Source organism: Nocardioides ginsengisoli (assembly GCF_039537225.1).
Taxonomy (GTDB): Bacteria; Actinomycetota; Actinomycetes; order Propionibacteriales; family Nocardioidaceae; genus Nocardioides; species Nocardioides ginsengisoli.
In genome coordinates, this window is sequence record NZ_BAABAC010000013.1 from 93,873 (window position 1) to 149,745 (window position 55,873).

Annotated in this window: 55 protein-coding genes and 4 tRNA genes (1 of these 59 running past the window's edge); 18 read left to right on the top strand and 41 right to left on the bottom strand. The window is 72.0% G+C overall.

Annotated features, from left to right (window positions below; translation table 11 throughout):
• Nucleotides 1–119: 119 nt before the first annotated feature.
• Together rplL and rplJ are read right to left on the bottom strand one after the other, a co-directional pair.
• Nucleotides 120–512, bottom strand: a complete 393-nt coding sequence (gene rplL, locus AB4880_RS06895) for a 50S ribosomal protein L7/L12 (protein WP_367918479.1) — start codon at nt 510–512, stop codon at nt 120–122.
• 81 nt (nt 513–593) lie between these two features.
• The gene (gene rplJ, locus AB4880_RS06900; RefSeq protein ID WP_367918480.1) at nt 594–1,256 is read right to left on the bottom strand and encodes a 50S ribosomal protein L10; all 663 of its coding nucleotides are present in this window, start codon (nt 1,254–1,256) and stop codon (nt 594–596) included.
• Nucleotides 1,257–1,565: 309 nt separating this feature from the next.
• On the opposite strand from rplJ, the gene AB4880_RS06905 reads away from it, so the two are divergent.
• Nucleotides 1,566–1,934 carry a nuclear transport factor 2 family protein gene (locus tag AB4880_RS06905; RefSeq protein ID WP_367918481.1) on the top strand — a complete coding sequence of 123 codons (369 nt, stop codon included), beginning with the start codon at nt 1,566–1,568 and terminating at the stop codon, nt 1,932–1,934.
• A 185-nt stretch (nt 1,935–2,119) separates the two neighbouring features.
• The gene (locus AB4880_RS06910) at nt 2,120–3,412 is read left to right on the top strand and encodes an aspartate aminotransferase type Ic (protein WP_379228463.1); all 1,293 of its coding nucleotides are present in this window, start codon (nt 2,120–2,122) and stop codon (nt 3,410–3,412) included.
• Nucleotides 3,413–3,492: 80 nt separating this feature from the next.
• Here the strand turns inward: AB4880_RS06910 and AB4880_RS06915 are convergent, their stop codons facing one another.
• The 6 genes from AB4880_RS06915 to AB4880_RS06940 form a co-directional block, all read right to left on the bottom strand.
• Nucleotides 3,493–4,191, bottom strand: a complete 699-nt coding sequence (locus AB4880_RS06915) for a DUF4232 domain-containing protein (protein WP_367918483.1) — start codon at nt 4,189–4,191, stop codon at nt 3,493–3,495.
• Nucleotides 4,192–4,278: 87 nt separating this feature from the next.
• Nucleotides 4,279–4,992, bottom strand: a complete 714-nt coding sequence (gene rplA, locus AB4880_RS06920) for a 50S ribosomal protein L1 (protein ID WP_367918484.1) — start codon at nt 4,990–4,992, stop codon at nt 4,279–4,281.
• A gap of 93 nt (nt 4,993–5,085) precedes the next feature.
• On the bottom strand, nt 5,086–5,520 hold the full coding sequence (gene rplK, locus AB4880_RS06925) for a 50S ribosomal protein L11 (RefSeq protein WP_367918485.1): 435 nt from the start codon (nt 5,518–5,520) through the stop codon (nt 5,086–5,088).
• 152 nt (nt 5,521–5,672) lie between these two features.
• On the bottom strand, nt 5,673–6,587 hold the full coding sequence (gene nusG, locus AB4880_RS06930; protein ID WP_367918486.1) for a transcription termination/antitermination protein NusG: 915 nt from the start codon (nt 6,585–6,587) through the stop codon (nt 5,673–5,675).
• A gap of 53 nt (nt 6,588–6,640) precedes the next feature.
• Nucleotides 6,641–6,904, bottom strand: coding sequence for a preprotein translocase subunit SecE (secE, locus tag AB4880_RS06935; protein ID WP_367918487.1), 264 nt, complete (start codon nt 6,902–6,904; stop codon nt 6,641–6,643).
• A 57-nt stretch (nt 6,905–6,961) separates the two neighbouring features.
• Nucleotides 6,962–7,034 (bottom strand) — tRNA-Trp (locus AB4880_RS06940).
• A 164-nt stretch (nt 7,035–7,198) separates the two neighbouring features.
• Here AB4880_RS06940 and AB4880_RS06945 point away from each other — a divergent pair.
• Together AB4880_RS06945 and AB4880_RS06950 are read left to right on the top strand one after the other, a co-directional pair.
• Nucleotides 7,199–8,212 (top strand): adenosine deaminase, encoded by a 1,014-nt coding sequence (locus AB4880_RS06945; protein WP_367918488.1) that lies wholly within the window; start codon nt 7,199–7,201, stop codon nt 8,210–8,212.
• Nucleotides 8,213–8,252: 40 nt separating this feature from the next.
• Entirely contained in the window at nt 8,253–8,588 is a 336-nt protein-coding gene (locus AB4880_RS06950) for a DUF4190 domain-containing protein (protein WP_367918489.1), read from the top strand.
• Nucleotides 8,589–8,612: 24 nt separating this feature from the next.
• Here the strand turns inward: AB4880_RS06950 and AB4880_RS06955 are convergent, their stop codons facing one another.
• The 10 genes from AB4880_RS06955 to AB4880_RS07000 form a co-directional block, all read right to left on the bottom strand.
• Nucleotides 8,613–9,641: a UDP-N-acetylmuramate dehydrogenase gene (locus AB4880_RS06955; protein WP_367918490.1), complete on the bottom strand. Its 1,029-nt coding sequence runs from the start codon at nt 9,639–9,641 to the stop codon at nt 8,613–8,615.
• On the bottom strand, nt 9,634–10,035 hold the full coding sequence (locus AB4880_RS06960) for a MaoC/PaaZ C-terminal domain-containing protein (protein WP_367918491.1): 402 nt from the start codon (nt 10,033–10,035) through the stop codon (nt 9,634–9,636). The genes AB4880_RS06955 and AB4880_RS06960 overlap by 8 nt, the downstream gene beginning before the upstream one ends.
• Entirely contained in the window at nt 10,032–10,430 is a 399-nt protein-coding gene (locus tag AB4880_RS06965) for an FAS1-like dehydratase domain-containing protein (protein ID WP_367918492.1), read from the bottom strand. Before AB4880_RS06965 ends, AB4880_RS06960 begins: the two co-directional genes overlap by 4 nt.
• A gap of 111 nt (nt 10,431–10,541) precedes the next feature.
• The gene (gene rpmG / locus AB4880_RS06970; protein WP_028654832.1) at nt 10,542–10,712 is read right to left on the bottom strand and encodes a 50S ribosomal protein L33; all 171 of its coding nucleotides are present in this window, start codon (nt 10,710–10,712) and stop codon (nt 10,542–10,544) included.
• Nucleotides 10,713–10,750: 38 nt separating this feature from the next.
• Nucleotides 10,751–10,824 (bottom strand) — tRNA-Met (locus AB4880_RS06975).
• A 74-nt stretch (nt 10,825–10,898) separates the two neighbouring features.
• A tRNA-Thr gene (locus AB4880_RS06980) sits at nt 10,899–10,971 on the bottom strand.
• A 152-nt stretch (nt 10,972–11,123) separates the two neighbouring features.
• Nucleotides 11,124–12,521, bottom strand: coding sequence for an amidase (locus tag AB4880_RS06985; RefSeq protein ID WP_367918493.1), 1,398 nt, complete (start codon nt 12,519–12,521; stop codon nt 11,124–11,126).
• Between the two features lie 60 nt (nt 12,522–12,581).
• Nucleotides 12,582–13,289, bottom strand: a complete 708-nt coding sequence (locus tag AB4880_RS06990) for an LrgB family protein (protein ID WP_367918494.1) — start codon at nt 13,287–13,289, stop codon at nt 12,582–12,584.
• The gene (locus tag AB4880_RS06995; protein ID WP_367918495.1) at nt 13,286–13,663 is read right to left on the bottom strand and encodes a CidA/LrgA family protein; all 378 of its coding nucleotides are present in this window, start codon (nt 13,661–13,663) and stop codon (nt 13,286–13,288) included. The genes AB4880_RS06990 and AB4880_RS06995 overlap by 4 nt, the downstream gene beginning before the upstream one ends.
• Nucleotides 13,660–14,667, bottom strand: coding sequence for a pirin family protein (locus AB4880_RS07000; protein ID WP_367918496.1), 1,008 nt, complete (start codon nt 14,665–14,667; stop codon nt 13,660–13,662). The genes AB4880_RS06995 and AB4880_RS07000 overlap by 4 nt, the downstream gene beginning before the upstream one ends.
• 62 nt (nt 14,668–14,729) lie before the next feature.
• On the opposite strand from AB4880_RS07000, the gene AB4880_RS07005 reads away from it, so the two are divergent.
• The gene (locus AB4880_RS07005) at nt 14,730–15,842 is read left to right on the top strand and encodes a glycosyltransferase (protein ID WP_367918497.1); all 1,113 of its coding nucleotides are present in this window, start codon (nt 14,730–14,732) and stop codon (nt 15,840–15,842) included.
• Here the strand turns inward: AB4880_RS07005 and mptB are convergent.
• On the bottom strand, nt 15,832–17,352 hold the full coding sequence (gene mptB / locus AB4880_RS07010) for a polyprenol phosphomannose-dependent alpha 1,6 mannosyltransferase MptB (protein ID WP_367918498.1): 1,521 nt from the start codon (nt 17,350–17,352) through the stop codon (nt 15,832–15,834). The two genes, AB4880_RS07005 and mptB, sit on opposite strands and share 11 nt — an antisense overlap.
• A gap of 161 nt (nt 17,353–17,513) precedes the next feature.
• Between mptB and AB4880_RS07015 the strand changes: the two genes are divergently transcribed.
• From AB4880_RS07015 to AB4880_RS07040, 6 genes are all read left to right on the top strand, one after another.
• Nucleotides 17,514–18,116, top strand: coding sequence for an RDD family protein (locus AB4880_RS07015; RefSeq protein ID WP_367918499.1), 603 nt, complete (start codon nt 17,514–17,516; stop codon nt 18,114–18,116).
• A gap of 233 nt (nt 18,117–18,349) precedes the next feature.
• Nucleotides 18,350–18,817 carry a nitroreductase family deazaflavin-dependent oxidoreductase gene (locus AB4880_RS07020; protein ID WP_367918500.1) on the top strand — a complete coding sequence of 156 codons (468 nt, stop codon included), beginning with the start codon at nt 18,350–18,352 and terminating at the stop codon, nt 18,815–18,817.
• A 27-nt stretch (nt 18,818–18,844) separates the two neighbouring features.
• Nucleotides 18,845–21,433, top strand: a complete 2,589-nt coding sequence (locus AB4880_RS07025; RefSeq protein ID WP_367918501.1) for an AMP-binding protein — start codon at nt 18,845–18,847, stop codon at nt 21,431–21,433.
• Nucleotides 21,430–22,443: an iron ABC transporter substrate-binding protein gene (locus AB4880_RS07030; protein ID WP_367918502.1), complete on the top strand. Its 1,014-nt coding sequence runs from the start codon at nt 21,430–21,432 to the stop codon at nt 22,441–22,443. Before AB4880_RS07025 ends, AB4880_RS07030 begins: the two co-directional genes overlap by 4 nt.
• A gap of 41 nt (nt 22,444–22,484) precedes the next feature.
• Nucleotides 22,485–23,996: an ABC transporter permease gene (locus tag AB4880_RS07035; RefSeq protein ID WP_367918503.1), complete on the top strand. Its 1,512-nt coding sequence runs from the start codon at nt 22,485–22,487 to the stop codon at nt 23,994–23,996.
• A 2-nt stretch (nt 23,997–23,998) separates the two neighbouring features.
• Nucleotides 23,999–25,033 carry an ABC transporter ATP-binding protein gene (locus AB4880_RS07040; protein WP_367918504.1) on the top strand — a complete coding sequence of 345 codons (1,035 nt, stop codon included), beginning with the start codon at nt 23,999–24,001 and terminating at the stop codon, nt 25,031–25,033.
• On the opposite strand, the gene AB4880_RS07045 is transcribed toward AB4880_RS07040, so the two are convergent.
• Together AB4880_RS07045 and AB4880_RS07050 are read right to left on the bottom strand one after the other, a co-directional pair.
• Complete coding sequence (locus AB4880_RS07045; protein WP_367918505.1) at nt 25,017–26,171, bottom strand: helix-turn-helix domain-containing protein; 1,155 nt, start codon at nt 26,169–26,171, stop codon at nt 25,017–25,019. The genes AB4880_RS07040 and AB4880_RS07045 overlap by 17 nt on opposite strands.
• Nucleotides 26,171–27,298: a response regulator transcription factor gene (locus AB4880_RS07050; protein ID WP_367918506.1), complete on the bottom strand. Its 1,128-nt coding sequence runs from the start codon at nt 27,296–27,298 to the stop codon at nt 26,171–26,173. The genes AB4880_RS07045 and AB4880_RS07050 overlap by 1 nt, the downstream gene beginning before the upstream one ends.
• A 136-nt stretch (nt 27,299–27,434) precedes the next feature.
• Here AB4880_RS07050 and AB4880_RS07055 point away from each other — a divergent pair, with 136 nt between their 5' ends.
• Nucleotides 27,435–28,805 (top strand): FAD-binding oxidoreductase, encoded by a 1,371-nt coding sequence (locus AB4880_RS07055; RefSeq protein ID WP_367918507.1) that lies wholly within the window; start codon nt 27,435–27,437, stop codon nt 28,803–28,805.
• A 199-nt stretch (nt 28,806–29,004) separates the two neighbouring features.
• Here AB4880_RS07055 and AB4880_RS07060 read toward each other — a convergent pair.
• Nucleotides 29,005–29,086: transfer RNA gene (locus AB4880_RS07060), tRNA-Tyr, on the bottom strand.
• 117 nt (nt 29,087–29,203) lie between these two features.
• Between AB4880_RS07060 and AB4880_RS07065 the strand changes: the two genes are divergently transcribed.
• Nucleotides 29,204–29,695: a YajQ family cyclic di-GMP-binding protein gene (locus AB4880_RS07065; protein WP_367918508.1), complete on the top strand. Its 492-nt coding sequence runs from the start codon at nt 29,204–29,206 to the stop codon at nt 29,693–29,695.
• Between the two features lie 30 nt (nt 29,696–29,725).
• Nucleotides 29,726–30,484, top strand: coding sequence for a lytic transglycosylase domain-containing protein (locus tag AB4880_RS07070; protein ID WP_367918509.1), 759 nt, complete (start codon nt 29,726–29,728; stop codon nt 30,482–30,484).
• 1 nt (nt 30,485) lies between these two features.
• Here AB4880_RS07070 and AB4880_RS07075 read toward each other — a convergent pair whose 3' ends face one another.
• The gene (locus AB4880_RS07075; RefSeq protein ID WP_367918510.1) at nt 30,486–31,523 is read right to left on the bottom strand and encodes a maleylacetate reductase; all 1,038 of its coding nucleotides are present in this window, start codon (nt 31,521–31,523) and stop codon (nt 30,486–30,488) included.
• A gap of 29 nt (nt 31,524–31,552) precedes the next feature.
• On the opposite strand from AB4880_RS07075, the gene AB4880_RS07080 reads away from it, so the two are divergent.
• Nucleotides 31,553–32,020 carry an SRPBCC domain-containing protein gene (locus AB4880_RS07080; RefSeq protein ID WP_367918511.1) on the top strand — a complete coding sequence of 156 codons (468 nt, stop codon included), beginning with the start codon at nt 31,553–31,555 and terminating at the stop codon, nt 32,018–32,020.
• On the opposite strand, the gene AB4880_RS07085 is transcribed toward AB4880_RS07080, so the two are convergent.
• The 5 genes from AB4880_RS07085 to AB4880_RS07105 all read right to left on the bottom strand — a co-directional run bounded on the left by AB4880_RS07085 (nt 31,992) and on the right by AB4880_RS07105 (nt 36,482).
• Nucleotides 31,992–32,453, bottom strand: coding sequence for a hypothetical protein (locus AB4880_RS07085; protein WP_367918512.1), 462 nt, complete (start codon nt 32,451–32,453; stop codon nt 31,992–31,994). The genes AB4880_RS07080 and AB4880_RS07085 overlap by 29 nt on opposite strands.
• 292 nt (nt 32,454–32,745) lie before the next feature.
• Nucleotides 32,746–33,774: a sulfate/molybdate ABC transporter ATP-binding protein gene (locus AB4880_RS07090; protein ID WP_367918513.1), complete on the bottom strand. Its 1,029-nt coding sequence runs from the start codon at nt 33,772–33,774 to the stop codon at nt 32,746–32,748.
• On the bottom strand, nt 33,771–34,619 hold the full coding sequence (locus tag AB4880_RS07095) for a sulfate ABC transporter permease (RefSeq protein ID WP_367918514.1): 849 nt from the start codon (nt 34,617–34,619) through the stop codon (nt 33,771–33,773). The genes AB4880_RS07090 and AB4880_RS07095 overlap by 4 nt, the downstream gene beginning before the upstream one ends.
• Nucleotides 34,612–35,460, bottom strand: coding sequence for a sulfate ABC transporter permease subunit CysT (cysT, locus tag AB4880_RS07100; RefSeq protein ID WP_367918515.1), 849 nt, complete (start codon nt 35,458–35,460; stop codon nt 34,612–34,614). Before cysT ends, AB4880_RS07095 begins: the two co-directional genes overlap by 8 nt.
• A complete protein-coding gene (locus AB4880_RS07105; protein ID WP_367918516.1) occupies nt 35,457–36,482 on the bottom strand; it encodes an extracellular solute-binding protein in 1,026 nt (341 codons plus the stop codon). The genes cysT and AB4880_RS07105 overlap by 4 nt, the downstream gene beginning before the upstream one ends.
• A 383-nt stretch (nt 36,483–36,865) precedes the next feature.
• Here AB4880_RS07105 and AB4880_RS07110 point away from each other — a divergent pair, with 383 nt between their 5' ends.
• Nucleotides 36,866–38,839, top strand: coding sequence for a 2-oxoacid:acceptor oxidoreductase subunit alpha (locus AB4880_RS07110; protein ID WP_367918517.1), 1,974 nt, complete (start codon nt 36,866–36,868; stop codon nt 38,837–38,839).
• A 17-nt stretch (nt 38,840–38,856) separates the two neighbouring features.
• Entirely contained in the window at nt 38,857–39,942 is a 1,086-nt protein-coding gene (locus AB4880_RS07115) for a 2-oxoacid:ferredoxin oxidoreductase subunit beta (protein WP_367918670.1), read from the top strand.
• 64 nt (nt 39,943–40,006) lie between these two features.
• Here AB4880_RS07115 and AB4880_RS07120 read toward each other — a convergent pair whose 3' ends face one another.
• Nucleotides 40,007–40,405, bottom strand: coding sequence for a hypothetical protein (locus AB4880_RS07120; RefSeq protein ID WP_367918518.1), 399 nt, complete (start codon nt 40,403–40,405; stop codon nt 40,007–40,009).
• A gap of 88 nt (nt 40,406–40,493) precedes the next feature.
• Here AB4880_RS07120 and rarD point away from each other — a divergent pair, with 88 nt between their 5' ends.
• Nucleotides 40,494–41,402, top strand: a complete 909-nt coding sequence (gene rarD, locus AB4880_RS07125; RefSeq protein WP_367918519.1) for an EamA family transporter RarD — start codon at nt 40,494–40,496, stop codon at nt 41,400–41,402.
• Nucleotides 41,403–41,541: 139 nt separating this feature from the next.
• Here the strand turns inward: rarD and AB4880_RS07130 are convergent, their stop codons facing one another.
• The 12 genes from AB4880_RS07130 to nuoE all read right to left on the bottom strand — a co-directional run.
• Nucleotides 41,542–42,378, bottom strand: a complete 837-nt coding sequence (locus AB4880_RS07130; RefSeq protein WP_367918520.1) for an ERCC4 domain-containing protein — start codon at nt 42,376–42,378, stop codon at nt 41,542–41,544.
• Between the two features lie 48 nt (nt 42,379–42,426).
• On the bottom strand, nt 42,427–43,449 hold the full coding sequence (locus tag AB4880_RS07135) for a polyprenyl synthetase family protein (protein WP_367918521.1): 1,023 nt from the start codon (nt 43,447–43,449) through the stop codon (nt 42,427–42,429).
• Nucleotides 43,446–45,047 (bottom strand): NADH-quinone oxidoreductase subunit NuoN, encoded by a 1,602-nt coding sequence (nuoN, locus tag AB4880_RS07140; RefSeq protein WP_367918522.1) that lies wholly within the window; start codon nt 45,045–45,047, stop codon nt 43,446–43,448. Before nuoN ends, AB4880_RS07135 begins: the two co-directional genes overlap by 4 nt.
• Nucleotides 45,047–46,567 carry an NADH-quinone oxidoreductase subunit M gene (locus AB4880_RS07145; protein ID WP_367918523.1) on the bottom strand — a complete coding sequence of 507 codons (1,521 nt, stop codon included), beginning with the start codon at nt 46,565–46,567 and terminating at the stop codon, nt 45,047–45,049. The genes nuoN and AB4880_RS07145 overlap by 1 nt, the downstream gene beginning before the upstream one ends.
• A complete protein-coding gene (nuoL, locus tag AB4880_RS07150) occupies nt 46,564–48,462 on the bottom strand; it encodes an NADH-quinone oxidoreductase subunit L (RefSeq protein ID WP_367918671.1) in 1,899 nt (632 codons plus the stop codon). The genes AB4880_RS07145 and nuoL overlap by 4 nt, the downstream gene beginning before the upstream one ends.
• Before the next feature lie 64 nt (nt 48,463–48,526).
• Nucleotides 48,527–48,817 carry an NADH-quinone oxidoreductase subunit NuoK gene (gene nuoK / locus AB4880_RS07155; protein WP_367918524.1) on the bottom strand — a complete coding sequence of 97 codons (291 nt, stop codon included), beginning with the start codon at nt 48,815–48,817 and terminating at the stop codon, nt 48,527–48,529.
• A complete protein-coding gene (locus AB4880_RS07160; protein ID WP_367918525.1) occupies nt 48,817–49,710 on the bottom strand; it encodes an NADH-quinone oxidoreductase subunit J in 894 nt (297 codons plus the stop codon). The genes nuoK and AB4880_RS07160 overlap by 1 nt, the downstream gene beginning before the upstream one ends.
• Nucleotides 49,707–50,327 (bottom strand): NADH-quinone oxidoreductase subunit NuoI, encoded by a 621-nt coding sequence (gene nuoI / locus AB4880_RS07165; RefSeq protein ID WP_367918526.1) that lies wholly within the window; start codon nt 50,325–50,327, stop codon nt 49,707–49,709. Before nuoI ends, AB4880_RS07160 begins: the two co-directional genes overlap by 4 nt.
• On the bottom strand, nt 50,320–51,615 hold the full coding sequence (gene nuoH, locus AB4880_RS07170; RefSeq protein ID WP_367918527.1) for an NADH-quinone oxidoreductase subunit NuoH: 1,296 nt from the start codon (nt 51,613–51,615) through the stop codon (nt 50,320–50,322). Before nuoH ends, nuoI begins: the two co-directional genes overlap by 8 nt.
• Complete coding sequence (locus tag AB4880_RS07175) at nt 51,612–54,095, bottom strand: NADH-quinone oxidoreductase subunit G (protein ID WP_367918528.1); 2,484 nt, start codon at nt 54,093–54,095, stop codon at nt 51,612–51,614. Before AB4880_RS07175 ends, nuoH begins: the two co-directional genes overlap by 4 nt.
• Nucleotides 54,092–55,402, bottom strand: coding sequence for an NADH-quinone oxidoreductase subunit NuoF (gene nuoF / locus AB4880_RS07180; RefSeq protein ID WP_367918529.1), 1,311 nt, complete (start codon nt 55,400–55,402; stop codon nt 54,092–54,094). The genes AB4880_RS07175 and nuoF overlap by 4 nt, the downstream gene beginning before the upstream one ends.
• Nucleotides 55,395–55,873, bottom strand: the 3' portion of a protein-coding gene (gene nuoE, locus AB4880_RS07185; protein WP_367918530.1) for an NADH-quinone oxidoreductase subunit NuoE. It continues 232 nt past the right edge of the window; only the last 479 of its 711 coding nucleotides appear in the window; the start codon falls outside the window, past its right edge; it ends in the stop codon at nt 55,395–55,397. The genes nuoF and nuoE overlap by 8 nt, the downstream gene beginning before the upstream one ends.

Below are 55,873 nucleotides of genomic sequence, written 5' to 3' on the forward strand. Positions count from 1 at the left end.
TCCCCCGGCCGGACCGCGCACGCGACGCCAAAACGCACGAGGCGGGCCCCCGAAGGGACCCGCCTCGTGTCAGCGAGCTGTCCGGCCGGCTCACCCGAGGGCGAGACGTCCGGAGGAGATCACTTGAGGGTGACGGTGGCACCGGCGCCCTCGAGGGCCTCCTTGGCCTTGTCGGCCGTCTCCTTGTTGACCTTCTCGAGGATCGCCTTCGGGGCGCCCTCGACGAGGTCCTTGGCCTCCTTGAGACCGAGGGAGGTCAGCGCGCGGACCTCCTTGATGACGTTGATCTTCTTGTCACCAGCGGCCTCGAGGACGACGTCGAACTCGTCCTGAGCGGCAGCCTCGTCGGCACCGCCCGCGGCACCGCCGGCGGCGGGGGCAGCGGCAACGGCGACCGGGGCGGCGGCGGTGACGCCGAAGGTCTCCTCGAACTGCTTCACGAACTCGGAGAGCTCGATGAGGGTCATCTCCTTGAACGCGTCGAGGAGCTCGTCGGTGGTGAGCTTCGCCATGGTGGCGGTTCCTTTCTCAGGTGGTCGGCCCGCTACGTCAGCGGGAAGACCGGGGTTTCAGGTGGTGGTGACGCCGGGGCCTCAGGCCTCGGCGGTGTCGCCCTCGTCAGAGGCGGCCGCGTCCGCGTCGTCCGCGGCGGGAGCCTCGTCAGCGGGGGCCTCGGCCTCAGCGGCCGGAGCCTCCTCGGCGGCGACCGGCGTACCGGCACCACCTGCGAGGATCGAGGGGTCCTCCTGGGCCTTCGCCTCCAGGGCGCCGGCGAGCCGGGCAGCCTGGGCGAGCGGGGCGTTGAGGAGGTAGACGGCCTGGCTGAGCGAAGCGAGCATCGCGCCCGCCATCTTGCCCAGGAGCACCTCACGCGACTCGAGGTCGGCAAGCTTGCCGATCTCCGCCGCGTCGAGGAGCGCGCCGTCGAGAACGCCACCCTTGATGACCAGGGTGGGGTTCGCCTTGGCAAAGTCACGCAGACCCTTGGCAGCCTCGACGACGTCGCCCTTGATGAAGGCGATGGCGGTCGGGCCGGTGAGGAGCTCGTCGAAGCCCTCGATGCCCGCCTCCTTGGCGGCGAGCTTGGCCAGCGTGTTCTTGACCACGGCGTAGTTGGCGTTCGCACCGAGGGAGCGGCGCAGGTTCTGCAGCTCCTTGACGGTGAGACCGCGGTACTCGGTCAGCACAGCGCCTGCGGACTCGCTGAAGGACTCAGCGATCTCCGCGACGGCGGCCTGCTTGTCTGCCCGCGCCATGGGTCTCCTTCCGGATGGGGACCACCGCGAAGATCTCGTCGAAATGACGAACGCCCCGAGCGCAGGCGCTCAGGGCGTGGACCGCGCACGTCGAGACGTGCTGGGCTTTGCTCTGATCCCCTGCGCAGGCCGTCCGCCTCGCGGCGGAACCTTCGGTCAGGGCTCGGAGCCCGGACGACCGGCGGTCTTAAGGTTTCAGTGGGAAACGGTACGGCGCGCCGCCCGGCTGAGCCAAATCGCGGCGCCGCCGGATCCCGGGGAGCGGGAGCCGCGGCGCGCGCCGTCGTCCGCGATGCCGACGATGCGCCCATGACGATCGACATCCCCGCCACCGTCGCCCGCTACCTCGCCCGCGTCGCCGACGCCGCGAGCGGCGCCGACATCGCCGCCCTGTACGCCGACCACGGCACCCTCGAGGACCCGGTCGGCTCCCCCGCCCTCAAGGGCACCGGCGAGATCGCCGCCTTCTACGACGCGCTGGCCGGCCTGGAGCGGCGCACCGAGCTGCTCGCGCTGCGCGTGTCCGGCAACGAGGCGGCCTTCAGCTTCCGGGTCGTCACCGGCTCCGGCGCCGAGCAGGCGACCATCGAGCCGATCGACGTGATGACCTTCGACGAGGAGGGCCGGATCACCAGCATGCGGGCGTTCTGGTCGCCCGCGGACGTGCGGATCGGCTGAGTCCCGGCCCTTCGTCGGCCCTTCGTCGGCCCTTCGTCGGCCCTTCGTCGGCCCTTCGTCGGCCCTTCGTCGGCCCTTCGTCGGCCCTTCGTCGGCCCTTCGTCGGCCCTTCGTCGGCCCTTCGTCGGCCCGCGGTCCGCACAGAGGGCGGACCGGGGGCGCGCGCGGCGCGCGGACTTGGCACGATGGTCCCCGTGACCACCTCCGCCGCGCCGCTGTCCGCCCTCTCTGCCGACGACCTCGCCGCACGTCTCACGACGGTCCGCGCGGCGTACGACGAGCTCAAGGCGCAGGGCCTCAAGCTCGACCTGACCCGCGGCAAGCCGGGGGCCGACCAGCTCGACCTGTCCAACGGGCTGCTGACCCTGCCCACGACGTACCTCGACCGCTCGGGCACCGACACCCGCAACTACGGCGGCCTCGAGGGCCTGGCCGAGATCCGCGAGATCTTCGCCGACCTGCTGGGCGTCGACGTCGCGAGCGTCGTCGCCGGCGGCAACTCCAGCCTGACGATGATGCACCAGGTGCTCACCGCGCTGCTGCTCAAGGGCGGCCCCGACTCGCCGCGGCCGTGGGGCCAGGAGCCGGTCGTGAAGTTCATCTGCCCGGTGCCCGGCTACGACCGCCACTTCACCATGCTCGCCGAGCTCGGCATCGAGATGCTCAGCGTCCCGATGACCCCCGACGGCCCCGACCCGGTCGCCGTCCGCGCGCTCGTCGCCAACGACCCGAGCGTCAAGGGCATGTGGATCGTGCCGACCTACGCCAACCCGACCGGCGCGGTCTGCTCCGCCGAGGTCGCCGCCGAGCTGATGGCGATGCCGACCGCCGCCCCGGACTTCCGGATCCTGTGGGACAACGCCTACGCCGTCCACCACCTCACCGACGTCGAGACCAAGAGCGCCGACGCGCTCGGCCTCGCCGCGGCGTCCGGCCACCCCAACCGGCCGATCATGTTCGCCTCGACCTCGAAGATCACCTTCGCCGGCGCCGGCGTCGCCGCGCTCGCCGCCTCGCCCGAGAACAAGGCCTGGTACCTCCAGCGCCTCAACTTCGCCGCGATCGGCCCCGACAAGATCAACCAGCTGCGCCACGTCGAGTTCTTCGGCGACGCCGACGGCGTCCGCGCCCACATGCGCAAGCACCGCGCGCTGATCGCCCCGAAGTTCGCCGCGGTCGAGGACGCCCTCTCCTCGCGGCTGACCGGCCTCGGCATCGCCACCTGGACAGTCCCGACCGGCGGCTACTTCGTCAACCTCGACGTGCTCGACGGCACCGCCTCGCGCGTGGTCGCCCTCGCCAAGGAGGCCGGCATCGCGCTCACGCCCGCCGGCTCGGCCTACCCCCACGGCAACGACCCGGACGACCGCAACATCCGGCTCGCGCCGACGTACCCGGTGCTCGACGAGGTCGTCCTGGCGATGGCCGGTGTCGCGGTGTGCGTCGAGCTCGCGGCGCTGGAGAAGCTCAGCGCCTGACGCTGCTGCAGGAATCCCCGCTTCAGCGGGGATTCCTGCGCTTCCTGCCCGTTGCAACCGTCAGGAAGCGCAAGTTTCCGTCAGGAAGTACGCCGCACGAACGGCGTCAGGTACAGGGCCGTGAGCGGCCCGATGTCGAGCGGCGGACCATCGGGACCGTCTCCGGCGATCTGCGCCGGCACCGCGACCGGCGGCTGGCCGGCCGCCAGCTGCAGCACGAGCAGCGACACGTGCTCGGACTCCGATCCGGCGAGGTCGCCGGTCCACTCCAGGTCGCTCGTCGCCTGCTCCCCCGGCGCGAGCCGCACCGGATCCTCGGGGTCGTCGGACGTGCCCCGGCCGACCTCGTTGACGAAGGTCGTGCCCCAGGCGCCGCGGGCGCCGATGCCGGGCACCCCCTCGAGCACGCACGCCCGCTCGCCCGCGTTGCGGACGACGACGCGCGAGTAGCGGTGTCCGAGCGAGGAGTCCCAGCCCTCGAGGCTCACCGCGACCTCGTCCGGGGCGCAGTGGTCGTCGCCGGACGCCGTCGCGCGGGTGCGCAGCAGCGCCGTGAGCGCGGCGTCGTCCAGCTCGGCGTCGGGGACCGGCGCGGGGCCGTCCGGGCTCTCGTCCCAGCCGGGTGAGAGCTCCTCGAAGCCGGGCGCGGCCGTGGTGAGCGTCGGCCCGGCCGGCTTCCCCGCCCCGGGGCCGGGCCCGGGGCCGGCGGAGCAGGCGGAGCAGGCGGAGCAGGCGGCGAGGGCGACGAGCACGGCGAGGGGTCCGAGAGCGCGCAACACCCGGCTCACCCTAGAAGGCTCGACAAAAGCACGACGCCCGCCGTCCCCGAGGGGTACGGCGGGCGTCGGCGCTGAGATGTGCCTGGATCAGGCCTCGTCCTCGACCGCGACGTTCTTGATGCGGTTGGGGTCGACCTGGACGCCGGGGCCCATGGTCGTGGAGACGGTGACCTTCTTCAGGTAGCGGCCCTTGGAGCTGGCCGGCTTGAGCCGCAGCACCTCCTCGAGGGCGGCGGCGTAGTTCTCGGCGAGCGCCTGCTCGGAGAAGGACGCCTTGCCGATGATGAAGTGCAGGTTGGCGTGGCGGTCGACGCGGAACTCGATCTTGCCGCCCTTGATGTCGGTCACGGCCTTGGCCGGGTCCGGCGTCACGGTGCCGACCTTCGGGTTCGGCATGAGGCCACGGGGACCGAGCACGCGGCCGAGGCGGCCGACCTTGCCCATCAGGTCCGGGGTCGCGACCACGGCGTCGAAGTCGGTCCAGCCGCCGGCGACCTTGTCGATGAGCTCGTCGCCACCGACGAAGTCGGCGCCGGCCTCACGGGCGGCCTCGGCCTTGTCCGCGACGGCGAACACGAGGACGCGGGCGGTCTTGCCGGTGCCGTGGGGCAGGTTGACCGTGCCGCGGACCATCTGGTCGGCCTTGCGGGGGTCGACGCCGAGGCGGAACACGACGTCGACGGTCTCGTCGAACTTCTTCTTGCTGGCGGACTTCGCGATCTTGATCGCGGCGAGCGGCGCGTGGAGCTCGTTCTTGTCGAACGTCTCGGCAGCCGCGCGGTAGGTCTTGCTGCGCTGCATGATGATCCTCTGCTTTCAGGAGATGTGGTCAAAAGGGCCAGCGCGGCCCTCCCACGTGTCGGTGCTTACTGTCGAGCTCGCAAGCTCGCTCGATCAGGCACCCTCGACGGTGACGCCCATGGAGCGGGCGGTGCCCTCCACGATCTTCATGGCGGCGTCGATGTCGTTGGCGTTGAGGTCGGGGAGCTTCGTCGTGGCGATCTCGCGCACCTGGTCCTTGGTCAGCTTGCCGACCTTCTCCTTGTGCGGGACGCCCGAGCCCTTCTGCAGGCCGGCGGCCTTCTTGATCATCTCCGCGGCCGGCGGGGTCTTCGTGATGAAGTCGAAGGACCGGTCCTCGTAGATCGTGATCTCGACCGGGATGACGTTGCCGCGCATGGACTCGGTCTGGGCGTTGTACGCCTTGCAGAAGTCCATGATGTTGACGCCGTGCGGACCGAGGGCGGTACCGACCGGCGGAGCCGGGGTGGCCGAGCCGGCCTGGAGCTGCACCTTGACCAGCGCGGCGATCTTCTTCTTGGGAGGCATTCCTGTGCCCTCACTTTCTTCTCGTGGTCATGACGAGGCGTACGTCGTGCGCCTCTGCCACCTGCGTCGTCCGGCCATCGGCCGGGCAACCCAGACATTCTTCCCCGCGAACACGGGGACGGCGAAATTCCGGCCCGAGGCGGGCCGAGGAGTCAGACCCGCTGGATCTGGCTGAAGCTGAGCTCGACCGGGGTCTCGCGGCCGAAGATCTCGACCAGCGCCTTGACCCGCTGGGCCTCGGCGTTGATCTCGGTGATCGTGGCGTGCAGCGTGGCGAACGCGCCGTCGACGATGAGGACCGAGTCGTTGATGCCGAAGTCGGCGACCTCGATCGGCTTCTTGGCCGGAGCGGCGACCGCGCCACCACCGGTCGTGGCCGCGGCGGCCTCGGCCTCGGCGGCGGCCTCCTCGAAGGCCGGCTTGAGCCAGTGGATGACCTCGTCGATCGTCAGCGGCACCGGCTGGTGGCTGTGGCCGACGAAGCCGGTCACCGACGGCGTGTGGCGCACGGCGGCCCACGACTCGTCGGTCAGCTCCATGCGCACGAGCAGGTAGCTCGCGTACCGGCGCTGCTTGACCATCTTGCGCTGGCCGTTCTTGATCTGGGCGACGTCCTCCTCGGGGACGACCACCTCGTAGATGTAGTCCTCCATGTTGAGGGAGTGGACGCGGTTCTCCAGGTTCTGCTTGACCCGGTTCTCCATGCCCGAGTAGGTGTGCACCACGAACCAGTCGCCCGGCTTGGACCACAGCTCGCGGCGGAACGCCTCGAGCGGGTCCACGTCCTCGGCGGGCTCGTCGGCCTCGTCCTCGTCGGTGGTCGCGTCGGTGGTCGCGTCGGTGATCTCGCCGGTCATCTCGTCGACGGTCTGGTCGTCGTCGATCGCCGCGATCTCGTCGGCGCCGTCGACGTCGACGGTCTCGTCGCCGTCGTAGGTCTCCTCCGCCTCGAGCTCGGCGGCGGTGTCCTCGGCGTCCTCGACGTCGGCGACGTCGTGGGCCGCCTCGGCGAGCGCCTCGTCAGCCTGGGCCGGGTCGTCGTACTGCTCGGACACGTGCTGCTCCATCGGTTGTCGTTCGGGGATCGACGACGCTCGGGCGCGGACGCCCGGGGCCGTTCTCAGATGTTGTCGCCGCCGGTGAAGATCTCGAACGCGAGCTTGCCGAGACCGAGGTCCAGCACGGACACGAGCGCGATCATCACGATGACGAAGACGATGACGACGATGAAGTAGGTGCTCAGCTGCTCGCGGGTCGGGTAGACCACCTTGCGGAGCTCGGCCACGACCTGGCGGTAGAACGTCACCGGTCCGGTGCGCTTGTCAGGGTGCTTGCCGCCGGAGGAGTCCTTGCGGCCCCCACGGACTGCCGGAGCATCCGCCACGCCGATCACCCTCTCCTTCTACCGCCGGTCGCCGACCAGCTGTGTCGTCATCTCTTGCAGGGCACGAGGGACTTGAACCCCCAACCTTCGGTTTTGGAGACCGATGCTCTGCCAGTTGAGCTAGTGCCCTCCGTATGTCTCCTCCAGCCTGTCACGACCTGGTTCAGGGCGCGAACGACCATGTGGAAGATCCACCAGGGGATGAGTCTACGCATGCATCCCACCCGCCACCAAAGTACGAGGTGCCTGGTTGCCCTCGACGGCGGCCGCCGGCCCCTCCCCTACGATGGCCGCGTGCGGGATCTCAAGGCGTTGCCCAAGGCCCATCTCCACCTGCACTTCACCGGCTCGATGCGCCACGCGACCCTGCTCGAGCTCGCCGAGCGCGACGGCATCCACCTGCCCGACGCGCTGGTCACCGAGTGGCCGCCGCACCTGACCGCGGCCGACGAGAAGGGCTGGTTCCGGTTCCAGCGCCTGTACGACGTCGCGCGCTCGGTGCTGCGGACCGAGGACGACGTGCGCCGGCTGGTGCGCGAGGCCGCCGAGGACGACGTCGCCGACGGCGGCCGGTGGCTGGAGATCCAGGTCGACCCGAGCGGCTACGCCGCGCGCTTCGGGGGGATCACCGCCTTCACCGACCTGGTGCTCGACGCGGTCCGCGACGCCTCCGAGCGCACTGGGCTCGGCATCGCCGTCGTCATCGCCGCCAACCGCACCCGGCACCCGCTCGACGCGCGGACCCTGGCCCGCCTCGCCACCCAGTACGTCGACCGCGGCGTGGTCGGCTTCGGGCTCTCCAACGACGAGCGCCGAGGCCGGACGTCCGACTTCGCCGGCGCCTTCGCGATCGCCGAGCGCGCGGGACTCCTGCTCGCGCCCCACGGCGGCGAGCTGCGCGGCCCCGAGCACATCCGGGTGTGCCTCGACGCGCTGCATGCGGGCCGGCTCGGGCACGGCGTACGGGCCGCGGAGGACCACGACCTGCTCGCCCGGATCGTCGACGCGGGCGTCGCCCTCGAGGTGTGTCCGGTCTCGAACGTCGCGCTGGGCGTCTACTCCGACCTCTCCTCCGTGCCGCTGCCCACGCTGCTCGAGGCGGGCGCGACGGTCGCGCTGGGCGCCGACGACCCGCTGCTGTTCGGCTCGCGACTGGCCGGGCAGTACGCCACGATGCGGGCCGCGCACGGCCTCGACGACGCCCAGCTCGCCGAGCTGGGACGGATGTCCTTGCGCGCCAGCCGGGCCCCCAAGGACCTCGTCGACCAGGCCCTCGCCGACATCGACGCCTGGCTCGCCACGCCCTGACGCCCTTCCGCCGTCACCGGGCGCGGGGCAGGATGGGGCCATGAGCGGCCTGACCTACGAGCCCTACCGCCCCGCGCGGCCGGTGCGGGTCGGACGGCCGCACCCGCAGGCCGTCACCGCGATGGTCTTCGCAGTCGCCGGGCTTCTCGGCGTCCTGGTGCCGCCGCTGCTCATCTTCTCGCCGCTCGCGGTCCGGACCGCGCTGCGCGCCAAGCGCTCACTGCGCCGCGACCCGGAGGCCGAGTACGCCGGCGCCGGGCTCGCCCAGGCCGCCCTCGTCGCCGGCATCGTCGGCTGCGTGGTCGCGGCGCTGCTGCTCGTCGCGCTGGTGGCGGTGGTCGGTCTCGTCGCCTGGCTGGTCACCTCGGTGCTGTGACCCTGCCGCGGCCTTCGAGCCGCGTCAGAGCGTGCAGCCGACGAGCACCGGCTCGTTGACGAGCTCGATCCCGAAGCGCGCGCGGACGCCGTCGCGCACCTCCCGGGCGAGCGCGAGCAGCTCACCGGCGGACGCGCCGCCGCGGTTGGTGAGCGCGAGCGTGTGCTTGGTCGACAGCGAGACGCGGGCGCCGGGCCGGTCGAGGCCGAAGCCCTTGCCGAAGCCGGCGTGCTCGATGAGCCACGCGGCGCTGGTCTTCACCCGGCCGTCGGCCTGCGGGTACGACGGCGCGCCCTCGGGCACGCTGGCGGCGTCGACGAACGGGTTGGTGAAGAACGAGCCGGCGCTCCACGTGTCGTGGTCGTCGGCGTCGAGGACCATGCCCTTGCCGCGCCGCAGTCCGAGGACCGCATCGCGGACGTCGGCGAGCTGCGCGCGCTCGCCGAGCTCGACGCCGAGGGCCCGGGCGAGCTCGGCGTAGGCCACGGGCGCGGAGAGCGTGCCGGGCGTGAGCTCGAAGGTGACGTCGAGGACGAGATGGCGGCGGGGGTCGGCCTTGAACCGCGAGTGGCGGTAGGAGAAGAGGCACTCCTCGCCGGTGAAGGTCCGCATCCCGCGCAGGACGCGGTCCCAGACGCGCACCGAGGAGATCGTCTGGGCGACCTCCTGGCCGTAGGCGCCGACGTTCTGGACCGGCGTCGCGCCGGTGGTGCCGGGGATGCCGGACAGCGCCTCGATGCCTGTCCAGCCCTCGGTGACGGCGCGCGCGACGAAGCCGTCCCACGGCTCGCCGGCCGCGACCGTCACCGCCACTCGGTCGTCGTTCGCCCCGGCGACGACGTCGACGCCGCCGCCGGTGAGGTGGACGACCGTGCCGGCGAAGCCCTCGTCGGCCACGACCAGGTTGCTGCCGCCCCCGACCAGCAGGACCGGCTCGCCCGCCGCGTCCGCCTCCGTGACGGCGGCGACGAGCTGGTCGGCGTCCGCGACCGGGACGTAGCGGGTCGCGGGACCGCCCAGGCGCAGGGTGGTGAGCTCGGCGAGGTCAGGCACGCACGGACACCTTGGGCGCGCCGAGCACCTTGGTGCCGTCGCAGGTGATCTCGAGGGCGAGGGTGAGCAGTCCGGCGTCCGTGCGCTCGCCGACCGTGCCGGCCACGGTGACCCGCGCCGCGCCGTCGGCCGGCACCACGACCGGCGCGACGAACTTCGCGCCCAGCTCGACGACCTCGGCGCCGTCGGTCCACGTCCGGACCGCGCGCCCGACGAGGGCGAGGGTGTACATGCCGTGGGCGATCACTCCGGGCAGGCCGACCGCGAGCGCGATCGACTCGTCCTGGTGGATCGGGTTGTGGTCGCCGCTGGCGTGGGCGTAGGCCACGAGGTCGGCGCGCGTCACGTCGTAGGTGATCGGGTCGAGGGTCGCGCCCGCGGTCAGGTCCGTCATGCCGCACCTCCGCGGTGCACGAGGGTCGCGGTCGCCGTACACACGACGGCGCCGGCGCCGTCGACGATCTCGCTGGACGTGCTGATGATGTCGTTGCCGCCGATCGAGCGGACGCCGGTCACGGTGAGCGTCGCGGTCAGCTCGTCGCCGACCACGACCGGCCGCGCGTAGCGGAAGCGCTGGTCGCCGTGGACGATGCGCGAGAGCTCGATCTGCTCGCTGGCGAGGAAGTCCTGCAGGGCGGCGAAGGTGACCACGATGGGGAAGGTCGGCGGCACGGCGTCGCCGGCGTCGCCCCCGACGGCCGTCGAGAAGGCGTCGACGGCCTCCGTCGTGACGGCCAGGGGCTCGGTCGGCGGGAACGCGCGCCCGACCAGGGAGGCGTCGATCGGCATGGGCCGACCCTAGTGCGCCGCGCTTGCTACTCGCGAGTCGGTGGAACGACGACGGCCCGCGCTCCCCCCGAGGGGGAACGCGGGCCGTCGGAGCGCTGGTGGCGCTGGCGTTCAGCGGGTCTCGCGGTGCGCGGTGTGCTTGCGGCAGCGCGGGCAGAACTTCGACAGCTCGATGCGGTCGGGGTCGTTGCGGCGGTTCTTCTTCGTGATGTAGTTGCGCTCCTTGCAGTCCACGCACGCGAGCGTGATCTTGGGGCGAACGTCGCTGCTCTTGCTGGCCACAGGAAGTCCTTTGTCGATGGTGGTGGTGCGGTACTCGGTAGCGGGAACGGGGATCGAACCCGTGACCTCACGATTATGAGTCGTGCGCTCTAACCGTCTGAGCTATCCCGCCACGTGAGGAGGGCGCCCTCCGCACTTCCCGCCCCGAGTCCTCGGGTGGTCAGTGCGGGCGGCGCCCCATCTCAGAGCCCCTTTACGGAATCGAACCGTAGACCTTCTCCTTACCATGGAGACGCTCTGCCGACTGAGCTAAAGGGGCAACGACGCAGAACGATACACGCGCGCTCGGGTGGTGCGAAATCGGCGGCCACTTCGCGATCCGAGCGGGGTTTCCGGGCTCCTGCGGGCCGGAGTCGTGTGCCTGAGAACCCCTGTACACGGGTTCTCAGGCACACGACTCCGCTCGCGCGATCAGCCCTGGATCCGAGCGAACGGAGCCGCCTGCTCCAGCTCGTAGGCCAGCTCGATGAGCATCGCCTCCTGGCCCGTCCCGGCCCCGAACATCATCCCCTGTGGCAGCCCGCCCGAGGTGAGCGCCAGCGGCAGCGACACCGCCGGGGCGCCGGTGATGTTCTGCCACGGCGTGAACGCGACCCAGTCGAGCAGCTTGTCGATGATCGTCTCGTAGTCCTGGGTCGGGTCGAGGTGACCGACCTTCGGCGTGGAGGTGGCGAGGGTGGGCGTGAGCGCGACGTCGTACTTCTCGTGGAAGAGCTCGGCCTGCGCGCTCGTCCGCTTGAGCCGGGCGATCGCCCCCGGCACTCGGTGCAGGTTGCGGCGGGCATGGCGGGCCAGGCCGAGGGTGAGGTTGTCGTGGCGGGCGCGGTCCCAGGTGCGGCCGTGGAAGGCGCGGCCGGTGGTGAGCATGGCCTGCGACAGCAGCGCCCAGTAGAGCAGGAAGTCGTCGGCGAAGGACGGCCCGACCGGGACCTCGGACTCGGTGACCGTGTGGCCGAGGTCCTCGAGGAGCGCGGCGGTGCGCTCGGTCAGGGCCTTGGTCTCGGCGTCGGCGCCGCGGCCGACGCCGGAGGTGTTGAGGGCGATCCGCAGCCGCCGCTTGATCGGGCGGGTCAGGTCGCCGACCGGGGGCAGCTCGAGGTTGCGGTAGACCTTCTCGGCCTCCCGGTAGAACGCGGCGGTGTCGCGCACCGACCGGGTGACGACGCCGTCGGAGACGATCCGGATCGGCATGTCGCGGAAGAGCCGGTCCTGGGCGAGCCGGCCGCGGGTGGGCTTGAGACCGACCAGACCGTTGACCGCGGCCGGGATCCGGATCGAGCCGCCGCCGTCGTTGGCGTGCGCGAGCGGTACGGCGCCCGCCGCGACCAGCGCCGCCGACCCCGAGCTCGACGCGCCCGCGGTCCGCTCGGTGTCCCACGGCGTCCGCACCGCGCCCAGCCGCGGGTGCTCCGCCGAGGCGCTGAAGCCGTACTCGGACAGCTGCGACTTGCCGAGCGGGATCAGCCCGGTCGCGAGGTACATGTCGGCGAACTCGCCGTTCTTCTTCGCCGGCCGCGGCTCCCACGCGTCGGTGCCGGAGCGGGTGGGCATGCCGGCGACGTCGACGTTGTCCTTGATCAGCGTCGGGACGCCGGAGAAGCAGCCGGGGCGCGGCGTCCGCGCCCCGTCGCGGGCGCGGTCGAAGGCCTCGTAGGCCATCGCGTTGAGCTCGCCGTCGACCGCCTGGACCCGCGCGACGGCGGCGTCGACGGCCTCCGTCGCGGAGAGCTTGCCGGCCGAGAGGAGGTCGGCCAGGCCGACCGCGTCGAGGTCGCCGAGGGCATCGTCGGTGAAGGCGTGCACGCGCATGGCGGTCACGCTAGCGCGTCGTTCGGCCCCGGAACGTCCGACCAGGGTCGGAAAGCCGGGTCAGAAGAGGACGAGCGCCAGCACCGGCACGAGCAGGCTGATCGCGAGTGCCGAGAGCCCCATCGCGAGACCCGCGAAGGCGCCCTCGGTCTCGTCCTCGCGCAGCATCCGCGAGGCCCCGACGCCGTGCGACACCGCGCCGACGGCGAGCCCGCGGGCACGACGGTCGCGGATCCGCAGCAGGTTGAGGACGGTGGGCCCGACGATCGCGCCGACGATGCCGATGCTGATGGTGAACACCGCCACCAGCGCCGGCACTCCCCCGAGCGCATCGGTCACCGCGATCGCCACGGGCGTCGTGGCGGCCTTCGGCGCGAGCGTCTTCTCCAGCGCCGTGTCGGCCCCCAGCGCGCGGGCCAGCAGCACCGCGGACGTGATCGAGACGGCGGCGCCGACAACGATCGCCACGAGCATCGGTACGACGAACCCGCGCAGCCGGTCCGCCTGCCGGTGCAGCGGCACTGCGAGCGCGACGGTCGCCGGCCCGAGCCAGAACGCGATCAGCTCGGTGGCGCTGCGGTAGTGCGGGTAGTCGACGCCGAGCACGCTGATCGCCGTCCCCGCGACGACGATCGCGACGAGCACCGGCTGGACCAGCGCATGGCTGCCGGTGCGGTGCTGAAGCCACCGCCCGAGCTGGTAGCCGCCGAGAGTGATCGCCAGCAGGGCCAGGGGCGATCGGGCGACCTCGAGGACGCTGTCGGTCACGACGACTCCGGGGCGAGGTCGTCGCGCGGCCGGCCGAGCAGCCGCTCCAGGGCGACCGCCGTCCAGCCCACCACGACCAGGCCGAGCGCCCAGGAGCCGAGCATGGCGACGGTGATCGGCAGCCAGTCCCGGCCGAGGACGCCGAGATAGGCGACGACGCCGACGCCCGCCGGCACGAAGAACAGCTGCAGGTGCCGCAGCAGCGCACTGCCCGCGCGGACGATGGACCCGCCGTCGCCGTACCGTCGGGCGCGCAGGAAGCAGAACAGCAGCAGCATCCCCATCACCGAGCCGGGGATCGGCAGGTCGGCGACCCGGACGATCAGCTCGCCGACGAGCTGGAAGGCGACCAGCCAGGTGACCCCGGCGATCAACGCCGTTCCTTGAGGCGGGCATTGGGCAGCCCGGGCGCGGGGATCGGCTTGAGCGGCTGGTCCGGTACGACGCCGAAGCGGCCCGGCGCCACCTGGCGGCTGTCGGGCACCACCTCGCCCGAGGGGCCGGTGATCTGGGCCTGCCACGCGGCCCGGTAGTCGACGACCTCCTCGTGCGTGCGGCCCACGAAGTTCCACCACATCACGATCGACTCGCCGAACGGCGGCCCGCCGAGGACCAGCAGCCGCGCGCCCTCGTCGCCCGCGACCAGCTCGATCTCCTCGGAGCCCGTGGGCACATAGGCGAGGTCGGCGACCTTGGCGTCGACACCGCAGACGCCCACGCTGCCGAGGTCGACCAGCACCCCGTGCTCGTACGACGCGTCGACCGGCACGCGCAGCGACGTACCGGGATCGAGCACGAGCTCCGCCCCCAGCAGCGGCGTGAACGTCTTGACCGGCGAGCTGTCGCCGAGGAGCGAGCCGAGGAAGACGTGCGCCCGCCAGCCCTCGCCGCTGATCTCCTCGGGCGCGTAGTGCTCGAAGCCCGGGTCGGTGTCGCGGTCGGCGTCCGGCAGCGCCACCCACAGCTGCGCGCCGTGCAGGACCGTGGTCCCCGGCGTCGACACCTCGGAGTGGCTGATACCCCGGCCGGCCGTCATCAGGTTGACCTCGGCAGGGCGCACCATCGCGACATTGCCCGCGCTGTCGCGGTGCTCGATCTCGCCGGTGAACAGCCAGCTCACCGTCTGCAGACCCGTGTGGGGATGGGGGGCGACCTCCATGCCGCCGCTCTCGCTGACCAGGTCGGGGCCGTAGTGGTCGAGGAAGCACCAGGCGCCGATGAGCGAGCGGTGGCGCTGCGGGAGCGTCCGTCGTACGGGCATCGCGCGGGGGCCGCCGAGCGGCACCTCCCGCGGCTCCATCAGCTCCACTCCGCTGGCCTCGCGGCCCTCGCAGATCACCTCGTCGGGCTTGGCATCCGGGTTGCTCACAGCCCCCATCCTTCCGCGCCCGTCAACCGTGCCGTGGGCCAGGGTTCACCCGTCGCCGCAAGGGTGTCCCCGTGCGCATCGCCCAGCTGGCCAACTTCGTCGGGGCGACGTCGGGAGGGATGCGGACGGCGATCGAGCAGCTCGGCCGCGGCTACGTCGCCGCCGGCGCCGAGCGCCTCCTCGTGATCCCCGGTCCGGTCGACGCGATCCGGACGACCGAGCTCGGCGACGTCGTCCAGGTCCGGGCGCCGCGGGTCGGCGGCGGCTACCGGCTGATCGTCGAGCCGTGGCGGGTGACCGACGTCCTCGAGCGGTTCGGCCCGACCAGTGTGGAGTGGAGCGACAAGCTCACGCTGCTCCCGGTGGCGTGGTGGGCCCGGCGCAACGGCGTCCGGTCGGTGCTGCTGTCGCACGAGCGGATGGGCGACATGTTCGCGATGCGCACCGGCCTCGAGACCACGTCGAAGGTCTCGATCGGCCTGCTCAACCGGCTGATCGTGCGCAGCTTCGACACGGTGGTCGTGACCTCGTCGTACGCCGAGGGCGAGTTCCGCGCGGTCGCCGACGCGGCCGGCTGTCCGGTGGCGCGGGTGCCGCTCGGCGTCGACCTGTCCACCTTCCAGCCGGTGCGGACGGGCGCGAGCGGAGGCGAGCTGCGGCTCGTCCACGCCGGGCGGCTCTCCCGCGAGAAGTCGCCACATCTGGCCGTCGCCACCGCGGTCGAGCTGCACCGGCGCGGCGTCCCGCTGCGCCTCGACGTCTACGGCGAGGGCCCGCATCGCGACGAGCTCGAGGAGCTGGCGGGCGACGCGCCCGTCCACTTCCACGGGTACGTCGACGGCCGGGCCGCGCTGGGCGAGCGGCTCGCCGCCGCCGACATCGCCCTCTCCGTCTGCCCCGGCGAGACCTTCGGGCTCGCCGTCCTGGAGGCCCTGGCGTGCGGAACGCCCGTCGTCACCGCCGACCGTGGCGGCGCGCGCGAGCTCGTCGACGCGAGCTGCGGCGCCTGGGGCCCGGCCGATCCGGCGTCCCTGGCCGACGCGGTGCTGCGGCTGCTCGCGCTGCCCGAGGCGTCCCGTCGTACGGCGGCCCGGCGGCGGGCCGAGCGGTACGGCTGGGACCGCACGGTCGCCCGGATGCTCGCGCTGCACGCGGGCGACCGGGCCGGCGTCCTCAGCGCCTGAGCGGCTCCGGCTCGCGCTCGGCGGGCGGGGCGAGCGGCGGGACGATCCGGGCCACCCGCTCGCGTGCCTTCGGGGTCAGCAGCAGCACCGGGAGCAGCAGGACGACGGTCATGCAGCCGATCACGATGGCGTAGTAGGCGCCGTGCAGCGAGGAGTCGAGCGGCGCGACCAGCCCCAGCAGCAGCGAGACCGCCACGAGCGCGCCGGCCGCGTGGCGCGGGAGTCGCCGGGTGGCGAGGAAGGGCGGCAGGAGCAGGAAGTACCAGAGGTGCACGACCGGCGAGAGCACCACGAAGGCGCCGCCGACGGTCGCGACCGCCGCGAGCGCCGTACGACGTGAGCCGGTCTCCCACCGCAGCGCGACCCAGCCACCGATAGTGAGCGCGGTCAGCAGGCCGAGCGCCCGGACCAGGTCGCGGAAGAGCGCCGGATGGGTGCCGATACCGAGATGCAGCGCGAGCCAGTCGAGGACGCCGCCGACCAGCGTCGTCGCGGACAGGGGCGTGTTGACCTCGCCGGGGACGGTGAGCGCGCCCAGCCAGCCGTTGCCGATGCCGGTGACGACCCCGAGGCCGACCAGCGTGGCGACGGAGACCGCGCCGACGGACGCGATCCGGCGCAGGCGGGCGACCACCGTGGCGCCGTACGGGAGGGAGAAGAGGACGATCCCCACGCACACCAGCCCGCCGGGGACCTTCACGCCCGCCGCGACCCCCGCGAGCATCGCCCCCGCCACCCAGCCGCGCTCGACGCCGACGACGAGCGCGGCCGCCATCAGGCCGACCATGAGCAGGTCGTTGTGCAGCCCGGCGACGCCGTTCGCCATCATCAGCGGCGAGACGAGGACGAGCGCCGCCGCGACCGCGGGGTTGGCACCGCCCCAGACCGCGAGCCTCGGCACCGCCCAGGCCAGCAGCGCGAGGCCGATCAGCGCGAATCCGCGATGCGCGATCACCAGCAGCCACGGGTTCCCGGTGATGCCCGCGACGATCCTGCCGAGGAACACCGGCACCGGCCCGTACGGCGTCGCGGTGTCCCACCACAGCGGATCGACCGCCTGCACGATGGGCGGACCGGTGAGCCAGCCGGGCAGTGGCAGGAAGGTGTCCGGGGCGAGGGCTCCCGGCCCCGACTCGTACGGCGAGAGCCCCTCTCGCGCGAGCATCCCCTGCGCGGCGTACGACCAGCCGTCGCGCGAGAACAGCGGTGGCGCCAGGAGAAGCGGCGCCGTCCAGGCGAGTGCGGCGACCCGCGCCAACGCCACTCCCGCGGCGGGATCGGCGGTGTCGCGATCGCCCACCGCGACCGTCCGGCACAACCGCAGCCACGCGTTCGCGAGCAGCCCCAACCCCACCAGAACCACCACCAGACCGGCCATCCGGCCGACCTCGAGCCCGCGCAGCAGCTCGAGCGTGCCGAGCCGCAGGACCGGCGTCGACGGCGGAAGGGTCGCGGTCACCAGGCCTCCGAGCAGGACCAGGACGCTGCCGAGCGTTCCGCGAGCGATCACGGCCGCACGCTAGGCATGTCCCGCGTCACCGGGACGTCGCCGGATTGAACCCCGGGACAACGGGGCAAGAACGCCGCAAAGCCCCGCTCGGAGGCACTTTTCAGCACTAGGGTGCTGATATCCCCGGTGCGAGCGCACCACTCGATTTCGAGGAGATCCACATGTCGTACAACCAGCCGCCTCCCCCGCCGCCGCCGGGTGGTCCGGGCGCCCCGCCGCCCCCGCCGGGTGGCTACGGCGGCCCGCAGCCGGGCTTCGGCGGTGCTCCCGCCGGCATCCCGCGTCCGGGCGAGCTGCTCAACCGGTTCGTGGCCCGCCTCATCGACCACGTCATCCTGGGCGTCGTCTACGCCATCCTGTGGGGGATCAGCAGTGCGATCTTCCTGCAGGGCTTCTACCACTCCACCGGCGAGTGGTTCCTGTTCTACCTGTTCCTGACGGTGATCGGCACGGTCATCAACCTGGCCTACTTCGGCTGGCTGGAGTCCAACCGCGGCCAGACCGTCGGCAAGATGGTGATGAAGCTGCGGACCTTCGGGCCCGACGGCGTCAGCAACCCGACCATGGAGCAGGCGCTCAAGCGCAACGGCTATGTCGCGCTGAACATCATCAGCGTCGTCCCGCTGCTCGGCCCGATCCTGGCCGGCCTGGCCGAGCTCGCCGCGATCGTCTACATCGCGGTGACCCTCAACAGCGACGTGCCCAACCACCAGGGCTGGCACGACAAGTTCGCCGGCGGCACCCGGGTCATGCAGATCGGCTGACCTGGCCCGTACCCGACGGGACGTCCTCGCGAGGGGACGTCCCGTCGGCGTTTTCGAGGAGATCGACCCGGCAGAAGTTTCCGCCGGGTCAGTGCATTGCGCGAGCTGGTTTGTGCCGGGTCGATGCATTGCGCGAGCCGGTTTGTGCCGGGTCGGCGCATTTTGCGAGCCGGTTTGTGCCGGGTCGGCGCCGGATCACGCCGGAAGAAAGAACACGTTCTAGGCTTCCCCCCATGGGCATGCTCACCCCGGTCGCGATCAAGCTCGGCTCCTACCCCTGGATGCCGAAGCTCCTCCCCCAGATCACCTGGACCGACAAGCACCTCCAGCGCCTGACCAACCGCCGGGTGAGCCTGGTCGGCCTGGCCGGGCTGCCGAGCCTGCTGCTGACGGTGAAGGGTCGCAAGAGCGGGATCCCGCGCTCGACGCCGCTGCTGTGCGTGCCGTGGCAGGGCGGGTGGCTGATCGCCGGGTCGTCGTTCGGGGCGCCGAAGCCGCCGGTCTGGTCGGGCAACCTGCGCGCGGCCGAGACGGTCGAGGTCGACTACCACCGCCGCCACCACGTCTGCACCTGGCGCGAGCTGACCGGCGAGGAGAAGGACCGGGCGTGGGCCCACATGCGGACCGTCTGGCCCAACTACGACAAGTACACCGAGTGGACCGACCGGGTCATCCCGGTGTTCCTCCTCACTCCGCAGTAAGGACAGCCTTGCTTTAGTCTTCTCTCCATGAGGGGGGACTACGGCACGCTCCGGGTCGCGGCGGGCATCGCCGACGACCTCGCGCGCCACGGCGACCGCCCCGCCCTCCGTACGACGTCCGGCACACTCACCTACGCCGAGCTCGACCGCCGCGTGGCCACCGCCCGCGCCGAGCTGGCCGCCATCGGCGACGCCCAGCTGGTCCGGATCTCACCGGCCCCGACCACCGACTTCGTCGTCGCCTGGCTCGCCGCGTTCACCGGCGGCCACGCCACCCTGCTCACCGACGACGACGGCCTCGCCCGCGCGTACGGCGTCTCGGTCACCCGCACGCCCGGCGGCTGGCGCCCGACCGGCGCGCCCGCGCCCTCACTCCACCCCGACCTGCGGCTGCTGCTCAGCACGTCCGGGTCGACCGGGTCGCCCAAGCTGGTCCGGCTGTCGGCGGCGAGCCTCGACGCGAACGCGACGGCCATCGCGTCGTACCTGCGCCTGCGCGAGGACGACGTCGCGCTGACCACGCTCCCCTTCGACTACTGCTACGGCCTCTCGGTTCTCCACAGCCACCTGGCGGCCGGCGCCTCGCTGGTCCTCGACGACCGCTCGGTCACCGACCCGGCGCTGTGGGCGCACGCGCGGCGGCAGGGCGTGACCTCCTTCGCGGGGGTCCCCTACACCTTCGACCTGCTCGGCGCCGCCGGGTGGCCCGCACTGCCGACGCTGCGCCAGGTCACCCAGGCCGGCGGGCGGCTCGCGCCCGACCGGGTCCGCGCGCTGGCCGAGCAGGGTGCGCGCGAGGGCTGGGAGCTGGTCGTCATGTACGGCCAGACCGAGGCGACCGCGCGGATGGCCTACCTGCCGCCCGAGCTCGCCGCAGCGCACCCGGGCACGGTCGGCGTCGCGGTCCCCGGCGGCAGCCTGCGCATCGACAAGGTCGCGGGCGCCGCGCCGGGCGTCGGCGAGCTCGTCTACCGCGGACCCAACGTGATGATGGGCTACGCCGAGTCGCCCGCCGACCTGGCCCGCGGCGCCGAGCTCGACGAGCTCCGCACCGGCGACCTGGCCCGGACCACCCCCGAGGGGCTGGTCGAGATCGTCGGCCGCCGCTCCCGCTTCGCCAAGCTGTTCGGCCAGCGGATCGACCTCGACCGGGTCCAGACCCTGCTCGGCCTCGCCGGGTACGACGCCGCGTGCGCCGAGTCCGTCGACGGGCGACACCTCGTGGTCGCCGTCCCCGGCAGCCCCGACGCCGCTCACCTCGCCGACGTCGCGACGGCCACCGTCGCCGACACCGGACTGCCCGCCCACGCGGTCCGCGTCGTCCCGGTCGCCGACCTGCCGCGGCTCCCCAACGGCAAGCTCGACCAGCAGGCCGTCGCGCGGCTCGAGAGCGTCCCGGCACCCGACCCCGGCTCCCCCCAGGCGTCGATCGCGCGGCTCTACGCCCGGATCCTCGGCCGCGAGCACGTCTCCCCCGACGCCACCTTCGTCGCCCTCGGCGGCGACTCCCTGTCGTACGTCGAGCTGTCGCTGCGCCTCGAGAGCCGGATCGGCCGCCTCCCCTCCGACTGGCAGAACCACACCGTCGCCGAGCTCGCGGCCCGCCTCGACCCGGCCGGCGCCGACGCTCCCCGCAGGCGGGCCTGGGCCCGCGTCGACACCACGATCGTGCTGCGCGCGGTCGCCATCGTCCTCATCGTCGGCTCGCACACCAACCTGTGGGTCCTGGTCGGCGGCGCCCACGTGCTGCTCGCCGTCGCCGGCGCCAACTTCGCCCGCTTCCACCTCGCCGACGAGGGCCCCCGCGAGCGGCTGCGACGCGTCGCCCGCGCCGCCGCCCGGATCGCCGTCCCCTCGATCCTGTGGATCGGCAGCGTCGCGCTGATCACCGGCGCCCCCGGCTGGCGCAGCGTGTTCCTGCTCAACGACCTGCTCGGCACCCATCACTGGTCCGAGCCCGACTGGTACTACTGGTTCGTCGAGGTCTGCGTCATCGCCGCCGTCGGCGCCGGCCTGCTGACCGCGATCCCGTGGGTGATGGCCCTCGAGCGGCGCCACCGGTTCCCGCTCGCCGCGGGGCTCACCGCGGTGGCCCTGGCGCCGCGGTTCTGGGCCACCGCCACGTCCTACGACGGCGACGTCATCCACTCCTCGGCCTTCGTGATGTGGCTCTTCCTCGGCGGCTGGGCGGCCGCCGTCGCCCGCACCCACGGCCAGCGGCTGCTCGTCACCGCGCTGCTCCTCGTCGGCGCGTGGGGCTTCACCGGCGACACCCAGCGCGACCTGATCGTCATGGCCGGCGTGACCGCGCTGGTCTGGCTGCCGAGCGTGCCCTGGCCGCGGGCGCTCGTCGGCGTGACGGGGACGCTCGCCAGCGCCTCGCTGTTCATCTACCTCACCCACTGGCAGATCTACCCGCACCTCGAGAACCGCTGGCCGCTCGGCGGCCTGCTCGCCTCGATCGCGGTCGGCGTCCTCACCTGGCGGGTCGCCGAGCTGGTCCCGGCCGCCGTCCAGGTCCGGCTCGCGCGGCTCCCACGCAGTGGCAGCCGCGCAGTGAGGCAAGCCGAACCTCACTACACTCCGAACCACGACCACCGACAGGAATCCCGATGAAGAAGCACCTCCTCCGCGCCGGGCTCGGCATCGCCGCCGCCACCCTGCTCGCGCCGATGCTCGCCGCCTGCGGCAGCAACGAGCCGACGCTGGTGGTCTACAACGCCCAGCACGAGCAGCTGCTCAAGGAGATCGCGCCGGAGTTCACCAAGGAGACCGGCATCAAGGTCGAGCTGCGCAACGGCCAGGACCTGACCCTGTCCAACCAGATCGTCCAGGAGGGCAAGGCGTCGCCCGCCGACGTCTTCCTCACCGAGAACTCCCCGGCCATGTCGCAGGTGGAGGCCGCCGGCCTCTTCGACAAGCTGCCCGCGAGCCTGGTCGCGCCGATCCCGGCGCCGTACCGCCCGCGCAGCGACCTCTGGACCGGCTTCGTCGCCCGCTCCACCACCCTCGTCTACAACACCGACCAGGTGAAGCCGACCGACCTGCCCGCGTCGATCCTCGACCTGGCCAAGCCCGCGTGGAAGGGCCGGATCGCCTTCTCCCCCACCGGCGCCGACTTCCAGGCGATCGTCGCCGCCATGATCGACCTCAAGGGCGAGGCCGCCGCCAAGGCGTGGCTCGAGGGCCTCAAGGCCAACGGCAAGGTCTACGACGGCAACAACCTGGTCCTCGAGGCGGTCAACTCCGGCCAGGTCCAGGTCGGCATCGTCTACCACTACTACTGGGAGCGCGACCGCAAGGAGAACGGCGACGTCTCCGACCACAGCGCCCAGTACTACTTCAAGGGCGGCGACCCGGGCGCCTTCGTCAGCGTCTCCGGCGCCGGCATCCTCAAGTCCAGCGACATGAAGGACGAGGCCCGCAAGTTCATCGCCTTCCTCGTGGGCGAGAAGGGCCAGCAGATCCTCGCCGACAGCTATGCGCTCGAGTACCCGCTCAACCCGAAGGTCCAGCTCGAGGGCGTGCAGATGAAGTTCAGCGAGCTGCAGCCGCCGAACGTCAACGTCTCCGACCTCGACGCCAAGAAGGTCGTCGACCTGATGACCGCTGTGGGTTTCCTCTGACCGTCAGCACTCCACTCCGACCGCCGGCGCGGCCCCGTACGATGGGCGCCGCGCCGGCGTTGGTGCTGCTCGGGCTCGCGATCGCGGCCCTGACCCTCGTGCCGCTCGGCTACGTCCTGTGGACGACGGCCGACCTCGGCGCCGGCCAGGCGGCCGACTTCCTGTGGCGCCCGCGGATCGGCGAGCTGCTCTGGAACACGGTCCGGCTGCTCGTCGCCGGCGTGCTGCTCAGCGTCGTCGTCGGCGTCGCGGGCGCATGGGTGATCGAGCGCACCGACCTGCCGGGCCGCGGCTGGTGGCACGGCCTGATGTGCGCGCCGCTCGCCGTACCGGCGTTCGTCAACGGCTGGGGCTGGGTGTCGACCACCCACGCGGTGCAGTCGTTCCCCGGCGCGGTGATGGTGGTCGCGCTGTCCTACTTCCCGCTCGTCTACCTGCCCACCGTCGCCGCGCTGCGCCGCCTCGACCCGGCGGTCGAGGAGGTCGCGACCGCGCTCGGCAAGGGCCCGTGGCAGGTCTTCCTCCGGGTGACGCTGCCGGCGATCAGCCCGGCAGTGCTCGGCGGCGCGCTGCTCGTCGGCCTCCACCTGCTCGCCGAGTACGGCGCGCTCCAGCTGCTCAACTACCCGACGCTGACGACAGCGATCCTGCAGCAGTACGCCACCGTGTTCAACGGCCCCTCCGCGACCCTCCTCGCACTGGTGCTGGTCGTCTTCTGCCTGCTCCTGCTCGGCCTCGAGCTGTTGCTGCGCGGACGCCGGCAGCGGGCGCGGGTCGGCGCCGGGGCCAGCCGCGAGATCCCGCCGGTCCGGCTCGGTCGCCGCACGCCCGCCGTCCTCCTGGCGCTCGTGCTGCTGACCGTCTGGTCGCTGGGCGTGCCGGTCGCGGCGCTGGTGCGCTGGCTGGTCCGCGGCACCTCGACCGGCATCGACCTCGGCGAGCTCGCCGGCGCCGGGTCGAACACGCTGCTGTTCGCCGTCCTGGGCGGGCTGACCGCGACCGCGGCCGCCGTACCGGTGGTGTGGCTGGCGGTCCGCCACCGCAGCTGGATCACGACCGCCATCGAGCGCAGCGTCTACACCGCGAGCGCGATGCCGGGCATCGTGATCGCGCTGGCGCTGGTGACCGTCTCGATCCGCGTGGTGCCCTCGCTCTACCAGACCCTGGCGCTGCTGATCGCCGGCTACCTGATCCTCTTCCTGCCGCGCGCCGTGGTGAGCGTGCGCTCGACCTTCGAGCTGGTCCCACCCGGGCTCGAGGAGGTCGCGCGCAGCCTCGGCTGCTCCGGCCCCGAGGTCGCGCGGCGGGTGACCCTGCCGCTCGTCGTCCCCGGTCTGGCGGCCGCCGCGTCGCTCGTCGCGCTCGCCGTCTCGACCGAGCTGACCGCGACCCTGCTGCTGGCGCCGATCGGCACCGACACCCTGGCCACGAAGTTCTGGTCCGACGCCTCCTCCGTCGAGTACGGCGCCGCGGCCCCCTACGCGCTGGCCCTGATCGTGCTGTCCGTACCCTCGACCTGGCTGCTGGCCCGACTGAGCACGAGGAGCCGCTGACGATGACGGACGCCCTGGAGATCCGCGGACTGGAAGCCGGCTACGGCCGCAACCCGGTGCTGCGCGGCGTCGACCTCACCGTGCCCGGCGGTGTGACCTCGATCCTCGGGTCGTCCGGCTGCGGCAAGACCACCCTGCTGCGCGCGGTCGCGGGCTTCGTGCAGCCGACCGGCGGCTCGATCAGCGTCGCCGGCGCCGAGGTCGTCGGCGGGCGCCGCACCGTCCCGGCGCGCCAGCGCGGGATCGGCTACGTGCCCCAGGAGGGCGCGCTCTTCCCCCACCTGACCGTCGCGCGCAATGTCGCCTTCGGCCTGCCGCGCGCCGAGCGGCGCGACGCCGCGAAGCGGGTCGCCGCGTCGCTCGAGCTGGTCGAGCTCGACCCGTCGCTGGCCGAGCGCTACCCCCACGAGCTCTCCGGCGGCCAGCAGCAGCGCGTCGCCCTCGCCCGCGCGCTGGCGCCGCGACCGACGCTGGTGCTGCTCGACGAGCCGTTCTCGTCGCTCGACGCGTCCCTGCGCGAGGAGACCGGCCGGGCCGTCGTCCGGGCGCTGCGGGCGGCCGACGCGGCCGCCGTCCTCGTCACCCACGACCAGGGCGAGGCGCTCTCGCTGGCCGACCAGGTCGCGGTGATGATGGAGGGCCAGTTCCTCCAGGTCGCGGCGCCGTCCGCGGTCTACCTCGAGCCCGCCGACCCGCGGATCGCGGCCTTCATCGGCCACGCCTCCCTGCTGCCCGGCGAGATCGGCGCCGACGGCCGAGGCCGGTGCGCCCTCGGCAGCGTCGCCGTCCGGCCGGCGTCGGCCGCGGGGCCGGTGCAGTTCGCCGTACGGTCCGAGCAGCTGCAGGTCCGCGCCGACGGCGACGGGACTCCGGGCGAGGTCGTCGACGTCAGCTTCTTCGGGCACGACGCGACGATCCGCGTCCGCCTCGACTCGGGCGAGCGGATCGCCGCCCGGACGCCGGCCGACTCGGTGCCGCGCGCCGGTGACCGGGTGCGGGTCACCGTGCTCGGCGACGTCATCACGTTCCCGCGCTGAACCACCCCGACGGCGCGAGCTCGTCGTTCATCCGCGGGACGTACTGGTCGAAGTAGATCCGCGCGATCAGCTCGCGCCGCGAGCGCACGCCGGCCTTCTCGAAGATCGCCTTGAGGTGGTCCTGCACGGTGTACGCCGACAGGTGCAGCGAGCCCGCGATGGCCTTGGTGTCGGCGCCCTGGAGCACCAGCTGGGTGACGTCGCGCTCCCGCGGCGTCAGCCCGAACGCGGCGACCACGAGCGAGACGATCTCCGGCGGCCGCGCCTCCTCGATCGTCACCACGACGTCGCCGCCGCCCGTGCCCGGGCCGCCGAGACCGCTCAGCGGCCCGGCCTGCAGCACCAGCCAGCGACCGCGCCGGGTGCGGACCCGGCAGCGGGGCAGCTCGGTGGTCTCGCCGCGGCCGTAGCGCCTGGCCGCGCCGATCAGCCCGGTCAGGACGGCGGGGCTGACGCCGAGGCCGCCGCCGCCCGCCAGCTCGGCGAGCCGCTGCTGGGCGGGGCCGGTGATCTGGCTGATCGAGTCGTCGGCGCCGACGATCACCACGGCGGGGCCGGCCAGGTCGTCGTCGTACTCGTCGGCGGTCTCGGCGATCCGCGCGAGCAGGCCGGCCCGGACCCCGCGCGCGAACGCCGGCGCGAGCGAGGCCAGGAAGTCGACCTCCACCTCGTCGAACGGCCGGTCGTCGGGGCCGCGCATCAGGCCCATCCCGCCCCAGACCTCGTGGCCCTCGCGGAACATCAGCCGGACCTCGTCCTGGTAGCCGAAGTGCAGCTGGTGGTAGTCGCGGATCCGCAGCGAGCTGGCGACGTCGCCCCCGGTCGCGAGATGCACGGACGCCGCCGGCCGCTCCGCCCGGGCCAGGACGGCGAAGGACGTCGGCTCGGGGCTGCCGTACTCGATCAGCCCGAACTGGTCGTCGTGCATGTCGTCCTGCAGGTCGAGGTCGCCGAACTTCCGGTCGCTCGTCAGCATCAGCGTCCGCGGGTCATGGGTGCCGACGCACGCGCTCACCCACGGCACCGCGCGTCGTACCGACTCGACGGCCTCGGCGAAGAAGGACTCCAGGTCGAGGCCCGCCTGCGCGACCACGCCGACGTCCTGCCGGACCCGCTCGCGGACCAGCGTCGTGGCCATCAGACGAACCAGCCGGACGGCGTCAGCTCGCGGCCCATCCGCGGCACGTACTGGTCGAAGTAGACGCGCGAGATCAGCTCGCGGCGCGAGCGCACGCCCGCCTTGTCGAAGACCGACTTGAGGTGGTCCTGGACGGTGTACGCCGACAGGTGCAGCTGGGCGGCGATCTCCTTGGTGTCGACCCCCTGCAGCACGAACTGCGTGACGTCGCGCTCGCGCGGGGTGAGGCCGAAGGCGGCCACCACGAGCGCCACGATCTCCGGCGGCCGGGCCTCCTCGATGGTGACCACGACGTCGCCCTCGCGGTCGCGGAACGAGCTGAGCGGGCCGGCCTGCAGCACCAGCCACATGCCGCACGCCGTACGGAGCCGGCAGCGGGGCGGCAGCGTGGTCTCGCCACGGCCATAGCGGCGGGCCGCGCCGATCAGCGCCGCGATCGGCGAGACCGGGTCGGAGTGGGTCGGGCTGTCGGCGAGGTCGGCGAGCCAGCGCTCGGCGGCCGGCGTCATCTGGGTGACCTGGTTGTCGGAGCCGACGATGATCACCGCCGGCCCGTCGCCCGGCAGCGGCGCGATCACGTCGGCCATCCGGCTCAGCAGGCCCGCCCGGACGCCGCGGGCGAAGGCCGGCGCGAGCGAGGCGAGGAAGTCGACCTCGGAGGCGTCGAAGGGCGCATCGCGCAGGTCGCGGAAGATCGCCATCGCGCCCCACAGCTCACGGCCGTCGCGGAACGCCAGCCGGGCCTCGTCGCCCATGCCGAAGTGGGGGCGCATGAAGAGGTCCATCCGGGCCGAGGCGCGGACGTCGCCGTCGTGGACCAGGTGCACGCCCGCGGCGTCGGTGCCGGTGCGCGCCAGCTCGGTGAAGGCGGTCGGCTCGACCATGCCGTACTCCAGCAGTGCGAACTCGTGGTCGAGCTCGTCCTCGCCGCGCAGCTCGCCGTACTTGCGGGCGCTGGTGAGCATGTGGGTGCTGGGGTCGTGGGTGCCGACGCAGGCGCTCGCCCACGGGACGGCGCGCCGCACGGACTCCATCGCCTCCTCGAGGAAGGTCTCGAGCTCGAGGCCGGCGCGCGCGACGACGTCGACGTCCTGGCGCACGCGCTCAGCGGTCAGTCCTCGGGCCATGAGAGCAGTGTGGCCGATCGGTGACCCCTTGCGTATCCCAGTTTTCTGGGGAAGCCCGGATCCCAGACCTCACGGCGAGATTCAACCCGGCCGCTCGGGATGGTTGCGGCCCCTGCCGCGCCCCGAGGGTTGCGCCATGACCACCACACCCGACACCACGCTCCTCACCCGCCTCGACTCGGGCTGCGAGGTGCTCCTGCCCGGCGACGCCGGCTTCGACGCCGCCCGCACCCCGTGGAACCTGTCAGTCGACCAGCGGCCCGCCGCGGTCGCCGTACCCCGGACGATCGAGGAGGTCCAGGACGTCGTCCGGGCCGCCGTCGCCGCGGGCCTCAAGATCGCCCCACAGAGCAGCGGGCACGGCGCCGCGCTGCTGTCCGAGCTGCCGCTGGACGACGTGCTGCTGCTCCGGCTGCACGCCCTCACGGGCGTCACGGTCGACGCCGCGGCCGGCACCGCGCGCGTCGTCGGCGGGACCCTGTGGCAGGACGTCGTCGAGGCGGCCGCGCCGTACGGGATGACGGCGCTGCACGGCTCAGCCGCCGACGTCGCGGTCGCCGGCTACATCCTGAACGGCGGCCTCTCCTTCTACGCCCGCGAGCACGGCGTGGCCGCGAACTCGATCCGCGCGGTCGAGCTGGTCGCCGCCGACGGCTCGCTGGTGCGCGCCTCGGCCGCGGAGAACGCTGAGCTGTTCTGGGCGGTCCGCGGGGGCGGCGGCAACCTGGGCGTCGTGGTCGCGATCGAGATCGCGCTGCTGCCCTACGCCGACGTGTTCGCCGGCATGCTGCTGTGGGACCGCGAACGGGCTCCCGAGGTCGTCCCGGCCTGGGTCGAGTGGACCCGTACGGCGCCCGCGTCGGCCACCACCTCGCTGCGGGTGATGTCCTTCCCGCCGCTGCCCGAGCTGCCGCCGTTCCTGTCCGGGCGCGACATCGTCGTCATCGACGGCGCGATCCTCGAGTCGGACGACGACGCCACCGCGCTGCTCGCGCCGCTGCGGGCGCTCGGCCCCGAGATGGACACCTTCGGCCGGATCCCGTCGGCCGCACTGCTCCAGGTCCACATGGACCCGCCCGGCCCGAGCCCGGCCGTCGCCGACCACAGCGTCCTGGGCGCCCTCGACGCCGCCGGCATCGAGGTCTACCTGGAGCAGGTCGGCCCAGGCACGCGGAGCGGGCTGATGTTCGCCGAGCTGCGCCACCTCGGCGGCGCTTTGGCCGCTCCGGCGGCCGGCGGCGGCGCGCTGTCGCACCTCCCCGGCGAGTACGCGCTGTTCTGCGCCGCGATGGCCCCGACCCCCCAGGCCGCCGTCGCGGGGCGCGCCGCCGCCTTCTCCGTCGTCCGCTCGCTCGCCGCGTGGTCGCGGCCGAGCCTGGTGCCGACGTTCACCGAGAACCGAGTCGACAGCAGCCGGTTCTACGACGGCGAGGACTGGGTCCGGCTGTGCCGGGTGCGCGACGAGATGGACCCGTCGCGGGTGTTCGTCGCGGGGCACGGCCTCTGACGGACGCCGTCCTCGCGCTCGCGTCGTACGGGCGGGCCCGGGCTGTGGGGGCCCGGGCCCGCCCGTCGATGTCTCGCCTCCCGCGACGGGATGGGGCGGCGGGGCGGGTCACGCTTGGGTGAGGCGCCCACCGGCGTCCGCACCCGAAAAAGCAGCCGAGCCCGACCCCCTCGGGGGGGCCGGGCTCGTTCACTTGCCGTGGCAGGTGCTGGATTCGAACCAGCGTAGGCTATGCCGGCTGATTTACAGTCAGCTCCCTTTGGCCGCTCGGGCAACCTGCCGGGCTGTCATCGACCGCTTCCCAGCCCCTCGCAGGAGGGCCTGAGTTGGTGTGTCGGCGACGACGCGAAACAATAGCGCAGCAGCCCCGCCCGACCGAAAACAGCGCAGGTGAACCCATGGCCGACTCCTCCTTCGACATCGTCAGCAAGATCGACCGCCAGGAGGTCGACAACGCTCTCGGCCAGACCGCGCGCGAGATCTCGACCCGCTTCGACTTCAAGGGGACGGGCGCCACGATCGAGTGGAAGGGCGAGCACGCGATCGAGATCAGCGCGTCCGCCGACGAGCGCGCCAACGCCGTCCTGAGCGTCTTCCAGGACAAGCTGATCAAGCGCAACCAGTCGCTGAAGATCCTCGACTCCTCTGAGCCGCGCCAGTCCGGTCAGCTGTCGAAGATCAGCATCACGCTCAAGGAGGGCATCACCTCCGAGGACGCGAAGAAGATCTCCAAGCTGATCCGCGACGAGGGCCCCAAGGGCGTCAAGGCGCAGGTCCAGGGCGACGAGCTCCGCGTGTCGTCCAAGAAGCGCGACGACCTCCAGGCCGTGCAGGCGCTGGTGCGCGCGCAGGACTACGACTTCGCGGTGCAGTTCACCAACTACCGCTGACCGACCGATCCTGCTGACCGCACCACCCCCGTGACCGATCGCCACCACCTCGGCGCCGCCGTCGGGCTGGTCGTCGTGACGATCGCGCTCGTGATCGGGGTCGGGGTGGCGTTCGCGTACGACGTCGGCGGGCCTGCCCGCCGTACGCCGCCGCCGGGCCCGCAGGCCGAGGCGCCCGCCATCACGGGCGCCGCGCCCGCCCGGCCGGTCGCCCGGGAGCCGCGCGATCCCTACCGCCCCGACGACGCCTGGCTCGCCCGGGTCTCGGCGGCGACCGCGATCCCGCCGCGCGCGCTCGCGGCCTACGCCCGGGCCCACCTGCGGGTCGCGGCCGAGCAGCCCGGCTGCCGGGTGGCGTGGAACAGCCTGGCCGCGATCGGCGGCGTCGAGTCGCGCCACGGCAGCGTCGGCGGGGCGGTCCTCGGCGACGACGGGGTGCCGCGGCCCGAGATCCTGGGGCCGGTGCTCGACGGCGGGGCGTTCGGCGCCGTCCACGACTCCGACGGCGGGGTCCTCGACGGTGACGCGACGTGGGACCGCGCGATCGGGCCGCTCCAGTTCATCCCGTCGACCTGGGAGACGTGGGGCGCCGACGGCAATGGCGACGGGATCGCCGACCCCAACCAGATCGACGACGCGGCGCTCGCCGCCGGCCGCTACCTCTGCCACGCCGGCGACCTCGCCGACCCCGACACCTGGCGGCGCGCGGTCTTCAGCTTCAACCATTCCGACGCCTACGTCGCCGACATCGCCGGCCTCGCCAACCGCTACGCCGCCGAGGCGGGCTGACCTACCAGGCGGCCCGCACGACCTCGAGCACCGCGTCGACCGTGACCGGCGCCGGGTTCGGGTACGGCGTCGCGGCCACCCGCTCCGCGACACTCGCCAGGCCGTCGGCCGGCACGCCGAGGTCGCGCAGCCGCCGCGGCCCGTCGTACGACGCCGCGAGCGCGCCGATGACCGCCGCCGGGTCGTCGCTCCCCGTGATCGCGGCCAGCCGCTCGGCCGCCGCCGGCGCGAACGGCAGGTTGTATCGCGTGACGTGCGCCAGCAGCAGCGTGTGCAGCTCGGCGTGCGGCAGGTCGAAGGTGCCGCCGAGGGCGTGCGCGAGCTGGTGGTGCAGGCCCATCGGGACGCCGGCGAGGCAGGTCCCCGCGAGCCAGGCGCCCTGCTGCAGGGTCGCGCGCGCGTCGACGTCGCGGGGCGCGGCCAGCACCGCCGGCAGCCCGCCGAGGATCAGCCGCGCCGACTCGGTCGCCAGCGCGTCGCTCACCGCGGTCGACGTCTGCGCCCACAGCGCCTCGACCGCGTGGGCGAGCGCGTTGACCGCGCTGGTCAGGGTCAGCCCGACGGGCATGCCGAGGGTGAGCTCGACGTCGTAGACGACCGTGCGCGGCAGCAGGCCGGGATCGCGCCGGGTCTGCTTGACGCCGCCCTCGGTCTCGCCGAGGACCGGCGTCACCTCCGAGCCGGCGTACGTCGTCGGGACGGTGAGGTGCAGCAGCCCGGTGCGCGCGACGAGCGCCTTCCCGAGCCCCACCGCGGACCCGCCGCCGATGGTGACCACCGAGTCGGCCGCCCCGGCGCGCGCGAGCTCGAGCGCCGTCGCGGTCACGGCGACCGGCGTGTGCACCACCGCGCCGTCGAAGCGCCCGACCGCGCGCTCCCCCAGCGCCGCGACCAGCTCGTCGCCCGCCGCCCGCGCGGAGCCGGTCGCGACGACGAGCGTGCGGGCGCCACCGAGCCGCTCCAGCTCCTCCGGCACGGCGTGCCGGGCGCCGGCGCCGAGCACCACGCGGGAGGACGTTGTCTCGTGGACGACCACCATGCCCCGACCGTATCGGCCATGATGCGGCCATGAACCCCGCGGCACAGATCGAGATCGACGCGCCCCTCGCCACCGTGTGGCAGGTCATGCTCGACACCGAGCGCTACGGCGAGTGGAACCCCTTCGTCGAGCGCGCCGAGACCGCCCAGCCGGCCGCCGTCGGCAACCCGATCACGCTCCACGTGGTGTGGGCCGACGGCCGGCGGACCCGCTCCCCCGAGCGGATCACCGCCCTCGACGGACCCACCACCGATCCCGCGACGGGGACGACGTCCGCCGTGATGTCGTACGTCTACGAGGGGCTGCCGGCCAAGTTCGGCCTGGTCCGCGGGGTGCGGCACCAGCGGCTGACCCAGCAGCCGGGCGGGCCGACGACGTACGCGACGGTCGAGGAGTTCAGCGGACCGCTGGTCCGCCTCGCCGGCCCGGGGCGCGTCGCCGACGGCTTCCGCCGGCACGCGGAGGGACTCAAGCGGAGGGCCGAGCAGGGGGCTTAGCCGGCGGCTTTGCGCCCGGCGGGATCAGCTCGTCGGAGTTCTTCGCCGCCCACAGCGCGAACCCGAACACCGCCGCCCCGCACACGATGTCGAGCACCACGTGCGCCTGCCGCCACCAGACCATGCCGGTGGCGCCCGGCACGAGGTAGTGGCCGATGCCGATCAATCCCGACAGCGAGTAGCCGGTCAGCGCGATCGCGGCCGACGTGATGTGCCGGCGGAACCACAGCAGCAGCCCCGCCGCCCCGAACGCGGTGAACACGAACCAGCCGACCGCCACCAGGGTCGCGGACGGCGCCGGCACGGCCGCGTCGGGACCCGGCACGGGGTAGTCGTCGTAGTTGACGTAGTTGTCGACGTAGTGGACGACCGACACCAGCACCGCGATCCCGAGCAGCCAGCACAGAACCCGCGTCGCCCGGAGATAGCTCACCTGTCCAGACTAGGCGGCGGCGGCCAGCTCTCTGGGGAGGGCTGTTATGTAACTCGGTGTCCGTGCATCCACCACGGTGCTGTGACACGTCATGAGCCCCAGGTAGATGTACGGACACCGAGTTACAAGGCGCGGCGGCGCACCCGCTCGGCGCGGGCGGAGGCGGCCGGCGCCCCGTGGCGGATCGATATGTAACTCGGTGTCCGTGCATCCACCACGGCGCCATGACACGTCATGAGCCCCAGGTAGATACACGGACACCGAGTTACAAGCCGCCGCGGCGGCCCACCCCCTAGACGGACACCCCGCCCAGCGCCGGCACCGCCACCGCGGTCGCGCCGGTGGTCGGGCTCAGCCACACCCGGCTTCCCAGCTCGAGATCCAGCGCCCGCGCGTGCGTGCGCGACAGGACGACGAGCACCGGCTCCGCCTGCCCCTCGACGTCGACGGTCAGCCGCATCTCGAAGCCGACCCGCAGCGCCCGCCGGACGACGCCCGGCGTGGACCCGACGACGCCGGGGGCGACGGCGACCTCGATGTCGTGGGGGCGCAGCGCCAGCGGCCCGAGGCGGGTGACCTCGCCGAGGAAGCCCATCACGAAGTCGTTGGCCGGCTCGTCGTAGAGCTGGTCGGGCGTGCCGATCTGCTCGATCCGCCCCTCGTTGATGACGACGATCTCGTCGGCGACCTCGAGCGCCTCCTCCTGGTCGTGGGTGACGAAGACGGTCGTCACGTGAACCTCGTCGTGCAGCCGGCGCAGCCAGTCGCGCAGCTCCTTGCGGACCTTGGCGTCGAGCGCGCCGAAGGGCTCGTCGAGCAGCAGCACCGACGGCTCGACGGCGAGTGCGCGGGCCAGGGCGAGGCGCTGGCGCTGGCCGCCGGAGAGCTGCGAGGGCAGCCGGTGGGCGAACTGCGAGAGGTGGACGAGCTCGAGCAGCTCGGCGACCTTCTGAGCAATGCGCTCCTTGTCGCGACGCTTCTGGGGGGTCCACGGGGGGCGAAGCCCCCCGTGCGCGCGGATCTCCAGGCCGAAGGCGACGTTCTTGGCCACCGACATGTGCTTGAACACGGCGTAGTGCTGGAACACGAAGCCGACGTTGCGCTTCTGCGGCGGCAGCTTGGTCGCATCGGCGCCCTCGATCTCCACCGAGCCGGTGTCGGCGGTCTCGAGTCCCGCGATGATCCGCAGCAGGGTGGACTTGCCGCCGCCGCTCGGCCCAAGCAGGGCGGTCAGCTGGCCGGTGGGCAGGGAGACGTTGATGTCGTCGAGCGCCACGAAGTCGCCGTAGCGCTTCCCGACACCTCGTACTTCGATGCTCATGAGCGATCCTCCTTGCGGATCAGCGAGACGACCACGAGGGCCAGCACGGACGCCAGCACGAGCACGAATGCGGCGGCGTACGCCGTGGGCTCCTCGTAGTTGGAGTAGCGGTTCTGGATGAGGAGGGTGGCGGTCTCGCCACGGAAGGCGGCGCCGGGGCTGACGATCTTGACCGCGCCGAACTCGCCGAGCGAGCGCGCCAGGCTGAGCACCACGCCGTACACGACCGCCCACTTGATGCTGGGCAGGGTGATCCGGCGGAAGATCTGCCAACCGTCGGCGCCGAGGCTGCTGGCGGCGAGCTCGGCGTCGGTGCCGATCTCCTCCAGCACGGGCACGACCTCGCGGATGACGAGCGGCAGGCTGACGAAGGCGGTGGCCATGATCATGCCCGGCGTGCTGCCGATGATGAAGACGCCCGCCGCCTCCAGCGCACCGCCGAACCAGCCCTTGCCGCTGCTGTAGGCCAGCACCAGCGCGAGACCGACGACGACCGGCGAGACCGACATCGGCAGGTCGACGAGCACCGAGAGGATCCGTCGTCCCGGGAACTGGTAGCGCACGAGCAGCAGCGAGATGCCGACGCCGAACACGGTGTTGATGACGACCGCCCAGAACGCGCAGGTCGCGGTCAGCCCGAAGGCGTAGGTCACCGACGGGTCCTGCAGGCGCTCGAGGAAGGGCCCGATGCCGGACGCCGCGCCGCGCTCGAGCGGGGCGAAGGTCCGCGCGGTCACCTCGTAGAGCGGCCAGACCACGAGCACCGCCAGGTAGGCGATCACGAAGGTCCGCAGCAGGTAGGTCACCGGCCCCTTGCGGGACCTGATCTGTCGGGTGTCAGCCACGGCGCGCCACCCTCCGCGCGATGAGGTCGAGCGCCACGATCGTCACGATCGCGACCAGGAGCAGCAGGACGGCGACCGCCGCCGCGCCCGCCTGGTTGTCGCCCTCGATGAACTTGAGGATCTTCAGCGACGCGACCTCGGTCTCGTACGGCGTGTTGCCGGAGATGAGCACCAGCGACCCGAACTCGCTGATCGCGCGCGCGAAGCCCAGCGAAGAGCCGGCCGCGATCGCCGGCACCAGGCTCGGCAGGATGATCCGCCGGAAGGTGGTCGCCCGCGAGGCGCCCAACGACGCGGCGGCCTCCTCGACGTCGGCGTCGAGCTCGAGCAGCACCGGCTGCACCGTGCGGACGACGAACGGCAGGGTCACGAACAGCAGCGCCAGGAAGATGCCCTGGCGGGTGTTCACGATGTTGATGCCCACCGGGCTCTCGGGTCCGTACAGGGTCAGCAGCACCAGGCCGGCGACGATCGTCGGCAGCGCGAACGGGATGTCGATGACGACGTCGAGGATCCGCTTGCCGAAGAACTGGTCGCGGACCAGGACCCAGGCCACGATCGTGCCGATGACTGCGTTCGCCACGGTGACGAGCGCCGCCTCGACGACGGTGAGCCGCAGCGCGGCGAAGGTCTGCGCGTCGGTGAGGGTGTTCCAGAAGGAACCCCAGCCGCCCGCGGCCGCCGCCCCCACGACCGCGGCGAGCGGCAGCAGCACCAGGACGCTGAACCAGACCAGCGCCGCCCCCAGCCCGACACCCGAGGTCGGGGTGAGGCGGAACAGCCCGCTGGACCGGCGCGTCGAGCGCGCCGGTCCAGGGGGTGCGACCAGGGTGTCGGTCACTTCTTGGTCGCTTCGGCGTACAGCTTGTCGAAGCGGAGCTTCTGGCCGTCCTTGCCGAACCACTCGGCGTTGATGGCGGACCAGCCGCCGAGGTCGGCGACGGTGCTCAGCGACTTCGGCGTCGGGAACGGGTTGCTCGGGTCGTTGGCGCCCTCGACCTTGATGCCCGAGATGTCCAGGTTGCCGACCGGGCGGAAGCCCTTCTCGACGAAGGCGGTCTGGCCCTTGTCGCTGAGGATGAAGTCGAGCCAGTCCTTCGCGACCGGGTTGGCGCCCTTGAGGACGGCGCCTGGGTTCTCGATCAGGAAGGTGTGGTTGGGGACGATGTAGTCGAGCGACTCACCCTTCTGCTTGGCCAGGATCGCCTCGTTCTCGTAGGTGAGCAGCACGTTGCCGACGCCCTTCTTGAATGCCTCGGTCGCCTCGCGTCCGCTGGCCGCCCAGGTGGTGACGTTCTTGAAGACCTTGGTCAGGAACTGGTCGGCCTGCTGCTCGTTGTCGCCCTGCGCCTTGGCGGCGGTGTAGAGCGCGAGCACGTTCCACTTGGCCGAGCCGGAGCTGGCCGGGTCGGGGGTGACGATCTTGACGTCGGGGCGGGTCAGGTCGCTCCAGTCCTGGATGCCGAGCGGGTTGCCCTTCTGCACGGCGATGACGGCGACCGACTTGGAGACGATGCCCTTGTTGGGGCCCTGGTTCCAGGTCGGGTCGACCAGGCCGGCGTCCACGAGGCGGGTCATGTCGGGCTCGAGGGAGAAGACGACGTAGTCGACGTCCTTGCCCTTGGTGTCGGCGACCTTGCGGCTCTGGTCACCCGAGGGGCCGTACGAGCCGGAGAACCGGACGTCCGTGCCGGCGTCGGTCTTGTTGAACTCCTTCGCCGCAGCCTGGTTGGCCGCCTCCGGCACCGCGAAGCCGACGATGTTGATCGTCTTGCCGGTGTCGGACCCTCCAGCACTGCTGCAGGCCGTGAAGGCCAGTGCACCCAGCACGCCTACCGCGACAGCCTTGATCGATCGCTTCATTGCACCCATTCCTCGCATCGGGGCCCGGCCTCGGGCCCGGCTCACGTTCAAACTAGATCGTAATAATACACATTAGTGAATTAACCGACTTGCTCGTAGACAAATCGACGAGCGCAGGTGACCGAGGTCACGGACCGCCAGCAGTACGGCGTTCCGCGAGCGCGAGCGAGCGCGCGACAGCCGCTCACCAGGCGGCACGAGGCGGAGCGCGCGACACCGGCGGACTACCCTGGGGAGGCCGCGCCGAACGGGCGGCTCAGGCGCGAAACGAACAGGTGTCGCGAAAAGTGGAACGTGTTCTAGATGGACTCTAGAATCGAGGCACCTCCCGCAACGGCCGTCATCACGCGGCCGGCGCCGAAGTCGAGAGAAGTGGAGCAGGCGTGAGCCAGACCAAGCAGGTCAAGCAGCTGGATCGGGTGATCATCCGGTTCGCCGGGGACTCCGGCGACGGCATGCAGCTGACCGGTGACCGGTTCACCCAGGAGTCGGCCGTCTTCGGCAACGACCTGGTGACCCTGCCCAACTTCCCCGCCGAGATCCGGGCGCCCCAGGGCACCATCCCCGGCGTCTCGTCGTTCCAGATCCACTTCGCCGATCACGACATCCTCACGGCCGGCGACCGGCCCGACGTCCTGGTCGCGATGAACCCGGCGGCGCTCAAGGCCAACCTGGGCGACCTGCCCAAGGGCGCGACGATCATCGTCGACACCCACGACTTCACCAAGCGCAACCTCGACAAGGCCGGCTACACGTCGAACCCGCTCGACAAGCTGGGCCCGGATTATGAAGCGGTCGACGACAGTGTCAATGAGCTGGCCGGCTTCCAGGTGCAGCCGGTCGACCTCACCGGCATCACCGTCGAGGCGGTCAAGGAGTTCGGCCTGTCCCGCAAGGACGCCGCCCGCGCGAAGAACATGTTCGCCCTCGGCCTGCTGTCGTGGATGTACGGCCGCCCGACCGAGCCGACCATCGCGTTCCTGGAGAAGAAGTTCGCCAAGGTCGCCGACATCCTCGGCGCCAACGTCGCCGCCTTCAAGGCCGGCTGGAACTACGGCGAGACCACCGAGACCTTCGTCGTCCAGTACGAGATCAAGCCGGCCAAGATGCAGCCCGGCACCTACCGCAACATCACCGGCAACCTGGCCCTGTCCTACGGCCTCGTCGCCGCGGGCGTGCGCTCCGACCTGCCGGTCTTCCTGGGCTCCTACCCGATCACCCCGGCCTCCGACATCCTCCACGAGCTGTCCAAGCACAAGGGCTTCGGCGTGACCACGCTGCAGGCCGAGGACGAGATCGCGGGCATCGGCGCCGCCATCGGCGCGGCCTTCGCCGGCCAGCTCGCGATCACCACCACCTCGGGCCCCGGCATCGCGCTCAAGTCCGAGGCGATCGGCCTCGCGGTGATGACCGAGCTGCCGCTCGTGATCGTCAACGTCCAGCGCGGCGGCCCCTCCACGGGCCTGCCGACCAAGACCGAGCAGGCCGACCTGCTGCAGGCCATGTACGGGCGCAACGGCGAGGCCCCCGTGCCGATCGTCGCGCCGCAGTCGCCCGGCGACTGCTTCGCCGCGGCCGTCGAGGCCGCCCGGATCGCGATCACCTACCGCACCCCCGTCTTCCTGCTCTCCGACGGCTACCTCGCCAACGGCTCCGAGCCGTGGGCGATCCCGTCCGTCGAGGACCTGCCGAGGATCGAGGCGAACTTCGCCACCGAGGCCAACCACGACAAGGGCGACGGGGCGAAGGAGTTCTGGCCCTACCTGCGCGACGAGGACACCCTCGCCCGCCCGTGGGCGATCCCCGGCACCGCCGGCCTCGAGCACCGCATCGGCGGTCTCGAGAAGGGCGAGGGCCACGGCAACATCTCCTACGACCCCGCCAACCACGACCGGATGGTCCGCATCCGCGCCGAGAAGGTGCAGCGGATCGCCGACTCCCTCCCGCCGCTCGAGATCGACGACCCCTCCGGCGAGGCCAAGGTGCTCGTCATCGGCTGGGGCTCGACCTACGGCCCGATCGGCGCCGCCTGCCGCCGCGTGCGCCGCGCCGGCTACAACGTGGCCCAGGTCCACCTGCGCCACCTCAACCCGTTCCCCAAGGACCTCGGCGAGATCCTCAAGCGCTACGACAAGGTGCTGGTCCCCGAGATGAACCTCGGCCAGCTCTCCCGCCTGCTGCGCGCCGAGTACCTCGTCGACGCCGTCGGCTACAACCACGTCTACGGTCTCCCACTCAAGGCCGCCGAGCTCGCCGAGGCCGTCGGCGCCCTGGTCGGCGAGGCCGAGGGCCGCGACGTCGACCTGGGCGAGCACGGAATCAACGCCCCTGCTGACCACGAGGAGGTGCCCCAGTGAGCACCATCGACCTGCCCATGCCGCTGCTCGGCACGTCCCTGGTCCCGCCGATCGCCGAGGGCGAGAAGCAGACCGGCAAGGACTTCTCCAGCGACCAGGAGGTCCGCTGGTGCCCCGGGTGCGGTGACTACGCCGTCCTCAAGGCCGTCCAGTCCTTCCTGCCCGACCTGGGCCTGCGCCGCGAGAACATCGTCTTCGTCTCCGGCATCGGCTGCTCCTCGCGCTTCCCCTACTACCTCGACACCTACGGGATGCACTCGATCCACGGCCGCGCGCCGTCGATCGCCACCGGCATCGCCACCGCCCGCGAGGACCTCAACGTCTGGGTCGTCACCGGCGACGGCGATGCGCTCTCCATCGGCGGCAACCACCTGATCCACGCGCTGCGCCGCAACGTCAATATGACGATCCTGCTGTTCAACAACCGGATCTACGGCCTCACCAAGGGCCAGTACTCCCCCACCTCCGAGACCGGCAAGGTCACCAAGTCCACCCCCGTGGGCTCGATCGACCACCCGTTCAACCCGGTCTCGCTGGCGCTGGGCGCCGAGGCGACCTTCGTGGCCCGCACCATCGACAGCGACCGCAAGCACCTGACCGCCGTCCTCGCGGCCGCCGCCGCGCACCGCGGCACCTCGTTCGTCGAGATCTACCAGAACTGCCCGATCTTCAACGACGGCGCGTTCGACGCGATCAAGGACAACGAGACCAAGGACCACGCGATCATCCCGCTCACCCACGGTGAGCCGATCACGTTCGGCGTGCGCTCCGACGAGACCGGCCTGGGCGACAAGGCGCTCGTCCGTGCCGCATCCGGTGGCGTCGAGGTCGTCGAGACGGCGTCCGTCGCCGCCGAGGCGATCCTGGTCCACGACGCCCACAACCCCGACCCGTCGACCGCCTTCGCGATCTCGCGGCTGACCGACGCGGGCTACCTCAACCGCAGCCCGATCGGCATCTTCCGCCAGGTCGACCGCCCGACGTACGACGACCAGGCGCGCGCTCAGGTCGCCACCGCCACCGAGGCCGTCGCCGGCAAGGGCACGCCCGAGGAGCGGCTCGCCCAGCTCATCGGCGCGGGCGACACCTGGACGATCGACTGACCTCGAGCCGGACAAACGAAGGGCCCCGCCGATGGCGGGGCCCTTCGTCATGCTGGGCTGCTGATCAGTAGCAGCGGATCTTGCCGATCTTGATCGTGGTCTTGGCGTAGGGTCCCGACGCCTTGAGCACGATGCGCCACGCGCTGCCGCAGCGGCCGTCGAACCGGATCCGGAAGTGACCGGTGGTCACCGAGGTCGCCTTGCGCGTGTAGGTGCGCCAGGAACCGCCCGGGTTCTTGCGCTGCAGGATGACCTTCTTGCCCTTGTAGGTGATCGCGTTGCCGCTGACCTTGAACTTGCCGCTGTTGCGGATCTCACCTGCGGACAGGTTGTTGACCACGTGGTACTGGACTGCGGCGGTCTGGCCGACCGACGGCGCGGCCTGGGACGGCGCGACGCTGAGCCCCAGCAGAGTGGCCGTGAGCGCGGCGACGAGCAGCGTGATGGTGCGAATGAATCGCATGGATGGGTCCCCCTCGAGATAGATGTTCAGAGACAGAGCCCTCGTGCCCGGGGTTCGCGACGCTGAAACCGGTCGTTAGGGTCTGAATGTGTCCGACAGTCGCCGTGGCCTCCTGCTGGGCTTCCTGGCGTACCTGCTCTGGGGCGCGTTCCCGCTGTACTGGCCGCTGCTCCACCCGAGCGGCCCGGTCGAGATCCTGGCCCACCGGATGGTGTGGTCGCTGGTCGTGATGGGCGTCCTCCTCGTCGCGCTGCGTCGTACGGCGGCGCTGCGCGCGGTGCTTCGGAGCCGTCGTACGTCCCTGCTGCTGGTGGTCGCCGCGATCACCATCACGATCAACTGGGGCACCTACATCTACGGCGTCAACAGCGACCGCGTGGTCGAGACCTCTCTCGGCTACTTCATCAACCCGCTGGTGACCGTGCTGCTCGGCGTCCTCGTCCTCGGCGAGCGGCTGCGCCCGGCGCAGTGGGTCGCGCTCGGCATCGGCTTCCTGGCGGTGGCGGTGCTGACCGCCGACTACGGCCGGCCACCGGTCATCGCGCTGGTGCTGGCGTTCTCGTTCGGCACCTACGGCCTGGCGAAGAAGTCGGCCAACGTGGGCGCGATCGAGAGCCTCACCTTCGAGACGGCGACCATCGCGCCCTTCGCGCTCGGCTACCTGGTCTGGCTCGGCGCGGCAGGCCGCGCCCACTTCCTCGGCGACGGCGCCGGCCACGTGACGCTGCTCGTCGCCAGCGGCATCGTGACCGCGATCCCGCTGCTGTGCTTCGGCGCCGCCGCGACCCGGATCCCGATGACCACGCTCGGCCTGCTGCAGTACCTCACCCCGACCCTGCAGTTCGCGTTCGGCATCACGCTGCTGGGCGAGCACATGCCACCCGGGCGCTGGATCGGCTTCGGGCTGGTGTGGCTGGCGCTGGTGGTGTTCAGCGTCGAGGCGGTCCGCAACCACCGGCAGGAGCTGGCCCGCTCGGCGGAGGCCGCGGCGGTCTGAGCACGCGCCGAGCGCCGCGTACGGCAGCGACGGGGTGCACGTCGCCGCCGGACGCGACACGCCAAAGTTATCCGGATCAGTAGACTTTCACGAGGGTTCTGCGCCAGGTATCGGCCGCGCTGGTGACAGGCGCTGCCGATCAGCGGGCCGTCGCGGACACCTCGCCGGTGAGGCCGTCGATCAGCTGGGTGCCGGCGGCGGCAGAGAGGAGAGCTCGCAGCGCGACGGCCCGGCGATCGAACGACTCCGACTCCCCGCGGGCGCCGGGGCCGACCAGGATCCAGCGGCGCGGCGGTCGGGCACCGCGAACGGGCCTCGCCGGATCGGGCTCACGGTCGTGCGGCGCGACGTAGCCGCCGTGCAGGGCGTCGGCGAGCCGGGCAGCGCGCACCCGGCCGATGCCCGGGTGCGACCGCAAGCCGTCGGGTGCAGCCGCGGCGACGGCGGCCAGGCTGCCGTAGGAGGCGAGCAGGCTGCGGGCCATGGTGAGGCTGATCCCCGGCACGACCGACAGCATCGCCTCGGCCTGCGCGGACGGGTGGCGCGGGGCTCGCCGCGGCCCCACCGTCAGCGTCGTCGGCCCGGCGCGGCGGGCGCGCTTCGCCAGCCGGACCACCCAGGCCGCGCTGTCCTCGGCATCGAGGCTGTGCAGCACGGTGACCCCGTCCTCGATCAGCCGGCACACGGCGCCGCGCCAGGCATCCTCGGCGATCCCGCGCGGCTCGCCCTCGACCAGCAGCACCGCCTGGGCGAACGCCGACTGCAGGCGGACGGCCTGGTCGAAGATGCGCCCGTCCCGGATGGAGGCGCCGAGATCGTTCGGGCCCTTGCGCTCGACCGCCAGCCCGGGCCCGAGGACGTAGTCGCCGACGGGAAGGTCGGTCAGCCGCACCTCGAGGCCGGCTGCTGCCAGGGCATCCGGGATCGAGCTGTTCCGCTCGCGGTGATCCACGAGCACCGGACCTACATCGACCACATGTCGACGCTACCCGGACGGCCGCGGCTCACCGCCGCCGATGCGCGCTCAGGCAGACCGGACGGCGACCACGTCGGCGAACGCCTCGAGCGCGGTCCGCACCGACCCCTCGGGCAGCGCCTGGAGCCGCTGCTTGGCCTCCTGCGCGCGGGCGATGACGTAGGTCTTCGCCTGCTCCATCGCCGGGTGCTTGCGCAGCAGGTCGAGCGCCTCGGCGTGCAGCTCGGCGTCGGCCGCGAGGTCGGTGCGCTCGGGGTCGAGCAGCTCGAGCAGGCGGGCGTCGTCGGGGTCGGTGGAGGCGCGGGCCATCAGCACCGGGAGGGTCGGGACGCCCTCCTTGAGGTCGGTGCCGGGGGTCTTGCCCGACTCCTCGGTCTCGGAGGCGATGTCGAGGATGTCGTCGGAGAGCTGGAAGGCGGTGCCGACCAGCTCGCCGTACTCGGTGAGCGCGGCGACGACCTCGGGCGCGGCGCCCGCGAAGAGCGCCCCGTAGTGGGCCGAGGTGGCGATCAGCGAGCCGGTCTTGCCGGCGACGACCTCGAGGTAGTGGGCCAGGGCGTCCTCGTCGGGGCCCGGCTTCACGGTCTCGAGGATCTGGCCCTCGACGAGGCGGGTGAACGTCTCGGCCTGGATGCGAACCGCCTCCGGGCCGAGCTGGGCGGTCAGCTCGGAGGACTTCGCGAACAGGAAGTCGCCGGTGAGGATCGCGACCAGGTTGTCGAAGCGCGAGTTGGCCGAGTCGGCGCCGCGGCGCAGGGCCGCCTCGTCCATGACGTCGTCGTGGTAGAGCGAGCCGACGTGGGTGATCTCGACGACGCATGCCGCGGTGAGCACCTCGGCCGCCTCGGGACGCGGGCCGGCCTCGGCCGCGAGCAGCACGAGCAGCGGCCGGAACCTCTTGCCCCCGGCGGCGAGCAGGTGCCGCGCCGCCTCGGTGACGTACGGCGCCCGGCTGGTCGCGTGGCCGAAGAGCATCTCCTCGACGGTGGCCATCCGCGCCCTCAGCCGGTCGGCGAGGGCGGTGTCGTCGATCGGCAGGGCAAGCTCAGCGGGGCTCGCAGGTGCGTTCACCTGATGAAGTCTCCCGCACGGGTGACCAGATCGAGAACCGGGCCCGGCACAACGCCCATGACCAGGGTCGCCGCGAGGCAGACGACGACCGTCGCGGAGGTCGCCGGCGAGGAGCGGGTGACCGCCCCGGTGCCGTCGGGATCGGGCTCGGTGAAGAACATCAGCCGGATGTGCCGCACGTAGAAGGTGATCGCCATGATGCTGCAGACGATCGCCACCAGGACGACGGGCCAGGCGCCCGCCGACATCGCCGAGGTGAACACGGCCCACTTGCCGATGAAGCCGGCGGTCAGCGGGATGCCGGCCATCGACAGCAGGAAGAAGGCGAAGGCGCCCGCGACGAGCGGCGACGTGCGTCCCAGCCCCGCCCACCGCTGGTAGGACGTCGCTTCGCCGCCCGCGTCGCGCACCAGGGTGACGATGGCGAAGGCGCCGATCATGGCGAAGCCGTAGGTGGTCAGGTAGAAGAGCACGCCCTCGAGCGAGGTGTACTGCCCGTCGGCCAGCTCGCCGGCGCTCTGCACGCCGAGGACGCCGACCAGGAGGAAGCCGGTGTGGGCGACCGAGGAGTAGGCGAGCATCCGCTTGACGTCGTTCTGGACGATGGCGAGCACCGCGCCGAGGACCATCGAGCCGATCGCGACCACCCACAGCATCGGGACCCAGCTCCAGCGCTCGCCGCCGAAGGCGACGTAGAGCAGGCGGAGCAGGGCGCCGAAGGCGGCGACCTTGGTGCCGGCGGCCATGAACGCGGTGACCGCGGTCGGGGCGCCCTGGTAGACGTCGGGGGTCCAGGCCTGGAAGGGCGCGGCGCCGACCTTGAACAGCAGGCCGACCGCGAGCAGCGCGATGCCGGCCAGCAGCAGGCCGTGGTTGGCCGCGCCGGCGCGCACCGACTCGTTGATGCCGGCGAAGGTGACCGAGCCGGAGTAGCCGTAGACCAGCGCGGCGCCGTAGAGGAAGAAGCCGGAGGAGAAGGCGCCGAGCAGGAAGTACTTCATCGCCGCCTCCTGGCTCAGCAGGCGGCGACGGCGCGCCAGACCACAGAGCAGGTAGAGCGGCAGCGACAAGATCTCCAGCGCGACGAACATGGTGAGCAGGTCGCCCGACGCCGGGAACAGCAGCATGCCGCTCACCGCGAAGAGCAGCAGCGGGTAGACCTCGGTGTGGTCGAGGCCGCGGGTCGACGCCTCGCGCTCCCCCTCGGTGCCCGGCAGCGCGGCCGCCTGGCCGACGAAGGCGGACACGCCGCCCTCGAGCCGGCGCTCGGAGAAGAGCGCCACGCCGGCGAGCGCGAAGACCAGGATCAGGCCCCACAGGTAGACGGTCGGGCCGTCGATGACGACGCTGCCCATCGCGCCGACCAGACCGCGGCCCTCGCTGCCGCCCGCGCCCCGGTGGACGTCGAGGTGGACGCCGACCAGGACCGTGGCGACGAGCGCGCCGACGACGGTCAGCAGCGCCAGAGCGACCTGGGGCACCCGGCGGCTGCCGCGCGGCAGGAACGCCTCCAGCAGGACGCCGAGGGTGGCGCCGCCGAGGACGATCAGCAGCGGAAGGAGCTCGGTGTACTCGAGCTCGGGCTTCACGAAGCTCATCAGTTGGCCTTCCCCTCGAGGTGCACGACGTTCTGCACGGTCGGCGCCGGATCACGGACGCCGACCTGCTGCAGCAGGTCGCCGACCATCGGGTTGCTGACGTCGAGCAGCGGCGCCGGGTAGAACCCGAGGAACACCAGCGCCGCCACCAGCGGGGCGACCGCGGCGATCTCGCGCACGCCGAGGTCGCGGGTGGTCTCGACCTCGGCCGGCGTCGGGCCGGTCATCGTGCGCTGGTACATCCACAGTACGTAGATCGCTGCCAGCACCACCGCGGTGATCGCGATCGCGCCGACGTACCAGGCGTGCTGGAAGGCGCTCAGCAGCACCAGGAACTCACTGACGAACGGCGAGAGACCGGGCAGGCCCAGGGTGGCCAGGCCGGCCACCAGGAACAGCCCGGCGAGGACGGGCGTGACCTTCTCGAGGCCGCCCATCTCGCTGATCAGGGTGGTGCCGCGGCGCTCGGCGAGATAGCCCGCGACCAGGAAGAGCGCGGCCGTGCCGAGGCCGTGGTTGACCATGTAGAGGATCGCGCCGGTGCTGCCCTGGGTCGAGAAGGTGAAGATGCCGAGCGTGATCAGGCCGAAGTGGCTCAGCGAGGTGAGACCGATCAGCCGGAAGATGTCGTCCTGGCCGATCGCGATGAGCGCGCCGTAGACGATCGAGATCAGCGCCAGCGTGATCACCAGCGGGGTGGCCCACTGCGACGCCTCGGGGAAGATCCCGAGGCAGAACCGCATCATCCCGAAGGTGCCGATCTTGTCGAGGATGCAGACGAGCAGCACACCGGTGCCGGGTGTCGCCTTCTCGGTGGTGTCAGCCAGCCAGGTGTGCAGCGGGAACAGCGGCGCCTTGATCGCGAAGGCGATGAAGAAGCCGAAGAACAGCCAGCGGCCGGGCGTGGTGCCGATGTCGAGCTTCTCCAGGTCGGAGAGCAGGTACGACGGCGCGCCGTGCTGTGCGGAGACGACGTAGAGCCCGATGACCGACGCGAGCAGGATCAGGCCGCCCGCGAGCTGGAACATCAGGAACTTCAGCGCCGCCGCGCCCCGGCCCTCGCGGCCGAAGCCGCCGACCAGGAAGTAGGCCGGGATCAGCGTCGCCTCGAAGACGACGTAGAAGAGGAAGACGTCGGTGGCGCAGAAGACCGCGAGCGAGAGGCCCTCGAGGGCGAGCGTCCAGGCGACGAAGGCGCGCGCTCCGGCGCTGCCTTCGGCGTCGGCCTTGAACCACTCCGCGCCCAGCACCAGCGGCACCAGCAGCACGGTGAGCAGCACCAGCAGCAGGCCCAGGCCGTCGACGGCGAGGGCGTAGTGGACGCCGAAGGCCTTGATCCACTCGTGGTCCTCGGCGAACTGCCGGCCGCCGTCGGCCTCGTAGGAGGCCGCGACGCCGACGCCGATGGCGAGCGTCACGAGCGCGACCCCGAGGCCGGTGACCTTGCTGAGCGAGCGCGGCAGCAGCGCGACCGCGACCGCGCCGGCGATGGGGAGCCAGACCAGAAGGGAGAGGATCACAGGTTCACCGCCACGAGCGTGAGGACGAGGACGACGGCGCCGCCGAGGATGCCGAGCGCGTAGGACCGGACGTAGCCGTTCTGCAGGCGGCGGAAGAGCTCGCCGGAGCCGGCGAGCACCGTGGCGGCGCCGGTGAAGAGCCCGTCGACCAGCGTGCGGTCGCCGGAGGTGAAGCTGCCGACGACGGCCTTGCCGGGGTTGACGACCAGGGTGTCGTTGATCGCGTCGCCGTACAGGTCGGCACGGGCGGCGCGAGTGGCCAGGGAGACCTTGGCCGGGGCGACCTTCGGGACGTCGCGCCGGCCGACGAGCACCCACGCCAGGGCGACGCCGGCGGCGACCACCGCGATGGTGATCAGGGTCAGCACGATGACCGGCAGCGGGGGCTCCTCGTGCGCGGCGTGGCCGACGACCGGGCTGAGCCAGTCGACGATCCAGTTGCCGGCGAGCATCAGGCCGCCGAGTGCGGAGAGCGCGGCAAGGACCATCAGCGGGATGGTCATCACCAGCGGGCTCTCGTGCGGGTGGACGCCCTTCTGCCAGCGCTTCTTGGTGAAGAAGGTCATCAGCATCATCCGGGTCATGTAGAAGCCGGTGACGCCGGCGCCGAGCAGCGCGCAGACGCCGACGACCGGGTTCTGGGTGAGCGCGACCTCGATGATCTTGTCCTTCGACCAGAAGCCCGCGAAGGGCGGGATGCCGATGATCGCGAGGAAGCCGAGCGCGAAGGTCGCGAAGGTGATCGGCAGCGCCTTCTGCAGCGCGCCGTAGTGGCGCATGTCGACGTCGTCGTCCATCGCGTGCATGACCGAGCCGGCCCCGAGGAACATGTTGGCCTTGAAGAAGCCGTGGGTCAGCAGGTGGAAGATCGCGAAGGCGTAGCCCGCGACGCCGAGGCCGGCGCCGAGCATCATGTAGCCGATCTGGCTCATCGTGGAGCCGGCCAGGCCCTTCTTGATGTCGTCCTTGGCGCAACCGATGATCGCACCCCACAGCAGCGTCACCGTCGCGACGATGACCACGACGGTCTGCGCGGTCGGCGCCAGCTCGAAGATGAAGTTGGAGCGGGTGATCAGGTAGACGCCCGCGGTCACCATGGTGGCCGCGTGGATCAGCGCGGAGACCGGGGTCGGGCCCTCCATCGCGTCGAGCAGCCAGGCCTGCAGCGGCACCTGGGCGGACTTGCCGCAGGCACCGAGGAGCAGCAGCACGCCGATCCAGTTGAGGGTGGTGTCGGTGGCGCCGCCGGACAGGGCGCTGACGCCGCTGTAGCTCGTGGTGCCGAAGGTGACGAACATCAAGAAGATCGCCAGGCCCAGGCCCATGTCGCCGACCCGGTTGATGACGAACGCCTTCTTGGCCGCGGCCGCCGCCGTCGGCTTGTGCTGCCAGAACCCGATGAGCAGGTACGACGCGAGGCCGACGCCCTCCCAGCCGAGGAAGAGGCCCACGTAGTTCTCGGCGAGGACGAGCATGAGCATCGCCGCGACGAAGAGGTTGAGGTAGGCGAAGAACCGCGGCCGCCGCGGGTCGTGCGCCATGTAGCCCACCGAGTAGAGGTGGATCAGCGCGCCGACGCCGGTGATCAGCAGCAGGAAGAGCGCCGAGAGCGGGTCGTAGAGCAGGTCGAGGCCGACGTCGAGGTGACCGGCGTCGATCCAGGTCCACAGGTGCTGCGCGAGCTGGCGCTCGCCCGCGTCGCGTCCCAGCAGGGTCACGAACATGACCAGGCTGAGCACGAACGAGCCGGTGATCGTGGCCAGGCCGATCCAGTGCCCGTAGGCCTGGGTACGGCGGTTGCCGAGCAGCAGCAGGACCGCGGCGCCCAACAGCGGCAGCGCGACGATCAGCCACAGCAGGGCGAAGACCTCGTGGGCCTCGGCCGGCGCGACCACGGGCACGTGCGTCTCGCTGGCGCGGAGCGTCAGCGCGGAGAGTGCGTTCACTGGGTTGGCCCTCTCAGAACTTCAGCAGGCTCGCGTCGTCGACCGAGGCCGAGCGACGGGTCCGGAAGATGGTCATGATGATCGCGAGCCCCACCACGACCTCGGCCGCGGCCACCACCATCACGAAGAAGGCGGCGATCTGGCCGTCGAGGTTGCCGTGCTGGTGGGCGAACGCGACGAACGCGAGGTTGCAGGCGTTGAGCATCAGCTCGACACACATGAACACCACGATGGCGTTGCGGCGGGTGAGCACGCCGATCGAGCCGATGGTGAACAAGATGGCGGAGAGGACGACGTACTCCATCAGTGCTCAGCCTCCTTCTGCTCGGGCTGGACGGCGGAGCCGATCGGCGCCGCGTTCTCCTCGCTGGAGCCGACGGCGCCGGACTTGCCCGCTGTCGTGGCGTCGGTCGCTTCGCTCCCCGCCTGCTTCGCATCGGGCGCCTCGGTCGGCGCGACGCCGAGCTGGGCCGTGATCGAATCGATGTCGCGCAGGCCGGCGCGCTGCATGGTGCCACGGGCGGCGAGCACCCGGGACACCGACGCCGGCGCCGGGCTGCCGTCGGGCAGCAGGGCCGGGGTGTCGACGGCGTTGTGGCGGGCGTAGACGCCCGGCGGGGGCAGCGGCCCGAGGTGGGCGCCGGTCTCGCCGTAGGCGCGGATCCGCTCGGCGGCGAGGTCGGCCTGGGTCTTCTTCGGCGTGAGCCGCTCGCGGTGGGCCAGCACCATCGCACCGACGGCGGCGGTGATGAGCAGGGCGCTGGTGGCCTCGAAGATGAACACGTAGCGGGAGAACAGCAGGTCGGCGAGCGCCTGGATGTTGCCGCCGGAGTTGGCCTCCTTCAGCCCCACCGCGGGGCCGAGGGTGAGCTGGGTCAGCGCGACGACCATGATCACCACGAAGACCGCGCCGACGAACCAGGCCAGCGCGCGCTGGCCCTTGATCGTCTCGACGAGCGAGTCGGAGGCGTCGACGCCGACCAGCATCAGCACGAAGAGGAAGAGCATCAAGATCGCGCCGGTGTAGACGATGATCTGCACCGCGAACAGGAACGGCGCCTCGAGGACGGCGTACAGCACGGCGAGGCTGATCATCACCACGGCCAGCAGCAGCGCGGCATGGACGGCCTTGCGCACGAAGAGCAGGCCGAGCGCCGCGACGACCATGATCGGGGCGAGCACCCAGAAGGCGATCATGCGTCACCACCGCTCGCCGGGACGCCGGACTCGACGGGGGCGGAGCCGCCGAAGGTCCCGCGGTAGTAGTCGTCGTCGTTGCCGAGCAGCATCGGGTGCGGCGGCTGCTCCATGCCGGGCAGCATCGGCGCGAGCAGGTCGGACTTCTCGTAGATCAGGCTGGCCCGGCTGTCGTCGGCGAGCTCGTACTCGTTGGTCATCGTCAGCGCGCGGGTCGGGCACGCCTCGATGCAGAGCCCGCACAGGATGCAGCGCAGGTAGTTGATCTGGTAGACGCGGCCGTAGCGCTCGCCGGCGCTGTAGCGCCCCGACTCGACCGGGTTGCCGTCGGCGTCGACGCTCGGGCCGTCGACGTTCTCGGCGCCCTCGACGTAGATCGCGTCGGCCGGGCAGGCCCAGGCGCACAGCTCGCAGCCGACGCACTTCTCGAGGCCGTCGGGCCAGCGGTTGAGCTGGTGGCGGCCGTGGAAGCGCGGCGCGGTGGGCAGCTTCTCCTTGGGGTACTGCTCGGTGACGACCTTGCGGAACATGGTCCGGAAGGTGACGCCGAAGCCGGCCACCGGGTCCCAGAGCTGCTCCTTGAGCGAGGGCCCCTTGTCCGTGGGCTTGTCAGCCATTGCTCACCTCTTGATCGACGGGGCTGCTGCGGAAGACCAGCGGGGCGGCGGCGCCCTGCACCGCGCCACCGGCCGGCATCGGCGGGACCGGGAAGCCGCCCGCACGCGGCGCGGCGACCGTGGTGCTCGGGGTCTCGTCGGTGCCCTCGGGCAGGAAGTAGACGACCAGCGCGGCGACCAGGACGACGCCGACGAGGATCAGCCAGAACTCCTGGTTCTGTCCGAATCCCTCCGTGAAGACGCCCTCGTTGCGGGCCACGCGCATGGTGGCGACGGCGACGATCCAGACCAGCGAGATCGGGATCAGCCGCTTCCAGCCGAACGCCATGAACTGGTCGTAGCGCAGTCGCGGCAGCGAGCCGCGCAGCCAGATGAAGATGAAGATGAAGAAGAGCACCTTGCCGAAGAACCAGAGCACCGGCCAGTAGCCCTCGTTGGCGCCCGCCCACACGTGGTCGATCCAGAAGGGCGCGTGCCAGCCGCCCAGGAAGAGCGTGGTCGCGAGCGCGGACACGGTCGCCATGTTGATGTACTCGGCGAGGAAGAAGAGTGCGAACTTCAGGCTGGAGTACTCGGTGTGGAAGCCGCCGACCAGCTCGCCCTCGGCCTCGGGGAGGTCGAAGGGCGCGCGGTTGGTCTCGCCGACCATCGCGATCGTGTAGATGACGAACGACGGCAGCAGGGCCAGGCCGAACCACAGGTCGCCCTGGGCGGCCACGATCTCGCTGGTCGACATGGAGCCGGCGTACATGAACACCGCGACCAGCGCGAGGCCCATCGCCACCTCGTAGGAGATCATCTGCGCGCTCGAGCGCAGGCCGCCCAGAAGCGAGTACGTCGAGCCGCTCGACCAGCCGCCGAGCACGATGCCGTAGATCCCGATCGACGCGATCGCCATCACGAAGAGCACCGCGACCGGCATGTCGGTGAGCTGCAGCGGCGTGCGGTGGCCGAAGAAGCTGACCTCGGGCCCGAACGGGATGACGCTGAACGTCACGAACGCCGGCACCACCACGATCACGGGCGCGAGGACGAAGACCACCTTGTCGGCGGCCTTGGGGATCAGGTCCTCCTTGAACGCCAGCTTCACGCCGTCGGCCAACGACTGCAGCAGGCCGAAGGGACCGTGCACGTTGGGGCCGATCCGGTGCTGCATCCGGGCCACGACCCGGCGCTCCCACCAGATGTTGAACAGGGTGAGCAGCACCAGGAAGAGGAAGATCAGCAGCGTCTTGAGCCCGATCACCCACCAGGGATCGTTGCCGAACGCACCGAGCGAGACGTTCATCCGTGCACCCCTTCCGCTCCGCTGATCGTGACCCTCGTGCCCGGGGAGGCCAGGTCGGCCAGGACGCCGTTGCCGACCGAGCCGGCCGGCACCCACACCACGCCGTCGACGAGGTCGTCGCAGATCTCGGCGGGCAGCGTCATCGAGCCGCGGTCGCCGGTGAGGGTGACCGTCGGCCCGTGCGCGTCGAAGTCGGCGCGGGTGACGAGCGCGACGGGAGTGCGGGCCGTCGCCTTGAGGTACTTGTCGCCGTCCTGCATCGCGCCGTTGTCGAGCAGCTGCTTCCAGGTGGCGAGCACCAAGGTGCCTTCGGCACCTGCGCCTTCGGCACCTGCGCCTTCGGCGCGAAGGGCATCGTCCCTCGCTTCGCTCGGGCGCTCTTGTGTTCCGGACAGACCAGGCTCGCTTCGCTCGCGGTCTGCCCGGGGCCCGTCCCAGGGGCCCAGCTGCGCCATCTCGGCGCGGACCTCGTCGACGGTGCGGAAGCCGAGCGGGGCGCCCATCTCGTCGGCGATGCCGGCCAGCGCGCGCAGCTCGGGCAGGGACGCCGGGTTGTGCAGCGCGGCCTCCCACGGGCGGACCCGCCCCTCCCAGTTGACGAACATGCCCGCCTTGTCGGTGGTCGGCGCGACCGGGAAGACCACGTCGGCGACGTCGGTGACGGCGGTCCGGCGCAGGTCGAGCGCCACGACGAAGCCGGCCGCGTCGATCGCCGCGCGGGTGGCGGCCGGGTCGGCGGTGTCGTCGGGGTCGACGCCGGCGATGACGAGCCCGCCGAGCTCGCCCGCGACCAGGGCGGCCACGATCGCGTCGGCGTCGCGGCCCTCGGTCTCGGGCAGTGCGGCCACGCCCCAGGCGGTGGCGACGTCGACGCGGGCGCGGGCGTCGGCGACCGGACGGCCGCCGGGCAGCAGGGTCGGCAGGCAGCCGGTCTCGATCGCGCCGCGGTCGCCGGCCCGGCGCGGCACCCAGGCCAGCCGGGCGCCGGTCGCGGCCGCGACCTCGGCGGCGGCGGACAGCGCGCCGGGGACGGTCGCCAGCCGCTCGCCCACCAGCAGCACGCTGGTGGCGTCGAGCTCGCCGGCCAACGCACGCAGCGCGGCCGGCTCGTCGCCGGGGACGGTCGGGACCAGGCGTCCGGAGAGCTTGTCGAGCCCCCGTGTCGAGTACGGCGCGAGCGCGATCACCGCGGTGCCGCCGGCGCGGACCGACTTGCGCAGCCGCAGGAAGATCGCGCCGGCCTCGTCCTCGGGCTCCAGGCCCACGAGCACGACCTTCGCGGCCGACTCGAGGTCGCGGTAGGTGACGCTGCCGGCCTCGGGACCGGTCAGCACGACGTGCGAGGCGAGGAAGGCGGTCTCCTCGGCGGAGAGCGGCCGCGCCCGGAAGTCGATGTCGTTGGTCTCGAGCGCGACGCGGGCGAGCTTGCTGTAGGCGTAGGAGTCCTCGGCCGTGAGCCGGCCGCCGGTCAGGACGCCGACACCGCCGGCGGCCTTGGCCGCGGCGAGGCCGCGCGCCGCGACGGCGAACGCCTCGGGCCAGGACGCCGGCCGCAGCGCGCCGTCCTCGTCACGGACCTGCGGGTACTCGAGCCGGTCGTCGGCCTTGGCGTAGGCGAAGGCGAAGCGGTCCTTGTCGGTGATCCACTCCTCGTTGACCTCGGGGTCGTCGCCGGCCTGGCGACGCAGCACCTGGCCGCGGCGGTGGTCGATCCGGATCGCCGAGCCGCAGGCGTCGTGCTCGGCCACGCCGGGCGTGGAGACCAGGTCGAAGGGCCGCGAGCGGAAGCGGTACTGCTCGGAGGTGAGCGCGCCGACCGGGCAGATCTGGATGACATTGCCCGAGAAGTAGGAGAGGAAGGGCGCGTCCTCGGCGATGCCGATCTGCTGCTGCGCGCCGCGCTCGACCAGCGCGATGAACGGGTCGCCCGCGATCTCGTCGGCGAAGCGGGTGCAGCGCTGGCACACGATGCAGCGCTCGCGGTCGAGCAGCACCGTCGGCGAGAGGTTGATCGGCTTGGGGAAGGTCCGCTTGACGCCGCGGTTGCGCTCGTCGGAGAAGCGCGACTCGGCACGGCCGTTGGACATCGCCTGGTTCTGCAGGGGGCACTCGCCGCCCTTGTCGCAGACGGGGCAGTCGAGCGGGTGGTTGATGAGCAGCAGCTCCATCACGCCCTGCTGCGCCTTGTCGGCGACCGGGCTGGTGACCTGGGTGCTGACGACCATGCCCTCGGCGACCGGGAGCGTGCAGGAGGCCTGCGGCTTGGGGAAGCCGCGTCCGTTGCCGGCGTCGGGGACGTCGACCAGGCACTGCCGGCAGGCGCCCGCGGGCGCGAGCAGCGGGTGGTCGCAGAAGCGCGGGATCTGGACGCCGATCTGCTCGGCGGCGCGGATCACCAGCGTGTCCTTGGGGACGCTGACCTGGACGCTGTCGATGGTGACGGTGACCAGATCGGTCTTCTCGACGGTCTTCTCGCTCACGCGGACACCTCCTGTCCGGCCCAGGCCGTCGACTTCGCGGGGTCGAAGGGGCACCCGCCGTGGCTCAGGTGGGCGAGGTACTCGTCGCGGAAGTGCTGGATCGAGCTGGAGATCGGGCTGGTGGCGCCGTCGCCCAGCGCGCAGAACGAGCGGCCGAGGATGTTGTCGCACTGGTCGAGGAGCTGGTCGAGGTCCTCCTCGCTGCCCTGTCCGTTCTCGAGCCGGGTCAGGGCCTGCACCAGCCACCAGGTGCCCTCACGGCACGGGGTGCACTTGCCGCACGACTCGTGCTTGTAGAACTCCGTCCAGCGCAGCACCGCCCGCACCACGCAGACCGTCTCGTCGAAGATCTGCAGCGCGCGGGTGCCCAGCATCGAGCCGACGGCGCCGACGCCCTCGAAGTCGAGCGGGACGTCGAGGTGCTCGGCGGTGAGCAGCGGCGTGCTGGAGCCGCCCGGCGTCCAGAACTTCAGCTGGTGGCCGTGACGGACGCCGCCCGCGAGGTCGAGCAGCTCGCGCAGCGTGATGCCGAGCGGCGCCTCGTACTGGCCGGGCCGCATGACGTGGCCGGACAGCGAGAAGATGCCGTGTCCCTTGGACTTCTCGGTGCCCATCGCGCCGAACCAGGACGCGCCGTTCTTGACGATGGCGGGCACCGAGGCGATCGACTCGACGTTGTTGATGACCGTCGGGCTGGCGTAGAGGCCGGCCACGGCGGGGAACGGCGGGCGCAGCCGCGGCTGGCCGCGACGACCCTCGAGGCCCTCGAGGAGGGCGGTCTCCTCACCGCAGATGTAGGCGCCCGCACCGGCGTGGACGACGACGTCGAGGTCGTAGCCCGAGCCGTGGATGTTGGCGCCGAGGTGGCCGGCGGCGTAGGCCTCGGCGACCGCGGCCTGCACCCGGCGGATGACGTGGACCACCTCGCCGCGGATGTAGATGAACGCCTTGTTGGCGCGGATGGCGTAGGAGCTGATGATCACGCCCTCGACGAGGACGTGGGGGTTGCCCATCATCAGCGGGATGTCCTTGCAGGTGCCCGGCTCCGACTCGTCGGCGTTGACGACGAGGTACTTGGGCTTGGGGTTGTCCTGCGGGATGAAGGACCACTTCATGCCGGTCGGGAAGCCGGCGCCGCCGCGGCCGCGCAGGCCGCTGTCCTTGACGGCCGTGATGACGTCGTCGGGGCTCATCTTGAACGCGACGTCGAGGGCCTCGTAGCCGCCCTTGTCCGCGTAGGTGGCGAGCTTCCAGCCCTGCTCGGCGTCCCAGAGGTCGGTGAGGACCGGGGTCAGCGGGTCAGTCATCTGCGGCCTCCTTCGCGGGCGCTGCGGAAGGACCGGGGGCGGTCCAGCCGCGCTCCCGGGCGATCTCGAGGCCGGCGAGGCTCGCCGTACCGGCGGTGGGGCCCTCGTCGACGCGGCCGTCGGGGAAGCCGGCGAGCACTCGCTCGGCCTCCTTCCACGTGCACAGCCGCGGGCCGCGGGTGGAGCTGACGTCGTGGCCGGCGCGCAGCGCCTCGACCATCTGGACCGCCGACTCGGGGGTCTGGTTGTCCATGAACTCCCAGTTGACCATCACCACAGGGGCGTAGTCGCAGGCCGCGTTGCACTCGATGTGCTCGAGGCTGACCGTGCGCGAGTCGCCCTGGCGCTGGACGGCGACCTCGTCGTTGCCGATGTCGAGGTGCTCCTTGAGCCGGGCGAAGATCGCGTCGCCGCCCATCACCGCGCACAGCGTGTTGGTGCAGACGCCGACGTGGTAGTCGCCGACGCCGT

Coding starts and splice junctions, on each gene's coding strand:
- nuoF (WP_367918529.1), bottom strand. CDS start 55,402: ATGACTGACCCGCTGACCCCGGTCCTCACCGACCTCTGGGACGCCGAG.
- AB4880_RS06985 (WP_367918493.1), bottom strand. CDS start 12,521: ATGCGCGTGCACGCCTTCACCGACGATGCCCTCGGCGACCTCGACGCG.
- rplA (WP_367918484.1), bottom strand. CDS start 4,992: ATGCAGCGCAGCAAGACCTACCGCGCGGCTGCCGAGACGTTCGACAAG.
- AB4880_RS07025 (WP_367918501.1), top strand. CDS start 18,845: ATGAGGGGGGACTACGGCACGCTCCGGGTCGCGGCGGGCATCGCCGAC.
- nuoN (WP_367918522.1), bottom strand. CDS start 45,047: ATGAGCTTCGTGAAGCCCGAGCTCGAGTACACCGAGCTCCTTCCGCTG.
- AB4880_RS07000 (WP_367918496.1), bottom strand. CDS start 14,667: ATGGGGGCTGTGAGCAACCCGGATGCCAAGCCCGACGAGGTGATCTGC.
- AB4880_RS07045 (WP_367918505.1), bottom strand. CDS start 26,171: ATGGCCACGACGCTGGTCCGCGAGCGGGTCCGGCAGGACGTCGGCGTG.
- AB4880_RS07115 (WP_367918670.1), top strand. CDS start 38,857: ATGCCGCTGCTCGGCACGTCCCTGGTCCCGCCGATCGCCGAGGGCGAG.
- nuoH (WP_367918527.1), bottom strand. CDS start 51,615: ATGAACGTCTCGCTCGGTGCGTTCGGCAACGATCCCTGGTGGGTGATC.
- AB4880_RS06910 (WP_379228463.1), top strand. CDS start 2,120: ATGGTCCCCGTGACCACCTCCGCCGCGCCGCTGTCCGCCCTCTCTGCC.
- nusG (WP_367918486.1), bottom strand. CDS start 6,587: ATGGAGCAGCACGTGTCCGAGCAGTACGACGACCCGGCCCAGGCTGAC.
- AB4880_RS06905 (WP_367918481.1), top strand. CDS start 1,566: ATGACGATCGACATCCCCGCCACCGTCGCCCGCTACCTCGCCCGCGTC.
- nuoK (WP_367918524.1), bottom strand. CDS start 48,817: ATGGAGTACGTCGTCCTCTCCGCCATCTTGTTCACCATCGGCTCGATC.
- rplK (WP_367918485.1), bottom strand. CDS start 5,520: ATGCCTCCCAAGAAGAAGATCGCCGCGCTGGTCAAGGTGCAGCTCCAG.
- AB4880_RS07040 (WP_367918504.1), top strand. CDS start 23,999: ATGACGGACGCCCTGGAGATCCGCGGACTGGAAGCCGGCTACGGCCGC.
- AB4880_RS06965 (WP_367918492.1), bottom strand. CDS start 10,430: ATGCCGATCGACGCCTCCCTGGTCGGGCGCGCGTTCCCGCCGACCGAG.
- AB4880_RS07090 (WP_367918513.1), bottom strand. CDS start 33,774: ATGAGCATCGAAGTACGAGGTGTCGGGAAGCGCTACGGCGACTTCGTG.
- AB4880_RS07075 (WP_367918510.1), bottom strand. CDS start 31,523: ATGGTGGTCGTCCACGAGACAACGTCCTCCCGCGTGGTGCTCGGCGCC.
- AB4880_RS06960 (WP_367918491.1), bottom strand. CDS start 10,035: ATGACGGACCTGACCGCGGGCGCGACCCTCGACCCGATCACCTACGAC.
- AB4880_RS07120 (WP_367918518.1), bottom strand. CDS start 40,405: ATGCGATTCATTCGCACCATCACGCTGCTCGTCGCCGCGCTCACGGCC.
- AB4880_RS07080 (WP_367918511.1), top strand. CDS start 31,553: ATGAACCCCGCGGCACAGATCGAGATCGACGCGCCCCTCGCCACCGTG.
- AB4880_RS07065 (WP_367918508.1), top strand. CDS start 29,204: ATGGCCGACTCCTCCTTCGACATCGTCAGCAAGATCGACCGCCAGGAG.
- AB4880_RS07015 (WP_367918499.1), top strand. CDS start 17,514: ATGTCGTACAACCAGCCGCCTCCCCCGCCGCCGCCGGGTGGTCCGGGC.
- AB4880_RS07050 (WP_367918506.1), bottom strand. CDS start 27,298: ATGGCCCGAGGACTGACCGCTGAGCGCGTGCGCCAGGACGTCGACGTC.
- AB4880_RS07030 (WP_367918502.1), top strand. CDS start 21,430: ATGAAGAAGCACCTCCTCCGCGCCGGGCTCGGCATCGCCGCCGCCACC.
- AB4880_RS07055 (WP_367918507.1), top strand. CDS start 27,435: ATGACCACCACACCCGACACCACGCTCCTCACCCGCCTCGACTCGGGC.
- AB4880_RS07035 (WP_367918503.1), top strand. CDS start 22,485: ATGGGCGCCGCGCCGGCGTTGGTGCTGCTCGGGCTCGCGATCGCGGCC.
- nuoI (WP_367918526.1), bottom strand. CDS start 50,327: ATGGCTGACAAGCCCACGGACAAGGGGCCCTCGCTCAAGGAGCAGCTC.
- rplJ (WP_367918480.1), bottom strand. CDS start 1,256: ATGGCGCGGGCAGACAAGCAGGCCGCCGTCGCGGAGATCGCTGAGTCC.
- AB4880_RS06950 (WP_367918489.1), top strand. CDS start 8,253: ATGAGCGGCCTGACCTACGAGCCCTACCGCCCCGCGCGGCCGGTGCGG.
- AB4880_RS07105 (WP_367918516.1), bottom strand. CDS start 36,482: ATGAAGCGATCGATCAAGGCTGTCGCGGTAGGCGTGCTGGGTGCACTG.
- rplL (WP_367918479.1), bottom strand. CDS start 512: ATGGCGAAGCTCACCACCGACGAGCTCCTCGACGCGTTCAAGGAGATG.
- AB4880_RS07020 (WP_367918500.1), top strand. CDS start 18,350: ATGGGCATGCTCACCCCGGTCGCGATCAAGCTCGGCTCCTACCCCTGG.
- AB4880_RS07160 (WP_367918525.1), bottom strand. CDS start 49,710: ATGATCGCCTTCTGGGTGCTCGCCCCGATCATGGTCGTCGCGGCGCTC.